This is a genomic window from Mycobacteroides franklinii (genome assembly GCF_001853795.1).
In the GTDB taxonomy this organism is placed as follows: domain Bacteria; phylum Actinomycetota; class Actinomycetes; order Mycobacteriales; family Mycobacteriaceae; genus Mycobacterium; species Mycobacterium franklinii.
Map to the genome: position 1 here is coordinate 1 of NZ_MLIK01000008.1, position 57671 is coordinate 57671.

Sequence of the window (57671 nt, forward strand, 5' to 3'; positions counted from 1 at the left end):
TCTACTCGGCAATCGGCACCGCTATCGTTGCTCTCATCGTGAAGTACACCATTGGCCTACGCATCAGCGACGAGGGAGAAGCCGCAGGCGCCGACGAATCCCAACACGCAGAAGGCGCATACGACTTCGTCGCACTCGGCGTCGGATCGGTCATCGGGAACTCCGGAGGCTCCCATACGGAGGGTCGCCCCCTCATCTCCAATAGAGAGGCATGAGGGACATGAAACTCGTTACCGCGATTGTCAAACCATTCACGCTCGAGGACATCAAGACTCAACTCGAACAAACCGGCAACCCCAGTATGACGGTCAGCGAGGTGCAGGGCTACGGCCGGCAGAAGGGCCACACCGAGGTATACCGCGGTGCCGAATACCAGGTCGACTTCGTGCCAAAGGTCAAGATCGAGGTCCTTGTCGACGATGACGCTGCCGACAAGGTGGTGGAGGTCATCGTGACCGCCGCACGCACCGGCAAAATCGGCGACGGCAAGGTATGGGTGAGCCCCGTTGACTCGGTGGTGCGGGTACGCACCGGCGAAGAGGGCACCGACGCTCTCTGATAGCTCACGTGACGCCGGATGATGTTCGCAGTCAGTTGGTTTCGTGCCCCCGCTACGATCGATAGCGGGGGCACGTTCCAGTCCGACGGATAGTTGTGCGGTCTGGTGTGTGAAGACGGCCTCTGGGCGCTAACGTCACCAAGGGTGGAGAGACATACCATCGTCTATGGCAGCGACGCGCTGGCGATCCGGGTCGCAGAGGAACTATGGACCGCCGGTGTGGCAGTCGCCGCGTTGGACGGTGTCGACAGTTTGGAGAAGGTGGGGATTGCGGACGCCGCCGCGATCGTGTGTGCCGGCACCGATGACGCCAAGAACCTCGAAATCGCCCTGCTGGCACGACAACTGAACCCGAGAGTGCGCGTGGTCACCCGCATGGTCAACGACGTACTCCGTGAAGCCGTCGCAGTGGACGACGGGCCGGGTGCGGTGCTCGGCGTCGCCGACCTCGCCGCGCCGTCGGTAGTCGAGGCGTGTCTGCGCCGCACCACCCACACCATCACAGCTGCGGGCACCGACTTCATTATTTCCGGCACCGATGCACCCCGTGACGGTACGTTGCGTGAGTTGTACGGCGACCTCGCTCCGGTTGCCGTTGTGCACGGGCATGACTCGCCCACTCCTGATCAAGTGGTGGCGTGCCCCGGACGCGATCTGCGGGTGCGTCGAGGCGATTGGACGGCGATGATCGGGACCGTTGAAGAACTTGCCGCCCAGGGAATTACGCGGACGTCGGGTACGGCCCCTACCCGCGCGCGGCGCTCTGGGGTGTCGCGGCTATTACTCGGCATCCGGGCCATTCGGGAGGATATGAACCCGATCTTCTTTCGCGCATTGGGGATCGCGATGGGATTGTTGGCCGGGGCCACGGTAATGCTGCGGTATACCTATCAGCGGCCCGGAATGAGCTACGTGGATGCGCTCTATTTTTCGACCGAAACAATCGCGACCGTGGGGTATGGGGACTTCAGTTTCGCCAACCAGCCCACCTGGCTTCGCCTGTTCAGTATCTTCCTGATGTTCGCGGGGATCGCGACGACCGCGGTGGTCATGGCGTTCGTCGTGGACCTGCTGCTGTCGCAGCGCATCGCACAGAATTCGGGACGGCGCAAGGTTCGGAACCTCACCAACCACGTCATCGTGGTGGGCCTCGGGTCATTCGGCATCCGGGTGGCCCAGGACCTGAAGGCCGCCGGCCATGACGTCGCGGTGATCGAACAGTCCGAGAACAACAGGTATTTGGCAACTATCGCCAATCTGGGGATCCCCGTGATATTCGGTGACGCGACCCTGCCGCAGACATGGGATGCGGCTCAGATCGACGAGGCGCAGGCGGTTGCGGTGCTCACCCACGACGATATGGTCAATATCGAGACGGGCATCGTGCTGCGGAACCGGTTGGGTACCCGATGGTCCGATGTTCCGGTGGTGTTGCGGATCTTCGACCGCAATCTCAGCACTGCGGTGGCTCAGCGGTTCGGGTTCAGCAATGTCCGCTCGACCGTCGACCTCGCGGCGCCGTGGTTCATCGGTGCTGCCATGGGACTGCACGTGCTGAGCACCTTCTCGGTCGGCCAGCAATCCTTCACTGTCGGTGGAGTATTCGTAGAGGAACGCAGCCAGCTGGACGGTATGCGGATGGCCGACCTCTCTACACAGACCCGGGTGGTGGCGATCAGCCGACGCGGAGTACCAATCCGGCTGCATCCCCGTCGAGACACGCGGCTAGCAGCCGGAGACACTGCTTATGTCGTCGGGCCGTACCGCGAGCTGCTCGAGACACTCCGCATGGGGCGCGAGGCCAATCTGGCGTGACGATCCGGTGATGGACTGCAGGTTGGCGTAGGTGCCGGCCTGCGAGACGGAGAAAAGCACCTTTCGGATCTTCGAAGGAATCGCTGAACTGGTAAGGCTGAGTGGTGCAGCCAAATAGTCGAAAAACTACTCGGCAACGACTTAGTTAATAGCCATCTCAGGCTGGGGTTGATTCAACACGGCGATATCCGCCGTATTGTCGCCGGAGGATTTTCTCGGCGCGCCTCAGCACAGTCTTGTGGGCGCCGTTGACCACCCGGCGTGCCAACGAGTGACCAAAGCGCCCAGGGGTGAAACCAGCCAGGACATACGTCACGTAAGTCCCCTGCCCTTGCCGAGCGAGTGTCAAGGTCCCCTCAAGGGGCCAGGGATGCTCGCCGAGGACGGTAAGCGTGAAGACAAGTAACTCGTGGGGGCGTACCTCAAGATATTCCATCTGAATATTCCCGGAGAAATCGGTTCCTGGAATGGGCCAGACCTTAAAGGTGAATGGTCTTCTCACTTCCAATAATTGCCCTCGCATTTCCTGGCCCCAATCCGCAAAAAATAGCTCTCGCGAGTTCAAGACTGTCCAGACCTGCCAGGGCTCGTAGGGATAGAAATGTCCTACCACCGATGCGTCCGCTTGTTCGATTGTCAACACTCCACCTGCCTGGGGGCCCATACGCTGCCGTGGCGCCCCGATTTTGTACGGGAAGTAACTATCAATTGCCTATCTCGCCTCTGTCGAAATCAATCCCAAATCACGATCGATCAGTCACACCCAACCAGACGCCTGTCCGGAAGGGGTGGCAGTCGTGAAAATGATTGTGAGACAACGCCATTAACTTGTCACGGCCTCACAGGTCATCGGTAACAGCGGCCCTCACGACTCCCCTCGCGAACCCGTTGCCAGCGCGATAGCCGCTTCTACCGCGTCATCTGTATAGATGGCCATTTTTTGGCCACGCTGGGCTGCATCTGCGGCCAGCCGCTCCAGGCCACCGATCAGCACCAGCGCCCGCGCCCTCGATACATCCCTGCCACCTGCAGCGCGAAAACCTTCACTGCCGCAGACGGTTTGAATCGTACGGACAAACTGGTCAGTTACCTCGCGCTGAAGATCGCTGGCCGCGGCACCGAGAAGCGGCAGATCGCGGATCCAGCTCATTGCGAGCTCAGACCGTGTATCGGCAAAAGCGATCCAAGCCTCTATTGCCTGTCGCAACTGCATTTGCCAAACTGCGGTCCCGTCCACCGCCGCCAAGGCATGGGCGGCCTCTTCTCGGCTTGCTTGCCTGTGCAACGCGAGCAAGCAGGCTTCCTTACTCTCAAAGTGCTCATAGAAGGTCCGGCGCGAAGTGTGAGCACGCCGGACGATGTCGGCTACTGTAATTTGCGGGAAAGTCTTCTCCGCCAACAAAGACTCCAGCCCCTGGGTGAGACGCTGCCAATAAACGTTCCTATCGGCATCAAACCCGCTAGAGGCTCGATCTGCATTGTTCGAGGCGATGCGCGGATCCATAGTCAGTTCCTTCCCTGTATTAAGGGTAACCCGCGTCGATTGTGTGCCTGACCCTTCATGCCCAGACTCCCCTTTGCAAACTGAACGTCTATAACTGACACCGCACGCCTCGATTTCTACGACTCAAGTTTGGGAAACTCGGTGGTAACCGGTTCCTGGTTCGCAGGTCGGTTCGATACACGATGCGACGCCGCCGTGACCTTCGCGCGACTGCTGACTCGCAGGGGCCACCAGAACCAACGCCCAAGTAGTACGGCGATCGTTGGAGTCATCAGCGAACGCACGATGAACGTGTCGAACAGCAACCCCAGCCCGATGGTGGTTCCAATCTGGCCGATGGATTGCAGATCGCTGGTGATCATGGAGATCATGGTGAACGCGAATACCAGACCTGCCGCGGTAACGACTCCGCCGGTGCCTGCCATAGTGCGAATCATGGCGGTCTTGAGTCCGCCGCCGAGTTCCTCCTTGAGCCTGGAAACAACCAGCAGGTTGTAGTCGCAACCGACAGCCAGTAGGACGATGACAGACATCGCCAACACGATCCATTGCAGTTCTATGCCAAACAGGTGCTGCCAGATCAGAACGGACAGCCCGAATGAGGAAACCAGCGACAGCACAACGGTTCCGACGATAACTAGCGAAGCAATCAGTGCGCGGGTAATGAGCACCATGACGACGAAAATCAAGATGATGGCCGCGATAGCTGCGATCAACAAGTCGTACTGGGATGCTTGAGCGATGTCCTTGTAGGTGGCCGCTGTACCGCCGAGGTAGAACTTGGCATCGGCGAGGGGTGACCCTTTGACTGCTTCCTTGGCTGCTTCCAGTTCCGCATCGACGTGAGTGATTCCTTCAGGAGTGGCGGGGTCGCCATCGTGGGTGATGGTCAGTCGCGCGGCTTTGCCATCAGGGGAGACCATCAACGCCAGTCCCCGCTGAAAGTCAGGGCTGTCGAAAGCATCTGGAGGGAGGTAGAAGAAATCGTCGTTCTGTGCCTCATCGAAGACCTGGCCCATGACCGTGGCGGTATCGGTCATGCGATCCATCTGGCTGAGCATCCCCGAAAACGTACTGTGCATTGTCAGCATTGTGCCGTGCATGTTCTTGGCAATCGCAATCATCGGTGGCAACTGCGAAACCATTCGGGGCAGTAGTTGATCGATGCGATCGAGATCCGCGAGCATCACAGACATGTCCTCGGTCATCTTGTCGACACCGTCCATGGTGTCGAACAATGAGCGCGCCGACCAACACATCGGGATATCGAAACAGTGTTTCTCCCAATAGAAGTAGTTGCGCAGCGGCCGGAACTGGTCGTCGAAATTGGCGATATTGTCACGCATCTGGTCGGCGGTTGCCTTCAGATTCTTGGTGGTACCGACAAGCCGGTGGGTGGTGTCCGCCATTTCACGTGCCATGGCATACATCCGTTCCATGATCGTGATCATGGAACCGAGTTGACCCGTGAGGTTGAGCATGTCGTCCATGCGGGCATTGAGGAACTGCAGGTTCTCACGCATCACCGCACTCTGCGCGCCAATCTGAAACGGTATCGAGCCATGTTCCATCGGTGGCCCCAGCGGCCTGGTGATGCTTTGAACCCGTGCTATCCCTTTGACCCGAATAATGTTTTTAGCGATTCTATCTAGCACAAGCATGTCCCGCGGATTGCGTAGGTCGTGGTTGGCTTCGATCATCAGCACATCCGGATTCATCCGTGCGACCGAGAAATGTCTTTCAGCAGCAGCGAATCCGACATTTGAAGGAACGCTCGGAGGAATGTAGTACCGGTCGTTGTAGTTGGTCCGGTATCCAGGCAAGGCAAGCGCACCCACCATCGACAATGCCAATGCCACCGCCAGAATCGGGATAGGCCATCGTACGACCGCTGTACCCAGCCGCCGCCAACCGCGGGTAGCCGCCTTTCGTTTGGGCTCGAGCAACCCGAACCTGGTTGCCACCCATAGGAGGGCCGGGCCGAGGGTCAGTGCCATCATCAGGATCACGAGCAAGCCCAATGCACATGGGATACCTAGGGAGTTAAAGTAATTCAGCCTCGTAAATGACAGGCACAGCAGCGCGCCAGCAATAGTCAAGCCCGAACCAACGATGACGTGGAAGACGCCGTGGCACGTTGAGTAGTAGGCCGTTTCACGATCTTCACCATTTTGGCGTGCCTCGTGGTAGCGGCCGACGAGGAAGATCAAGTAGTCGGTGCCCGCGGCGATCGCCAGAGCTGTTAACACGCTAACCACGAAAGTGGACAGACCGAAGACATGGAAGTGACCCAGAACCGCAATTAGCCCTCGCGCCATTGCCATCTCCAACAGAACAACAATCAAGATGAGCAGCATGCTCGTGATCGAGCGGTAGATGAGGAGCAACATAAGGGCGATCACGATGAGAGTCACCACCGTCATCATGACCATGCTGGCATCGCCCGCCTCGTTGGAGTCGGCGACCAAAGCGGCCTGCCCCGTCACATACACCTGTAGGCCTGCGGGGGCCGCAACATCGCTGACAATCTTGCGCACCGCTTCAACCGACTCGGTCCCGCGCGTCTCCCCCTGGTTACCCGCCAGGTTCAACTGTACGAAGGCAGCCTTGCCGTCCTCGCTCTGCGCCCCCGATGCGGTGATGCGCTCGCCCCAGTAATCCTGCACATGCTGGACGTGTTCGGTGTCCTGCCGCAATCGCTGAACCAAGTCCCGATAATAGGCACGCGCCTCGTCGCCGAGCTTATCCTGCTGGCTTTCCAGGACAACCATGACAGCACTATCAGAGTCGAATTCCTGGAATTTCTCGCCCATGTGCTTCATCGCTACGACCGACGGCGCATCCTTTGGTGTAAGCGATACCGAGTTTTCCTTGCCCACAGTTTCCAGCTGAGGAACTGTCACGTTCACCACGACAGTTAGTACAACCCACACCAGAATGATGGGCACCGCCATTAAGCGGACCACATGCGCAACACGCGGACGCCTCGTCGGGACTTCGTGAGCGTTCATGCTGCCTTCACCAAACAAAAGACCTGAGCATTGACCTTCGCGGAAGACTGCACCTCACGAACACGGCCATTGACAGTTATCCGGCAGCCCAGGGATGAGCTATCGCCCTGTGCAATGATGTTGGCAAATACACTCGGGATTGTCGTAGTTATCGTGCGACTCCACGGCAACCGATTGAAACTAGCTTTCTGAGGCTGGGCGTTCTCATCTAGATAACTAATCATTCCGGACGTATCCGCAGGGCCAAATATTTCGTATGTGACGGCCTTAGGGCTAATACGGACAATACGCTCAGAAACACCCCCACCCACTAATGAGTCCTGGTCAGAGCCGAAGATACCTTGAAGTCGATACACGGCAAACCCCCCGAGGGCGCACGAAATCACTACGACTATCGGCACCCACGCCCGGGCGAGAAAACCGGATCCGCCCGCGCCGCTCATCGATTCCACCCAAATATACATTCGGCGTTATTGATACTTCTCGTGGAATAACTACGACTCCTCATCAAAACAATCTCTTCTTCCCGTGAATCATCGGCATGCGTGGATCGATCTTCCAACCCTGGTACCGTCACGTACCACTCGCTGGTACAGTACCGTACCAAGTGCAGGAGTCGCCCATCGAAGCGGGTTTTTGTGATGGTCGCCATAGTTGGTTTCATTCGTCGTTGAAATGAAAGGTGGGTCATGGCAGCAGCAGCCAGGCACTCACGTTCAGCGACCACCAGAACCAGCAGCCAACCCGCGTTGCAGCGGCGGTGCTCGCGAGAAAGCGGTCGAAATAGGCGGATACCCTGGGCCTCAGCGCCGTTCTCAGCGAGCTCTCAGCACCCATCGGCCATCTTCTTAACCTATGTGCAAACCAGGTCAACTGCCTGAGCCATCCACAGAACTCGAATCGCGACAACACTGCATAAGCTCTGATGCACGGGCTTCAACGCGCCTATTCAGTTGCTGCTCAACACCTATGGCACGCCGAACCCACTCGCCGGCTTCTGGTAAATAGTGTGCCTGGGGATTCGCAAAGACCGCCGCGGTCCTGCAGCGCGCGTTGCAAGCAGGGAACGGCTCTGAGATGACGAAAACTGAAATCCCCAGCAACGTAGACATTTTGAGGGCCGTATTGCGTGCCTTGGATATCATTTACGACGGAATGCGCCGCCGCAACTATCGAGCAGGTGGCGTGCCCGCAGCCGCAACCGCACCGGACGGGGATTGCAACGGCCACCCCATCGGTACTGCGCACAGGGATTTCACCCGCTTCGGAACTCGACGCGCCGCACCGATTCAAGTAGACACTCGACATCCAAACTACATTCCCCGTCAGTTCACCTCGGAGACGTTTAGTTCGCTTAAGACTAGATATACCCCTACCCCGCCTAGGTATATCCGAGATTTGCTACTGCTTTCAGCCCTAGGGGAATCCCTTGCTGTGCCAAATGAGAGGTAAATGCCGTCCATGCTGAAAAGGGTTGTTGTCCTGACTGTTATTGGCGCGATGGGTGTGACTGCCCCACCGGCTTTGTCCGATCCGCTTGGAGGCGAGCCATTGCCCGCGCATCCCGCAGTCGGCTCCGATTCTGCGCCACCAATAGATGGTCCTGAGGCCGCACCGCCTGTCGACAACGGCATTGTCGCTTCGGCAGAGCCTGGAGTACTGCGGACTCGTGAGGGCTGGATTCTGGCTGTCGCCGCAAAAGATGAGACACAGCTGCCCGTTTCACCGTTGACGACAGCTTTGTCCTCACGTGAGTACCTGGTGGGCGGGACGTTCATTGGAACCGTCCAGGGTTCCGGCACCACCAAACTCACGGAGGGAGTTCTTGAGGCCGGGTACCAAATCGGATGCGGCATCAATGCTGCCGAGGTCGATTTGAGATTCGGCGGTGGAATCACCCCGCAAATCAGCCCCGCGGGCGCGCCCAGCATCGGCGGGAACGCATTCGCACAGGTCCGTCCCAGCCTCAAGCCGGGCAATTCGCTCATCATCCCGATCTCAAAGATGGCAATCACGAAGGAAACTACCGCACGAGTCTCGATCACTGGGTTCCGCATCAAGATCGACAGCTGCGTAGGACAGTCCTTTATCCGCTCGTACGCGATCTTCACGAGCTCTACCGAAGATACCCAGGACGTCGTCACCTACATGGGCGTCACTAAAGCGGTTTAAGTACACGAAACACGTTTCTGTTCAATAACTTCCGTCACCGAGAGGCGTCATCACCATGTTCAAGGGTATAGCAGCCTTGACTGCCACATGTGTACTAGCAGGGGCAGCTCCAACGGCATCGGCTGAGCCCGATACCCCTCCGATCCCCGCGCATGCCGCACCCGACGGTTCGCGATCGGAAGCCGCGGGTGAGCCTGGCCCTCCGCCCGACAACGGGATCGTAGGGTCCGAGCCGCCGACCCATGTCAAGACTCCCGATGGATGGGAGTTGATGCTGGCCGCTGAAGATGAGACACAGCTGCCGATCCCGCCGCTGACCACCGCATTGTCCTCGCGCGAGTACTTGACCGGAGGCACGTTCATCGGCAGCGTGAAGGGTAGTGGCAGTAGCGATCTGAAGGGCGGAACTATAGAGGCGGGTTATCAAATCGGTTGCGGTATTGAACTATCCGGCGTCCGTCTCACCGGAAACATCGGCATTTCCTCGTCAATAAGCCCAACTGGTCTGGGCAGTATCAGTGTTCCAATCGTGGGAAACATCGAGATCAGGCCGAAGCCAGGCGAAGTCATCAACGTGTCGGTGACAAAGAAGAAGTTCAAGGGCAAGCAACCACGTGTCACGATAAAGGACATACACATCAAGATCGACGGATGCGTCGGACAGTCTTTTCTGCGGTCGTACTCGATCCTGACCAGTTCTGCCTCTGGCACCGAAGACATCGTCGCTTACTACGGCGTAACCAAGAGCGTCTGACCCACGCTCTCAAGTCAGCCACTCACTTCAGCCAGTTACACAGAAAGATCCATAGTGACAATGCTTCTCGTCCGCCTTGGCATGAGCACGGTGTTCGCATCACCGCTGGCGATCGCAGCTTTAGTCGCGAACGTCGCTACCTCCAGTGCCGTACCTCAACCGGAGGAACCTGGTCCGCGGTCGGTCACTGCGGACCAGCCCGCGGCAACGGCCGTTCCCCCACCACCATCACAGATAGGCAACCCACTTGCTTTGGCAGGCGCCGAGCAAGGACCCGCTGGAATCCCCACAAGCCTGTCCATCACCGGCGATACAGCGTTGATAGGCCAGCACATCGCACCTGCGGCTCCAGGAAGCAATGGTCCAGTCATCGCCCCGGGCCCAAATGCCTTAAACAATCAGTACTTGCTGCCGCAGAACCTCAAGCCTTCCGCGCCCGGCGGGGGCGAGATCTATGAGGTCGCCCCTGGCGGCGAGAACGCCGACGTAGCCGGCGCAGACTACCTGCGGCGGCTGTGGCACCAGTATCAAAACGGCGACCTCAAAGGTGGTCTATTGGGTAGGCGCCCCAAAGAGAAACTAAACCAACCCATCCCAGACACCGCGCCACCGCAGGGAACACGGATCCCCGGATTGGGTGAGGATTCACACGGACCAGCTCCTGAGCAATGGCACTGGACACCCCCTGACCAGCCCGAGGTACAGCCTGCGTTACCGACGCTCACAGCTCCTGACCAAACGCACCTAACCCAGCCCAATCCGTTGGCTTAACACGACCATTCCACGACCGTAGCCTTAGATACCCCTTCGTTCCCCAATGGACAGAGCCTTCAGAATCACATCGGGAACCGAACCAACGGCACCTAGTCGCTTCTCATGAGACCGGGCACGTGCCTAAGCACCTTCCTGTACCCAAAGCAGGTCCCCGACTCAATGGGACACGCGCATTTAGACACGCAGCACTGAGGTTGGAGATCCTATTGACGACACACAGACATGTCGAATCCCCAAAAGTATGCCGATGCAAGCATTGCCAGGCAACCGATCTCGGCCGAAGGCAACCTATTACCGAAGCCACAACGATGCACTCGGACGCGGTCGAGCGCACGCTCAAGTCATCCCCCAAAAGGCTAAAACCCACGTTCATCTATCGAGCAACCGCTGGACGCTACCGCCGCTGGACAGTGGCCGAGATTGGTATTGCCCTGGATGACTCCCTAAATCACAGACAAGCGGCCCTTCGAACGGGCCGCACCCCGGGCGCCGTGCGGCAGATGCGAGATAAACTCAAACAGCAATTTAAAGCACATAGCTGACGGCGAATACCTGCTCACCGTCATCATGTTCGAGAAAACGCTGCCACGATCGCGGCTAGTGGAATCTGTTCACCGCACCCCCGGCCATCCATGAACTCCCCTCGTTACACCGACCCTCACATGATCGTTACTCCAGCCTCATTTCCCATTAACCGTCTGAGCTGCAACAACTTTCGCACATCCATATCGCCATCGCGGCACCGATCTACTCGACCAGTGCCTTCGTGTTGCTTTCACATCAACGTCACTGACGGAGCGCCTGTACCGTGGCGGTGTTGGGTGAGATCCGTAGGTTATGCCACGTCTGAATCGTCTGTTGGCCTTCCAAATACGAGATTGTCCCTGGCGCACTCGGCGTCCGCCGGACGATGCATAGTTGAGTTGCGCGCAGTGCTTAGCGGCACCCGTGAAGTTCCCACGCTCGATCACGCGAGAAAACTGTCTGCACGGTGGATCATCAGGTTGTCCAGCAGACGTGACAAACCTCCACCAAGACAGCTGTCAGTAGTTGATGAGCCAGAAGTGCCCGAACTTGGCGATACCCAGCGAGATGAACAGGGCCGCGATAATCAGCGCCATCAAGAGGTCATTGATGCGCTCAAGCGGGCTTCCCGACTCTACTTTCCGTGGCACATAGATCTGAAAACCAGGCTCCATGTCTTTTCTTCCCTGAATTTTGCTGACCAGTGTCCTCATGCTGAGCCGGACACGGCGTTGCGCGTCGGAGTAGAAGAAAGTGACAAATGTTGTTGCCCCACATACTAACCCGGCAGCTAGGATCATTACGGAGCCGCTACACACCGAGGCGATGACGCCGCCGGTCGCCGCTCCCAGAATGAACGACACGTAGAGCATCGCGTATCCCAGCCATTCGAAGATCGAGCCCCGGCCGAACAGATGCCGCTCGATGCCCTGCCCCAGCTTGACGACGGTCCCCGTGACATAGCTCAAGGGAATGGCAGTTTCACCCTTCTTCACAAACGATGTGTTCAAGGCTCCAATCGAAAAGGCCAACAACAGAATCGGTGTGAGATGTACGTCGGTGTTCGCGTTGAAACCCCGGTCCTGAACGAAGTCGACGGCAGCGGCGACCAGAAGTCCAAGTGTGGTCAGCACGGTGGCCCCGTGCGGGTGGTTCTGCCAGAATTTGCGCCTTAAGTACGAGGCCACGATGACGCCCAACAGAAAGGCGCCGATCATTGAGATAGCGGCGATCGGGCCCGCACCTGCGACTTGCTGCCTGTCGGTGACCTTGAACCATGTCAGCACGGCGCGCTCGGTGTTTCCGGTCATGAAGGTGACGAAGTAGCCCGCGCTGTGTAAGAAGGCAACTGCCCCAACCATTCCCGCCAGTCCCGAAAGCAGCCAGGACAGCCTGGCTTCGCTGCCGATTGCAGGCTCACGCGTTACGACCTCAGCGGCGGCTCTCAGCGCCGCGCCCGCGACCTTGTCTTCGTCGTCGATTTCGATGCCGCCCCTGGAACCACTGTCCATAGTCGCGGACCACTCCTTGCGATTCATGTCGGCCTTCTCAATGGTTGTCGATGTTGCCGAGGTGCCCGTTTGGAACCATGTGTCCGTCGGCGAGTTTGTAGGTCGGATCCGGCACGGTCAATCAGCAGGCCAGCGTGACATAAGCAACCTTCTGTCCAGTGGGGGGAATCATTGTCGGCTGATTCCGCATATTCCGTCCTGGTTGCACACTTTCGATCGCGGGTTGCTGCGTGACCCCTTGAACGGTGCACTGGGATGGATGGTCGGAGCCAACCTTGGTGATAATCACCCGATATCCGTTGGACTTGAGGTCATCGATGAGCGAATCCGGCTCTGCCCTAGGGCCGGCGAGTGCGGTGGCCGCTGTTACCAGGGGTGCCACCACGACGCCGAGCACTACCGCAGGTGTCACGATCTTCTTCATTGTTCCCACTCCTTCTGCATCTTTGAAGATGAAGTTGCTTTGCGGGTTCGTTACGCGTTGTCCGGCGACGGTGACAAGGTCGGGTTGATCTTGTTCGTCCCGTAGGGAACATGAGGATTGGTACCGAGCGGAACCAGGGGGTTGGCGCCCTCATAGGTCGGCTGATTGGCACCCTGTTGATACGCAGAACCACCCGGCGTCACACACGGCCGATGATCAACCTCGTTGACGCTTGTCTCTTGCCCATAGCAATGTGGGGGTGGCGTAGGCCCAGCCAATGCGATCGGTGCGCTCAGTAAAGCCGTGGATACGGCCACTCCTACACCGCCAACCATTGCGGCTACCAGTTTGTTCATGGGATTTCTCCTTCTATGGCGATTGCGAGTACATCGTGTGGCCGAGTCACCGAGTTGGTAACGGCCAGATGAGGATTAGGCTGTGCTGTCGCAGAACCCACTTTGGCGGAACATATTTCGGCTGTCGCTTGTCGTTCGACCGGGCGCCAGCTCCATGTGTTCGATACTGCAACTAGCGCACTGAAGGAACGCTGAGAAGTTCCGTTGGGTGGTTGCTACGGCCGCGGCGTTTGCGAGCGTCTGTGGGCCGCCGTGCCGGCGTGATTCAGATCTTGCGGTCCGTGTCGGCCCCAATATCGATAAGTGGCTTATGGGTTTTCGCAAGAGTGATGATCACAAGCGGTGCGAAACCACAACTGAGCGGACTTGCACACGCTCGCCGCCAACCCCTGAACGCGGCCATATACACGACATGAAAGGGTGGAATGATGCCTACTAGCAACGTAATCCCATTCAACGGCGTTCATCGAACCGCAGGCTGAGCTGCGAATGGCACACTCCCGCAGTACAACCACAGTGCCGATACTGATCTGCTGATGTACTTCGCGTACACGATCGATAGCCGTTTCCGTACATTGTCGACGCTGAGTGAATGCTGAGGAGCCGCACTAGGTGGTTGCTACGGCTTCGGCATACCCAAGTACATAGGGTGGCCGCGTCCGGCGGCACGCTCCGTCAACGAATCCTTCCAAATGTCGCGTGGTACACGTCGCGAAGACTGCCCGCACAGAAGCGCGCAGGCGTTGGTGAACATACGAGGCCGATACTTCGGCACCAGCGCAAGAAGACAAGCATGTTGCGCCCCTACTTATTTGGGCACGTCGAAAATGGCATGCAAGGCAGACTCGTCGCCATCGATATCGACGAGCGCAGTAATGTCGCCGAACGTCAACACACCCGCCGCCAGCCCGAGGACAAGCTGCGGTTCGGCTTTGAGTACAGCGTCGAACTCGCGCCCATCGGGCTTGCCGACCTCGATGCCGGACTCCGTGGCGCACAGTTGGACCATGTCGCCGTCGACGTCGATGCCGACCGTCGCGGATCGGCGGGGAACTCGGTCCACCAGTAAGGCGGGAAGTGCGACCAAAAGCCCATCGGGACGGAATTCGTCGCCTTCAGGCCCGCGGATCATCAGCGGTGTCGACCAGCGGATCATCGCGTTGACGGGCTCGCGAAGCTGCGCACCCCACGTAGTGAGGGCATACGTAATCGCATTGGATTCGCCGGACAAACTCCGCTCGATCACTCCCGCGGTCTCGAGATCACGAAGGCGATCGGTCAGCAGATTCGTGGCGATGCCGGACAACCCCTCACGCAATTCGCCGTAACGCGCGGGCCCTATCAAGAGCTGGCGGACGATCAACAGATTCCACCGGTCCCCCACCACGTCTAGCGCCCGGGCCAGTCCACAGTATTGGCCGTAGTCTCGACTCATCATCACCTGCTTGCGAATCTAAAGTAGACGTGACTTTATCAGGGTACTTCGGCGTGTTCCCCGACAAACGCTCTCATCGCCCGCCCACAGCCGATTCGCAGGTAGGAGATCTAGCCTAATCGGTTGATCTCACAATCGACGAGAAGAGCACGATGACTTTCATCTTGCCTACCGAGCCATTGACCTGGACGATGGCCTGGCGTGCATGGCATTTCGATATCGCGGCGGCGCTGTGCGCCGTCTTGCTCGCCGCCGGATACGGCTGGGCGTTATCGCGCGCGCGGCGTCACCGATCGGATATCAGTGCCGCATGGGTGAGTTGCTTTTTCATCGGAATCGGATGCTGGGTCCTGGCGTGCATGAGTGTCATCGGCGTCTACGCGCACGCGCTGTTCTGGATGCGCGCATTGCAGGTGGTCGTGCTGCTCCTAGTCGTACCGTTCTTCCTCACCCTGGGCCGGCCGGTGACGGTGGTGCGCAGCGCTCTGCGGCCTGCCGCGCTGGCCGGGTTTGACCGGGCGGTCTCGTCGGCGCCCGCGCGGATCTTGACTCATCCGCTCACGACTTCCCTGGCCATGCTGTCCACGCCATGGTTGTTGTATCTGACACCGTGGTACACCGCGTCGCTGACCAATGGCCCACTCGGCGCTGCAACACGAACCTTGTTGGCACTGATCGGTTTTGCGTACTTTTACGCGCGCCTTCAGGTAGACCCGGTACCCCGCAAGTACCCGCAGCTGATCTCGCTGCTGATCAGCGTGGCGGAGACCATTGGCGACGGGGTGCTCGGCCTGGTGTTGTGGCAGGGCCCACTCGTGGCATCGGCCTACTACCTCGCGCTACACCGCTCGTGGGGGCCGGATCTGCGCACCGATCAGACCATCGGCGCGGGCGTTCTCTGGATCCTGGGCGACGTGCTCGGTCTGCCGTTCTTGCTCCTGCTCATGCGCGCGTTATCCGCCGACGACAAGGCCCACGCGGCACAGATCGACGCCGAACTCGACCGGGCCGCGCAATCCTCGTCGGCCGCCGATGCCGCAGCGCCCGATGATTCGGCTCCATCGGCGCTATGGTGGGAGAACGATCCGCAGCTGCGTGACCGATTCGGTCGCGGCTGAGATTATCGGCCCTCCCGACGTGCTCCTGGATCTTCTCCACTGAACTTCTGTACAGTCCGTCTATTTTTCGGGCAGTATGGGTAGATGGACGTCCCGCAGTGCGCTCTATCGTCACTCAGCGAATCCCTGTCGGAACCTCCTCAGCGTCCGCAACGTCCGCCCTCCCCCGCCACCGACACGTCGACCCCCATTGGGCGCGCGGTCGCCGGTTTCTACCTCGCCTTTGAGGCCGTCGACGATTCGGACAGGCTCCGTGAGGCGACCAATTGGGTAGGTCGCCAGCATTCTCCCGAGACGAACTCTCGCCAGAAGTACCTCGCATTGGCCACCGGAATCACCAACGTGGAGAAAATTCGTCGCCACGTCGGTGGCACGCTACGTGAAATCGCCGCCACCGCCGCCCGCACCGCCCAGCGTCTTGCGGAGGACGCAACGAGCCTCCCGGCGGACATCGACGATGCGATCAAGGCCGCGGTACGCCACGAAAGCATCGCCATCTGCGACCGCGCCGTGCGCATGATCAACAACCAAACCCGCCTGGTCTTGGACCTCGACGAGGTAACGGCCGCAATCAGCGTCGACGACTGGTTGGCGAGCCACCACCTGACCGATTGATCGCCGGCCGGCCCCGCACTCGATTTGATGGGGCCTGGTATCTTCTCAACAACGCAGCGCGGCAAGCGTTTCGAGAAACTTTGCGTCCCGACGAGGCGCAGTGGAGACGCGGTCACACGTAAGCATTCGCGCAGCCGATGCGGCTGAGCATTAACGGCCTTACGCGTTCTCCGCCAGCCCCGCCCGCTCGACGCTCAGTAGGCTCTCGGCGCGATGTTCTTCCTCGTAGGCCTTGCCGCCGCCGTTGAGCCCGAACAGTCGCTTGCTCCACAGCAGCCAGACCACCGCCACGATGTTCACCAGTAGCGCCAAAACCCGGAGCACGGTTTGCTTTTCAAAAAGCTCGTAGATCTCTAGCGGTAGAAAAATACTGGTGGCGATGACGGCGAAGTACTCGCCCCAGCGTTTCATCATCCAGAGGCCGATCGCTTCGATGAACTCGATAGCGGCGTACGCGGCCAGACCCACCGCCACCCACATCAACGTCGACGCCGACAACGAGAAAGCCTGGCCGATATGGTGAATGACCTTGGAGTTGTCTGGGTTCCAGCCGATCTGATTGGCCAGCGGACGGATCAGCGGAATATCTTGCTCGAAAACCTGCTGCAGATGCTCGCGCGATCCGCGAACCTTCACCACGCCGAACGCGAGCAACACGAACACCAACCCGCGGAACACACGCTCCACAGCCAGCAGCCGCATCAAGGTCCGGTCGCGCAACAACCGCCCGCGGGGGATCTCCGGCGCGGTATCGGCCGGGCCGCGATGGCGGGGCTCTCCCACCACAAAGGTCTCGCATCGCAAGCATCGCCACGCCTCCCCGACTGGGGTATCAACCCGCAGTCTCTCGCGTAAAGCCTGCTCGTCAGGATCGAATGTCGCGTGTCCGCGCAGACCGCACGAACGCAGAGCAAAGTTGATCACAGGAGAAACGGTAGCCCGAGATGTGGAGCGGCGCCGCCAGATGTCAAGGTTCCGGCGCTACCCTGTCATCGTGTTCGACCGTCGTCGGTTCCTGACACTGCTGGCAGGCGCTGCCGCAGTGGGTGCCACTGTCATCGAATCCGCCGCCGCGGCCGCCGACCCCGGCGCACCCGCCGGCCCGGCAAGCAGCGCGCTGGCCCGGGTGCCACTACCGGGCGGCGGCACCTTGACCGCTCTCCCGGCTCGCACCGACGGCCGGCGGCTACTCGCCCTGACCCTTGACGACGGCACCGACGCCGCTGTGATCGCCGCCTACACCCAGCTGGCGCGGGATACCGGAATTCGCTTGACCTACTTCGTCAATGGCGTGAACGCGGGGTGGACGCAGAACGCCCAGCTACTCCGCCCGCTTGTCGACAGCGGACAGATTCAGCTGGGCAATCACACCTGGTCTCATCCCAATCTGACGACGCTCAGCGCCGGGCAAATCGCAGACCAGATGACCCGCAACACCAGGTTCCTGACCAACACCTACGGGGTCGATCCGGCGCCGTACTTCCGCCCTCCGTACGGAAAGCACAACGCCTCAACCGATTCGGTTATCCAGGGTCTCGGCTATGGGCCGCCCGTGCTCTGGTACGGATCACTCTCGGATTCCGGGGTGGTCACTCCGCAGTACATCGTTGACATGGCCCACAAGTACTTCAACCCGCAGGCCATCGTCATCGGCCACCTCAACCATCCGCCGGTGACCACCGTCTATCACCAGTTGCTCGACGTCATCGGGGAACGGCAGCTGCGTACCGTCACACTGAACGACGTCTACCAGCACTAGTCGCGGGCAAATTCACGCGGCTCGGATTCGGGCTCATCATCAGGAACCGCGGGATCGGGTGCCGCGGAACGTCGATACCCGAACGCGATTCCGATGACCAACACCGCCAGCAGCGCTGCGGAGGTTCCCCAGGTTCCCAGGGCCAATCCGCCCTTCTCCAGCGGCTTGGACAGCAGGTCGCCGACGGTGGCGCCGAGAGGTCGGGTCAGGATGAAGGCGGCCCAGAACAGCAGGACACCGGAGATTTTGGTGAAGTAGTGGGCACCCAGAATCACCAGCATGATCCCCGCGATGAGCGCTGCGCTGCCCCAATATCCCAGCCCGGAACTATCCGCCAGGTAATCGCCCAGCGAGGTGCCCAGGGTGTTGGACAGCAAGATGGCCGCCCAGTAGAGAACCTCACCTCGGAAGGTACTGATGTTGGCCACATCGAATGTTTCCCGGCTGAGCTTCCAGATCAGGAACACGATGACAAGACCGGTGATCAGCAGCGCCGCACCCGCGCCATAACCCAGCCCACCGTCGGTGGACGTGTCCGAACCTGGGCCGCGGTTGATGAGGTCGGACATCGTGGTTCCCGCCGTGCTCGTGGCGGCGATCACGGTCCAGTACAGCGCCGGATGGAACTGACGGGCTCGCAACTGAGCGACCAGGCTCACGATGAAGATCGCAATGAACAGGACGGACGCGGCGGCGTAGCCGAGCCCCAGAGTTTGGGCGATCAGATCTCCGCCCGTTTCACCCAGCGTCGTTGCCGCGATCTTCAACACCCAGAACAGTGCTGTGACCTGAGGCAACTTGTAGCTCGACGTGGCCATATACCCACCGAATCCCGTCGTTAATGTCAACCGATTACCGACCGCACCCTAGCGACGTCTCGCTGAGGATCCGCTGAGAGCCGAGCACCGCTCACGCTCAGCGTTCTCACAGCGCCCAGATGTGACTCTTACATCGTCAGCGGCCGACTCAGGCCGGCTCATATCGGATTCAACGGAAGGTCACATGTCATGAGTTCACGGCGGGAAGCAGTAACCCTGATCATCGGCGCCCTGATGTTGTTCGGCGCTGTCACCACGGTGACCGAGGCAGAGGAACGGGCACACACCCGCGCAACGGCCTCGGTGAGCGAATCGATGTCAGACTATTCGGTACCCAACACCGTCAACCCCTGAAAGGCCCCGCGTGCGAGTCCTGCTGGTCGAAGATGAGCCACTGCTGGCCGAAACGGTCACGGCCGGCCTCATAGCCGAAGGATTCATCGTCGTCACGGCGGCCAACGGCGTAGACGGACTGTGGCACGCCACCAACGATCAATTTGATGTGATCGTGCTGGACATCATGCTGCCTGGCCTCAATGGCTACGAGGTGCTCCGCAAGATGCGCACATCTGAGGTCTGGACGCCGGTACTGATGCTCACCGCCAAGGATGGCGACTATGACCAAACCGACGCCTTCGACCTCGGTGCCGATGACTATCTGACCAAACCCTTTTCGTTCGTGGTGCTCACCGCTCGCCTACGCGCCTTGATCCGCCGGGGTGCGCCCAAACGTCCCGTGGTGCTCACCGCCGGCGAGGTGTCACTCGATCCCACTCGCCGAGTTGTCGAACGCGATGGCGCACCGGTGGCACTGACACCCCGCGAATACGGTCTCCTTGAGTACCTGATGCGCAACAAGGATGCCGCGGTAACGAAAACCGATATCCTGCAAAATGTTTGGGATAGCCACTACGACGGGCCGGATAATGTCGTCGAGGTCTACGTCGGGTACCTACGCCGCAAGATCGGCTCCCACATGATCATGACGGTGCGGGGCGTGGGTTATCGATTGGAATCCGGCGAATTCGCCAACGGCAGCTGAACAGTCACCTCTGCCCCACCCCCGGTTCGCTCGCCTATGCGGACCGAACCATCGTGCGCGGCAACTATTTCGGCCACGATCGCCAATCCCAGGCCGCTGCCTCCACCCTGACGCGAACGCGCAGAATCCAGACGTACAAATCGCTCGAACACCCGATCCCGTTCGGCCTCCGGGATACCCGGTCCATCGTCGCTCACCCGCAGGTAAGCGCTACGCGCGTCCGATCCGACCATGATCGTCACCTCACCGTGCGCGTGACGAGCGGCGTTGTCCGCCAAATTTCGCAGCACCCGCGCCACCCCGTGAACGTCACCCACCACTTTGACCGCCGATAGCTGCGCCGAAATCTTCAGCTGAGTATCACGTTTGAGCCGCTGAACTTCGGCGGCCGCCAGGTCGTCGAGATCAATCTCGGTACGGCGCATCGGCAAGCCATGCTCATCGGCCCGCGCCAGCAGGAGCAGATCTTCCACCAACGACTGCATGCGATGCGCCTCGGGCAGCAGCGCGCTGTTCACCAACTGACGATCAAGTACCTCAGGGTGGTTCGCCGCGATCTCCAACGCCGAGATGACCGTCGCCAGTGGACTTCTCAACTCATGAGAAGCATCGCCGACAAATCGGCGCTGAGCGGCGTGCCCGGCTTCGATCCGCGCGAGCATCTCATTCATCGTCACGGCCAACGCCGAGATCTCATCGGAACGGCTCGGCACCGGCACTCGCTCACCAAGATCGGAAGTACTGATCTCGGCGACGCGAGAGCGTATCGCGTCCACCGACAGCAAGGAGCGTCGTACCAGCAGATAAGTCACCACGCCCGCCACCACCGACACGACTGGTGCGGTGATGCCCAACATCATCGCCACTGTCGAGACCATCGATTCGATCGGCTCGATACCACCACCGACCAACACCCGGTACTGGCCCTTACGGCCATCCACCGTCGCGGTGCTGACCCGAATGTCGCCATCAAATGGTGAGATCACCCCGACACGGGAGTCATTGTCCTGCACCGTGATCAGCGGGTCTTTGGGCGAAGAATCCGAATGCCGCACCACCACCCCGGCGCTATCGACGACCTGCACCGCGACGACGCGCTGATCCGTGGCCAACAGCACCGATTCCAGCTCACGGGGCGGCTCTTTCCGCAGACGGTCGGCGACAGCCTGGGCACGTGTCGTAGCGGCGGCATCGACGTCGATACACATAGACTGGTACAAGAGGACGACCGATACCGATCCCACGATCACCAGACCCGCAAGCACAACCGCCGCGGCGACGAACGCTGACCGCGTGGCAATGCCGCCACACCATCGCCGCAACCGGCCAAGTGCCGTACGCAGGGATGCGCGGGGGTTCACCATCCGGTCAGCATCCACATCCGACAATCATGCGGGCACTAAGGGCGGGCGGGCAACGTCGGGGGTGCCGTAACTGTCGCTGTGCTTGGCGCCGAGCTGCGTTGGCCGCGATCGCCCGACTCGCGATCATCGCGGAATCGGTGTTCATCGCGGTCGCGATGACGCTCGGCACCATCACGATCGTCCGAACGCGACTCACTGTGCTCGTGTTCGTGACCCTCGAAGAACTCACTACCCGCCCACACCCCGGCACCGAAGGCCAGCACCACGGCAGCCAGCACCGCCGAGACCGCTCCCGCTATCTTCAGTGGTGCGCCAAACGTCCGGCGTGCCTTCGGTGCGGATTCCGGGAGACTCGGCTGGTCGGTATCCGCTGCCTGCGCATTGACATCCGGCCCGGGCGCATCGTTCGTATCGTCAATATTGGACATGCGCCCAGAGTGCACAACATGCGCTGAGACTTCGCTGAGAACGAGCGCGGCGCTAAAGCGCCTCAGCCGCGCCCGCTTCCAGCAGTCGTTTGGGATGCATACCGTCGACCTGCCCGATGAAGGGCGGATGAATGCTGTATCCGAGCATGCGCCGAATGTCCTCGGACACCGCGCGGACGGTATCGCGAGTCGTGGACAGCGTGAAAGCCTCCTGCGGGCGCAACCACGGCTCGCAATATTGGGCGGTCAACGCCAAGCGGGCGGTGTCTGATCGGTTCGCGCCGCCACCATGCCAGAGCGTGCCGAGAAAAAACACGCAGGATCCCGCTGCCATCACCACCGGTTCCCGATCGGATTCCTCCGGCGCGCGATCTCCCCAAAGATGGCTGCGTGCAATGATGTCGGTGGCGCCATTGTCCGCCGTGAAATCATCGATCGCCCAGATCGTCGCCGCACCGAGGGCGGCGCGGGGGCGCGGGATCGGATAAAAACCGTCGTCGGTATGCAGCATCTGCGCCAGCTCGCCGGGCAAGATGTTGATCACCTGGAGCATCGACAACAGGTAGTTCGGCATGAAGAGCCGATCCAGCAATGCGAGCACCCGAGGGTGATCCGCGATCCGATCGCAGGCACGCGTCTTGTTCAGCACGCTGTACACCCGCTGCGTCGTATGCCCTTCGAACCGGTTCCGCCCCTGTAGATCCAGCAGCGGCATAACGGCTTCCTGGATCTCGACAAGCTCCGCCGCCGTCAGCAGATCGGGCAATATCACGTACCCATCGCGCCGCAGTGCGCATAGATCTGCCTCTGCCACGGCCGGATCGACACTGTCCCCGCTACTGGGTGTCCATCGGTACGTTCCCGCGAGATCGCCGGCGAGGTTCACCAATGACGACACTTCCGCGCCCATCGCGACTCCTAAACATAAGATAATTATGTTTTGTACAATCGCATCATGGCACGCTCGCCGATCGGACGTCAACAGCTGCTCGACGCCGCCCGCGATGAACTCGTCCGCGGCAGCGGCGTCATGGATCTCGGCGGACTAACCCGTCGCGCGGGCCTCAGCACCGGTGCGCTCTACCATCACTTCGGTTCCAAAAGTGGCCTGCTGGTGGTGATTTACGACGAGTTCTACGAAGGTCTGGTCCACGCCATCGCCGACACACATCTGGACATGCAGACCGACTGGCGCGTTCACGAACTCGAGCGCACCCGCCGATTCGTCGACTATCACGTGGCCGACCCGCTGGCCCCGATACTGCTCAATCGTGCGGCACTCGATCCGCAGCTCGCCGAGCTCGAGACGACCTACCTCCAGCGCATCAGCCACAACGCCGCCAAGAACATCCGCCGCGGTCAGAAGCTAGGTCAGCTGCCCGCTGATATCGACCCGGACAGTGCGGGTGCCTTCATCATCGGCGGTATTCGTCACGGCATAGCCCAGCAGCTGCGAGTCGCTCCCCTGCCCGATCCCGGCAAGATCACCGAGCGACTGTGGCGCTTGATCTCCGCCGCGCTCGGGGCGGCGTGAGGATCCGTAGCGCGGGAAACAGCGGCCAGACCGACAGCCGATGAGCGATACTCCCAGCATGCGTTCGATACCTGTTGGCCGTGCCGCCATCCTTACCCTGGCCGTTGTCGGCTCAGGGCTCGCCACCTGCCCGATCGCGGCGGCAGCGCCATCGGGCGAGATAGCACTCTGCTTCGACGGTGACGTGCGGGTCAGCGCTTGGCAAGCGAGCCAGGCCGATGCACGACGCGAGCTGATCCCCGGCACGGTCAACATGAACGCCACCGACGGCCTCGCCGGGCCCAAGCAGGCCTACTTTCACTGGCGCAACCTGACCACCGGCGCCGTCGGCGAGGCGCACGGGGACGGCTCTGGAACGGCGGGAGCATCGACGTTCAATGTCGTCACCGGCCCCGGCCAGGTAGAGATCACCACCGAATACGGCGGACGTTCCGGCTTCTTCTGGCACGACGAGAATCTCGCTCAGTGCACCGGAACGGTCACCGTCGTCTAGACGCCGGGCACACTCCTGGGCGCGTGCTCTCGCCGCGGTGCGCGCATGGTGGGACCATCCGAGGGTGGACGTAGATCACCCGGAATATGACCAACCGTGGGACAACTCGGCCCGTCACGAGACCGTCACCGAGCGGCTCGACCGAAACTGGATCAGCCTCCTGCAGGAAGTGCGGGTAGTGCAGACCGGTGTGCAACTTCTCACCGGCCTGCTGCTGACCCTCCCGTTCCAGCAGCGCTTCGCCGTCCTCGATCACCCGATGAGGATCGTGTATCTCCTCACCGTGGCATGTTCGGTCACTTCCACTCTGCTGCTCGTGACACCCGTGGCGATGCACCGAGTGCTGTTTCGCAGACATCGCCTCGGTGTAATCGTCTCCGCGGCCCATCGGCTGGCCTACGTCGGCCTGCTACTACTCGGGCTGTCCATGGCCGGAGTCACCGACATCATCTTCGACACCGTCTCGGGGCGGACGGCCGGGATTGTGGCCGGGGCCTCCGCACTGACCGCTTTTGGCTTGTTCTGGCTCGCACTACCGCTCATGCTCCGCGCCAAACTCGTTTCCAGCGAACCGAATCAGAGCCCGGCCTAGCCCGAGGTCTGAGGTGCGAGCCGCGCGAATACGGCACTGTCATGACTGCAAAATACGGTGACATGGTCGGCATGATCGGCAACGAGCTCGGTCAAGCGGCGCATATTGCGCAGCTGCGCGCGTGGATAACTCGGGTGCGCGGTGATCATGTGCACCGCCCGGCTGGCAGTCGCCAACGCGCCGGTGCCGATCGCGTGCGGCTCCGTGTACGCGTCCCCGGCATGCAGCAGCCAGCGGTCTCCGGTCTGCACGGCGACGCCCACATGCCCACGGCTGTGGCCATACAACGGCACCACCAAGATCTCTGGCGGCAGACCATCGATATCGCGTACCGCGTCGAAACCGAACCAAGAATCGCCGCCATCGAGTTCATTGACCGCCCAATTGACACCGTGTGCACACAATTGCTCAGTGCGATAACGGATTCGATCGACGACAGTCGGCTGCCGGCTCGCGCGATACTCCGGTCCGTGCACGTGCACCGTCGCAGCGGGAAAATCCGCGAGTCCTCCGGTGTGGTCATAATCCAGATGCGTCAGCAGGATGTGTCGTACATCGGTGGCGTCGTAACCCAGCGCTTCGATCTGCCTTACGGCCGTTTCCTCCTCGCGCAACACCGGGCCGACGATATGACGGGTCCAGCCCAGCAGCCGAGGATTCCGTATGCAGTCCAGGCCGAATCCGGTGTCCACCAGCACCAGGCCGGAGCTGGACGTCTCCACCACCAGACAGTGATCCACGAACCCGAATGCCATTGTCCCGCAATTGAGATGGTGAACCTTCATCCCTGATCTTCCCCCCATGGCCGGCACGTGCGGCGCGTCTTCCTCGCTACACTGCCACGCTCTGCCGTGCCAGGGGTTGGAATAGCTCACGGCACCTCATGGTTCGACCAAGCATGGCCTCTGATCAATTCGATCCGCATGCTCTCCTCGCCGGCAGCCGCATCGGCGTGCTGGCGACCATCAAGTCCAATGGACTACCGCAGCTCTCCCCCGTCACTCCGTTCTACGACCGGGACAAGAACATCATCTACGTCTCCATGACGGACGGGCGTGCCAAGACCGCGAATCTTCGCCGTGACCCCCGAGCGGCACTGGAAGTCACCAGCTCGGACGGACGGTCATGGGCCACCGCCGAGGGACGCGTCACGCTCACCGGTCCCGGGACCGACCCGAACAGCCCCGAGGTCGAGGCACTCGTCGACTACTACCGTGGCGCGGCCGGTGAGCATCCCGACTGGCAGGAGTACCGCGCCGTGATGGTGTCGGACCGGCGCGTGCTCATGGCGTTGAAGATCGAGCGGGTCTACGGCAAGAAGCTCGGCTAAGCCTCAGACCTGTCCGGTCGCGTCGTAGATCCAGCTCATGTCCGCGTTCATGAGGTCATCCATCCAGGACGGCGGCGCGAAGTTGGTCAGCGCTCCCATGTCCCAGTAGTCCTTCCACAGCGTGATCTTTCCGTCGATCACCTTGAGCACAGAAGCGAAACGTAGCAACGCGGTTTCCCCGGTTTTCCAGGTCCACGTCTCGGAATGCTCGTACATCACATCGTCGTCATTGGAGATGATCAGACCGTCGTGGTGAACGTAGTGCTGCAACGGTTCCAAACCGACTTTCAACCGTTTGACGATGTTCTCCGGTCCGCGTGCGGCCGCGGTGGGTCCCACCGGCATATCGAGGTAGATGCAGTCGTCGTCGAGAAACGTCTTGACCGCTTCCCAGTTCCGCTGCGACAGCGCCAACCACAGACCCGTAACAACCGATGCTGATGACATCCCCATGACTTTCCTCCCCCGAAGTACCGAAATCCTATGATCTGCGCAGCCCAGGCGGGTCCGATCTGGGCGATTAGGCTCAGCGCATGCTCGTCGCAAAATCGATCCTCTTGTTCGCCGCGGCCGCGGTCCTGGAAATCGGTGGCGCCTGGCTGGTGTGGCAGGGAGTGCGCGAGCATCGCGGCTGGACCTGGGTGGGGCTCGGTGTTGTCGCGCTGGGTGCTTACGGATTCATCGCCACTCTGCAGCCCGATGCCCATTTCGGCCGGATCTTGGCGGCCTACGGCGGGATATTCGTAGCCGGATCGCTGCTCTGGGGCATGGCGCTGGACGGATTCCGTCCAGATCGGTGGGATGTCATCGGTGCACTGGTCTGCCTGGCCGGGGTCGGAGTCATCATGTACATGCCCCGGGGGACATGAGCAGCGATCAGCCCGGGTCGCTTCGGCGAGAACTGGGTACCTTCGACGCCGTCATGGTCGGGTTGGGCTCGATGATCGGCGCCGGCATCTTCGCTGCCCTGGCGCCAGCCGCTCGGTCCGCCGGTTCGGCGTTGCTCATCGGTCTGTGCGTCGCCGCCGTGATCGCCTACTGCAATGCGACATCGTCGGCACGACTGGCGGCGGTGTACCCAGCCTCCGGCGGTACCTACGTGTATGGCCGCAAACGTCTCGGCGACTTCTGGGGATACCTTGCCGGTTGGGGGTTCGTGGTCGGCAAGACAGCCTCCTGCGCGGCCATGGCATTGACGGTTGGTTTCTACGCCTGGCCGGCACATGCGCACGCCGTCGCGGTGGCGGCAGTGGTGGCGCTGACCGCGATCAACTATGCGGGAGTTCAGAAGTCGGCGTGGCTGACGCGTGTCATCGTGGCGGTCGTGCTGTCGGTCTTGGCTGCGCTCGTCGTCACGGTATTCGGCTCCGGCCGTATTGACACCGCGGCGCTCGATGTCACCGACGTGTCCCTCACCGGCGTGCTGCAAGCCGCGGGTCTGTTGTTCTTCGCCTTCGCCGGGTATGCCCGCATCGCAACCCTGGGTGAGGAAGTCCGCGAACCCGCACGCACCATCCCCCGGGCCATCCCGATCGCCTTGGGCATCACACTGGTCGTATATGCCGTTGTGGCCGTGGCGGTCTTGACCTCGCTGGGGCCTTCACGGCTGGCAGCCTCTGCGGCTCCCCTGCTCGATACCGTCGCCGCCGAGGGTGCGCGGTGGATGGAACCGGTGGTGCGGATCGGCGCCATCGTCGCCGCGACGGGCTCGCTGCTGGCACTCATCCTCGGGGTGTCGCGCACCACCCTCGCCATGGCCCGTGACCGCCACCTGCCTTACGCCCTGGCGGCAGTGCACCCCCGGAACGGAGTACCGTACCGCGCGGAACTCCTTGTCGGTCTGGTCGTTGCGATACTGGCGGCCACCGTGGACCTGCGCGGCGCGATCGGATTCTCCTCCTTCGCGGTATTGGTGTACTACGCGGTGGCCAACGCGTCGGCGTGGACGCTCTCCTCTGCCGAGGGACGCCCCCCGCGTGTCGTTCCGGTGCTCGGCCTCGTCGGGTGCGTGGTGATTGCCCTTGCCTTGCCGCCGTCGTCCGTGCTCAGCGGCGTCGCGGTACTCACAGTGGGCATCGCCATCTACGCGCTGCGCCGCATCAGTGGCCCGGGTATGCGTGAATGAGAGCAGTATCGAGTTTAGGAACCGCGTGGGTGAGCTCGTGTTCGGCGACATGGGCAATGCGATGAGCTTCGACGAGGCTTACCTCTGGATCGATATCGAGCTCGGCGTCCGCATGAAGCCGATGTCCAATCCACCGCAACCGCACGCTGCGCACCGTCCGCACGCCGGGCTGCGCAGCCAACGCCGTTTCGGCGGCATCCACCAACGCCGGGTCTACCCCATCCATCAGCCGCCGGAACACATCGCGCACCGCGGTACGAAGCACCGCGAGAATCGCGACGGTGATCACGAGTCCGATGATGGGGTCGGCCAACGGATATCCCAGTGCGACACCGCCAGCTCCCAGCACCACGGCCAGCGAGGTGAATCCATCTGTCCGCGCGTGGAGGCCGTCGGCGATCAGTGCGGCCGAACCAATTTGGCGGCCCACGCGAATCCGGTAGAGGGCCACAAGCTCGTTCCCGATGAAGCCAACGACACCCGCCGCGGCCACCCAGCCCAGTTGGCTGATCTGCACGGGATGAATGAGACGCAGCACCGCCTCGTAACCCGCCACCACCGCCGATAGCGCGATCATCGATACGACGAACAGTCCGGCCAAGTCCTCGGCGCGCCCGAATCCGTACGTGTATCGCCTTGTCGCGGCCCGTGTTCCCAGCGCAAAGGCGATCCAGAGTGGAACCGCGGTGAGCGCATCGGAGAAGTTGTGGATCGAGTCGGCTGCGAGTGCTACCGATCCGGACACCATCACGATGGCCACCTGAAACGCGGCCGTCACCAGTAGCGCCGCAAGACTGATCTTCACCGCACGGGTACCCGCAGCACTGGAGCTCAGCGCGTCGTCGATGCTGTCGGCGGCGTCATGGCTGTGCGGGGACACGATCTCCGCGAACATTCCCTTCAGCCCGGCCCCGTGATGATGTCCGTGGTCATGATGGTCATGGTCGTGCCGCATGGGCGCGTTGCGCGTGTGACTCATTGTGCACCAATGCCTTTCACAGGGCGCAGCGTCGCCTCCGAGCGATGATGCGCCGGTATCCCCGGACCGGCATGCTCGGCGTTGTATACCGCGTCGGTCACCAGCTGCTCGACATGCTCGTTTTCCAGGCTGTAGTAGACCGTGGTGCCGTCACGGCGGGTCCGAACCAGCCGCGCCATCCGCAACTTGGCCAAGTGCTGTGACACCGAAGACGCCGGCTTGCCGACCAGATCGGCCAGCTCGTTGACCGACAGTTCACCGCCGGTGAGCGCCCACAGCACCCGAACACGGGTGGCATCGGCCAGCATTCGGAACACCTCGACTACCAGCCCGGCCTGTTCGTCGCCCAGCGGCGACCTATCCGCCTGTCCCATCGCGGACGCTCCTCTACATATCTGCATTGATACGCAGATAATAGACCACGATGGCGTTTAGTGCTCGCAGCAGCCACACTGGTCGTCGCTGGCCTCCACGGATTCCACGCCAAGCACTGGCGCACAGCACGATTCACCCTTCCAGGCATTCATCCCTTCGCGCACCGCAATGACCGCGATGACGAGGGCCGCGATCGGGTCGGCCCACGACCACCCGAACAGGGTGTTGACCAGCAGGCCCACCAGCAGCACCGCCGACAGATACGTGCACAGCAGCGTCTGCTTGGAGTCGGCCACCGCCGAGGCCGATCCCAACTCCCGGCCCGCCCGCCGCTGCGCCCAGGACAGTGCCGGCATGATCGCGAGGCTCACCGCCGCCAGGATGATTCCGATGGTTGAATGCTTGGCCTCACCAAAACCCGCAAGGGAGCGAATCGACTCGACCGTCACGTACGCGGCCAAGGCAAAAAATGAGAACGCGATCACCCGAAGTGCCGTCTTCTCCCTGGCCTCCGGATCCCTGGCGCTGAATTGCCACGCCACCGCCACAGCCGACGACACCTCGATGACCGAATCCAGGCCGAAGCCGATGAGCGCCGTCGACGAGACACGGGCACCCTCACTGAGGGCAACAACGGCCTCGATCACGTTGTAGGCGATGGTGGCCGCGACAAACATGCGGATCCTGCGGCCGAGCACCTCTCGCCGCTCTGGCGCAAGCACCATCAGCAGCACCCCTCATCACCCACCGGGCAGCACGATGGATCCACCGTTAGCACCAAATCCACCAAATCGTCCAAGGCGCGACCAATCCGCTCGTCGGCCAGCTCGTAGCGGGTGCGCCGCCCCTCAGGAACAGCCACCACCAACCCGCAACCACGAAGGCAAGCAAGATGATTCGAGGTGATCTGCCGCGACACCCCCACCTCCTCGGCAAGTTCGGAGGGGTAGCCCGGCCGCGCCCGCAGGCTCAGCAGGATCGCCGCACGCGTCGAATCCGACAATGCACACCCGAATCGTGTCAGGGCATCGCGATGAATCACGGTCTCCATGCCCAAGATAGTACAGATATAGCTGTACTATTCCTAGGCGGGCACCTCACCATGAGACACAGCGCGCGCCGCCTCCCCCGCCCGCAGGAAGCTCCCGGTTCGCTGCTTGCCCAGGATGCCGGTGGGCTGCCCATCAATCACGACCGCCCGTCCGCCGATCAAGACGGTGCTGACTGTCGCATCGTTCCGGTTGACCATTCGCGACAGCCCTCCGTAGGCGGCAACCGAATGTTCTGCGTACTCGGTCAGCGTTCCGTCGAGCTTCTCCGGGTCGATCACGAAAAGGTCTGCCCGATCACCGATTCGGAGATGCCCGGCATCGATCTGGTACCAGTCCGCGAGCTCGCCGGTAAGGCGGTGCACTGCCCGTTCGATGGTCATGAAGGGTTGTCCGGCTTGTTGCGCCTCGCGCACGTGGCGCAGGAGCCGAAGTCCGAAGTTGTAGAAGGCCATGTTGCGCAGATGGGCGCCGGCATCGGAGAAACCGATCTGAATCCCGGGATCCTGCGCCAGTTGCTTAAGCACCTCTGGCCGGTGGTTGGAAATCGTGGTGCGCCAACGGATTGCCGTGCCGTGTTCGAGCACCAGATCCAGGAAGGCGTCCACCGGGTGCAGGCCACCCCGATCCACACCGACCTGTCCGAAGGACTTGCCGACCACCGACTGGTCCGGGCACGCAACAATCTCGGCATCGAAAAAGTCTCTATGCCATACCCGTACACCGAACTTGCTCTCATACTCCTTACGGAACCTGCGCCGGTACTTCTCGTCGCGCAGCAGTTCATTGCGCTCGACTTCAGTACGCAGGTGCAGCGCGGCAGCACCCGCGCCGAACTCTTCGAAGATCACCAGGTCGATGCCGTCGGCGTAGACCTGGAACGGCACGGGCAGATGTTGCCAGCGGAAGTTGCCACCCAACTTGTTGATGATGCGGGCAAGCGGGCCCATCGCCCGGATCGCATACGGATTGGCCTTGATATCGGCGGCCGAGAGCAGCGATGTCGACAGCCGCTTACGCAGGATGCCCAATGATTGAACGGCTTGCGACAGCACGTTCAACGGGTTTTCGATGTCTGGCCCCGACTGTAAGGCCCGGTTCCGTTGACGTAGTTGAGCTTTCAGCTTTCGCAGCTCTCGGGGTTTGGCGTAGGTGGAGGGCAGCGTCCGGGATCGACAGATCTCCCCGTCAAGCTTGTCGAACAGCAGCTGCTGAGACGACATGCCGACGAATCCCGCATCCAGGGCCTCGGTAAGCCAGCGATCCATCTGTGCTTGTTCACCGGGCGTGGGCCGCTCGTCCTTGCGGGTCGCGCGATCCAGTCCCATCACGGCGGCACGCATATCCGAATGCCCCAGGAAGGTGGCGATATTCGGCCCCAGGGGTAGTGACTCCAGCGCGGCAATGTATTCACCGGCGTTGGTCCACGTCTTGTTCCGATCTACGGCCTCGATCACATGGTCGCGAGGTATCGCCTCCACCCTGCCGAAGATGTCCCCGGCATCGATGCCGTTGACATGTACGACCGAGAGGGAACAGGAACCGAGCAGAACGGTCGTCACCCCGTGACGTACCGACTCCGACAACGCCGGTGCCGCCAACACCTCGACGTCGTAATGCGTGTGGATATCCACAAGTCCCGGCAGCACCCATTTTCCACTGGCGTCGATGACGTTCGGACAGTCCGTCTCGTCAAGGCATTCCGCCGAGATCACGGAAATGTGGCCGTCTTTGATCCCGATGTTCCGGACGGCGGATGGGGCGCCCGTCCCATCGAACCATCGCCCATTTCGTATCACGGTGTCGAACTGGGCATCATTGCCGGAAACCATATTGATTCTCCTAGTCGTACTGCTATTTCACGGGCGCAATGCGAAGCGCCGGCAGGACATAGCGCCGGAAATGCCGACGCAACGACGCCGGATCATCCGGGTCTATGCAGCTCCCGGGGACGCTGCCCAGGCTGATCATCACGCGCGCGATCCACTCGCTGGCTTCCTCGATGTCCGTGCGCGCGTGGATCTCCCCTGCGACGCGCGCCGCCTCGACATACGGCCGCCAGAACCCGGCCAGGTCAGGCACCAGCCCCTGGACACCTGTGCCCGCGCAGGCCATGAATTCCTCGGGCTCACGCACCCGCATGCGCATCAGCAGGGTGCCCGGATCGTCGTAGGCGCGCCGGCCGATTTTCACACCGGACACCAGCTGCTCTTCGAATCCCTCGATAGCCGCGAGCTCGGCCGCCGACTGGGCCCAGCTGACCTCGATCAGCCGGATGATCGTCGCGCCCACCAGGGTCTGCTTGTCCGGGAAGTGGCGATACAACCAGGATCGGGAAACGCCCGCCTCCTCGGCCACGTCGGTCATCGTTGTTGCGCGAATACCCTTGTCGGCCAATAGTTTCTCGGTGGCGTCCAACAGCCGCGTGGCCACTGAGTCACCATCGGGATCGGGCACTGCGCCTTCATTGAACACCGCGGTCATGCCCTCAATCTAAACAAAGTGTGGACACATTTCAAGATCTGTGTACACTCCGAATGCACAGATCTTCAGAACTGTTCACCGGCGACCGCATCGTCGCGGCCGCACGCCAAGGAGTGCCATGACCCGACCCAATACCGCAATCATCGGCGCCGGTATCAGCGGACTCACATCCGCAAAAATGCTGTCCGACTATGGAATTCCACATACCTGCTTCGAGACCTCGGACCGGATAGGCGGAAACTGGGCATTCGGCAATCCCAACGGGCATAGCAGTGCCTACCGTTCCCTGCATATCGATACCTCGCGGCATCAGCTCTCGTTCCGAGACTTCCCCATGCCCGACAGCTACCCGCACTTTCCACACCACACGCTCATCAAGCAGTACCTCGAGGACTACGCGAGTGCCTTTGACCTGAAGAGCAACATCGAATTCCAGAATGGTGTCGTTCACGCCGAGCGACTACCGAACGGCGGCTGGGAGCTGCTGACACAAGCGGGCGAGCGACGGTTGTTCGATCTTCTCGTCGTGGCCAATGGACATCATTGGGACCCGCGGTACCCCGACTTCCCCGGCACCTTCACGGGAACCATTCTGCATTCGCATCACTACATCGATCCGCGCACTCCGCTGGATCTCATGGACAAGCGAATCCTTGTGGTTGGGCTTGGCAATAGCGCGGCAGACATCGCCGTCGAGCTGTCTTCGCGGGCGACCGGAAACGCCGTGACCCTATCCACTCGATCCGGGGCCTGGATTGTGCCCAAATACGTTGCCGGACAGCCTGCCGACAAGTACTTTCGCACCAGCCCACACCTGCCGATGTCCTGGCAGCGCAAGATTTTCCAGATGATGCAGCCGCTCATGTCCGGCCGCCCCGATCAACTGGGACTCCCGATGCCGAACCACAAGTTCGGCGAGGCGCACTTCACCCAGTCCGTTGAACTCCCTTTACGTCTGGGTTCGGGTGACATCGTTCCCAAACCCAACATCAGCCGCCTCGACGGTGACACCGTACATTTCGAGGACGGCACATCCGCGGACTTCGATGTGATCATCGTCGCGACCGGATACAACATCACCTTCCCGTTCTTCGATCCGGACTTCCTCAGCGCCCCCGACAATCGCATAGACCTGTACAAGCGGATGTTCAAACCGGGCCTTGATGACCTGATCTTCGTCGGTCTGGCGCAGGCAGTTCCATCGTTGTTCCCGTTCGTCGAATGCCAGGCCCGCCTGGTGGGTGCATACGCGGCAGGCAAGTACCGGCTGCCGCCGGTCGACGAGATGCATCAGGTCATCGAGGCGGAACACCGCAAGTACACCGGGCACATGTTGGATCGCCCACGACACACCCAACAGCTGGACTACTTCCTCTACGAGCACGACATGAGAACTCAAGAGATCCCCCGCGGTTACGCGCGGGCGAGAGGTGCGGCATGAACCGACAGAACATCCGGTTCAACAGCCATGGAATCGATTGCGATGCCTGGCTATACCGTGCGGATTCAGCTGAGGAGTCGGCCCCCGTCGTGGTGATGGCGCACGGAGTGGGCGGCACCAAGGACTCAGGACTGGCGCCATTCGCCGAGCGCCTGGCCGAGGCAGGCATGCACGCACTAGCATTCGATTATCGCGGCTTCGGCTCCTCCGACGGCTTTCCCCGGCAACAAGTTTCATTCAGCCACCAAATCGGTGACTACCACGCCGCGATAAACATCGCCGCCCGGCTTCCCGGTATCGACCCCGCGCGAATCGTCCTGTGGGGTGTATCCCTGGCCGGCGGGCACGTGCTGGCAGTGGCAGGTTCGCGCAATGATGTGGCCGCCGTCGTCGCGGTGACACCCCTGGTCGACGGCGTCGCCGCGGCACGGTCCGCGATGAGCGAGCACAGCGCCAGCTCCCTGCTGCGCTCTGCGGTGACCGGGATCCGCAGCCGGGTGGGCCGCCAGCAGCGCACGATCCCGATCGTCGGACATCCCGGCGAGCTTGCCGCGTTGACATCGGACGGCTACTACGAGGCACATCTGGCGATCGCGGGGCCCTCATGGCGCAACGAGATCGATGCGACCGTCGGAACTCAGCTCGCGTCCTATCGCCCGACCCGGTACGCCTCCCGAATCAACTGCCCCACCCTGGTACAGATCGCCGACTTCGATCGCGCCGCGCCGCCACACGCCGCGGCCAAGGCCGCCTTCAAGGCACGTGCCGAGGTGCGCCACTACCCCTGCGACCACTTTGGCGTATACCAAGGCCAAGAATACTTCGACTCCGTCGTGTCTCATCAAATAGGCTTTTTGACAAGGCATCTGGGTGTCAGAACGGCATCGCTGACCAAAGCAGTCCATGGCTGAAACCATTCAGCAGCTGGTCCTTGGCCATGCCTCCGACGACGGCGTCGCACTGGTCTACCAGGGCCAGAAGTGGAGCTGGCGTGAGCATCTGGCCGAGGCCGCTCACCAGGCAGCGGCCTTGATCCGGATGGCCGATCCGGATCGGCCGTTACACGTCGGAACCCTGCTGGGCAATACGCCCGCGATGGCCACGGCGATGGCAGCGGCCGCGCAGGGTGGATACATCCTGTGCGCCATCAACAACACCCGGCGCGGTGAAGGATTGGCACGCGATATCCGCAAGGCCGATGTGCAGATTCTGTTGGTGGACAAGGAGCATCGCCCTCTGCTGGAGGCCTTGGATCTGCCCGACGTGACGGTGATCGCCGTGGACGGTACGGATTGGCATACACAGATCAGTACCGCCGGGGAGCTGCGGCCGTGCCGCACCGCCCAACCCCTCGATCCCTTCATGATGATCTTCACCTCGGGTACCAGCGGGGACCCGAAAGCCGTTCTGGTGACGCACGCGACGGTACTCGTTGCAGCCCAATCGTTGGTGGCCAGGTTCGCCCTATCCCCCAGTGACGTCTGTTATGTCTCGATGCCGCTGTTCCATTCGAATGCCGTGTTGGCGGGATGGGGTGTTGCCGTCGCAGCGGGAGCCGCACTGGCCCCGGCGAGATTCTCCGCGTCGCGCTTCCTCGCCGACATCCGGGAGGTAGGCGCCACCTACATGAACTACGTGGGTAAGCCGTTGGCCTATGTACTGGCGACCGAGGAACGGGCGGACGACGTGTGCAACCCGCTCCGGGTGGCGTTCGGGAACGAGGCCTCCGACCACGATATCGCCGAGTTCGCACGACGATTCGATGTCACGGTGTACGACGGCTTCGGTTCGACGGAAAACGCGGTCATCATTACCCGAGAGGAGGGAACACCGAGAGGATCCATCGGTAGGGGGTTCCCCGGTGTCGCGATCTACGACCCCGGCACGCTGAGCGAGTGTGCCGTAGCCCGGTTCTCTGCTGACGGCATGCTGGCCAACGCCGACGACGCGGTTGGCGAGCTGGTGAATACTCAAGGAGCCGGGTTCTTTTCCGGGTACTACAACGACGAGGACGCCACCGGGGAACGCATGCGTCACGGCATGTACTGGTCCGGCGACCTGGCCTACCGGGACGCCGACGGCTGGATTTACCTTGCCGGGCGCACGGCAGATTGGATGCGGATCAATGGTGAAAACCTTGCCGCGGCACCCATCGAGCGGATCCTGCAGCGGCACCCCGCGGTGAGCCAGGCGGCGGTGTACGCAGTCCGCGATGAGCACAGCAGTGACGAGCTGATGGCCGCGCTGGTCCTACGGGCTCCGATGACACACCTAGATCTGACCGAATTTCTTTCAGTACAGCAGGACCTGCCGAGCATTGGCTGGCCGCGGTATATCCGCGTGGCGCAGAGCCTGCCCGCAACCGCGACCAACAAGGTCCTCAAACGCGCGCTGATTTCCGATGGCCTCAATGTCGGAGTTGACGAATTATGGCACCGCGAAGAGCGCGGTGCGGAATATTTCTCTTTAGATTCGAGCAGCTATTAGAAGGCCATCCCGGGGCGCGCAATTGACACTCTGGATTCGTCGGATCGGTACGCTCACACGTCCGCGACGATTTTGAAGCGGCGGCATCCCGATTCCGATCATGACGGTGCCACACTGTTATTTGCCTGTGCTGCCGCACTTCTCGTTGTACTCATCGTCACGCCGACCGGTCGCCGTCCTGGCGATGATGCTGTTGCCAGAGTGACCAAAGTTGTTTGCGGAACCATTGCATGCCTGCGCTCCTCACGGTAGTGTCGAACATATGTTCGACACGTTGGATGATGGTGAGCTGATCGATGTGATCAGCTCTTCCCAACGTGCCGAGGCCCAGGCGGCTTCGCGTCGGCTCGCGGCGATCGGGGTGTTGGTGGATCGTCACGCCGACCCTGAGCGGCAGGATCCCGGTGATCGGTTCGCGGTGGATCGTTGGGATGAGGTCGCCGCACAGGTGGCCGCCGCACAGGGCATCACGCACGCGCTGGCCTCCCATCAGATGCGCTACGCCTATGTGCTGCGACACCGGTTACGGGCCGTGGCACAGCGATTCGCTGCCGGCGACATCGATTTTCGGACCGTCGCATTGATCATCGGACGCACTGAACTACTCGACGATGACGCTGTGGTCGCCGTCGTGGACGCGGCGATCGTCGAAGCGATGCCCCGCTGGGAACGCTGGTCGATCAAACGCCTCACGGCCGCCCTGGATGCTTTGGTGTATCGCCACGACCCCGACGCGGTGCGCCGCACCAAAACCGCCACCGATGACCGGCACATCGAAATCCGGCCGCTGGATACCGGCGATCCGCTGGCCGAAATCTGGGGAGTGCTGCAAACTCCGCACGCTGTCGCCCTGGATAAACGCCTCAACCAGCTAGTGGACACCGTGTGTGCCGCCGACCCGCGCACTACCACCCAGCGGCGCGCCGATGCCATCGGTGCCCTGACTCAGGGCCTGAACCAGATGCGTTGCACCTGTGCCGATCCCGATTGCACCGGACGCGGAGCCGCCGATACCCCAGTGATCGTGCATCTAGTCACCAACCACGACACTCTCGACGATGCCGAAAATCAGGAGCCCGCACAGGTATCCGGATTCGGGGTGATCAACAGCGTCCAGGCCCGCCACATCGCCGCGCAACCCGGCACCCGGATCCGCACCCTCAATCCTGAGGACACCGAGGGCTACCGCCCCACCCGCGCCCTGGACACCTATGTGCGCTGCCGCGATCAGTTGTGCCGCTTCCCTGGCTGTTCACAACCCGCCGACAGCGCCGACCTCGACCACAGCATCCCCTACGCCGACGGCGGCCATACCACCGCGGGCAATCTGAAAGCGCTGTGCCGCAAACATCATCTACTGAAGACCTTCTGCGGATGGCGCGAGATCCAGGAGTCCGACGGCACTGTCATCTGGAAAGCACCTACCGGCCACACCTATGTCACCACGCCCGCAGGCGGGCTGCTGTTCGCCAATCTCACCCGGGCACGCACCAGAAGCCAAGACCGCCAACAACGCCGACGCACCGAACGAGACCTCAATCGGCACGAACGATTACAACGCCAAAGCGCACAGGCCGCCTACGCCAAGGCCAATCCACCACCGTTCTAGGCAGGACTCAGCGACCCCAGTTGTCTTCCAGCATCCGGGGCCGGCAAGATCACCTGCTCAAAAGACAGCGACCGGATTAGGCTCTTCAGTGGAGGAATTCATAGGACTGCTGCGCGAGGCGGAACCCTCGGCTGCTTGTAGTGTCGACACAAGTGATGCCGTCGTTTCGGCTTGAGCATTGGAATGGGCCTACCTTCGTGTCGTCGCCGTACTTCAACACGAACAAGTTCTCACCACCTGCCGAGTCTGAGATGCAACGAAATGCAGGGTTCTCGCCGATAGTCATCGTCACGCTCCGCCCCCAGACGCCATAACAGTCTCTAGTGGGCCGGGGTGGCGGGGTGAATGTCGCCTTATTGAGATCGCACCGCACGGAAGGCTTCGGCCACTCGTTGTCGATGGTGCAGAAGATGTTGCCCGAAGGCGTGCCGAAATGCCTGACCCCGTAAGTCTCGGCCAGCACCCGTGGTGAGGCAAGCCCAAAGCTCACCAACGCCGTTGCGATGACCGCGACAAAAACCCAAGCGCGTGACAACGGTGCCGGAAACACCCCGGCCGGTCCGAGTGCCCAACGCCGGGGCCCGGTCGTCACCGGATGGTGCGGGACCTCCCGGACGCGGAAGAGTATGCGACCTGCATCAATCAAGCTGTGCAGTAACGGAACTCGTGTATCCATGGTAACCCTATCCACTTGAGGCAGGTGCCTACTTCTTCGCGTAATAGTCACCTAGCGCGGCGCACAGACGCTGTTCTGCGGTAGCAGGATCGATCCCGTGCGCCTTCAACCGCTCATCACTGATGGCCAACGTCCTAGATGGGCGATCCTCTCGACTTAACGCACATTTGGTGTTGCCTGTCACTATCCATGGGTGATCAGTCCAGGCGTCATCGAAACCTGCCACCGCGACCTCAAGGGCCGCGGCCGGTATCAGCCGATGATCGACGAACTCGTAGAGTGACACCACGCCAGAAACTGCGCTCGAATGCGCGTACTGAGCGATAAACCCATCCGGGGTTCGCCAGAAGTTCAAAAACCCGAACATCTCGCCGGCACGCACGAACTGGGTCGAATCCCCCACAGCCCGCCAGATCGCCAGGTTCTCGCCACCGGTCCCGCCGCACCCGGTCATGATCAGCACCTCGTCGCGGCCATCACCGTCGAGGTCGCGCAAAAAGAACCCGTTACCGCAGGGCCTGTAAGCCGGTTCGGTGATCACTTGCTGCTCTTGCCCATTCGGCGACATCACATGGACCTCGACCTCGTAATCCGTTGACTGACCGAAACGTTGTGCCCCAGTGCTTTTCTTGATCGTCCGGCCTTGGAACAGCAGTCCCACATGGTCGGTGGACGTCAACTGGCAGTCCTTCTGATCGCCCTCATCCCAGGTGCTGATCCGATCGCATTGGGCCAACGGGTCGGCCACCGCAGGCGGCGTATCGGTGCGGCATCCGGTCATAGTGACCGCTGCGATCATGACTGCTGCACCGACCACAACATCCAACCAGCGACGCTGGTAGCTGGACCCATCAGCCATGGTGACGAGCATACGACCAAAGGTATTTGCCGCTTGACACTGGCCGTCCATTGGAGGCCCGGCGATCTAGGCCAAATTTACGCGGAAGCTGGAGTTTGGATTCACGGGTCGAAAGCCTCTGCCCGCTTGCTTCTCAACGCGTCCCAAAGCCCCTATCCACCGAGACCAAGAGGAAACAAATCCCAGAAGACTGGGTTTTGATACTGAATGGGTGCCTACAAACAGAGGCATTAAGTTTGCCAGTTGCTCGTTCGCAGCGAATTGGCGCCCAGCACCATCGGCTCGCCGCTCGAGCCCTACGCGCCTCTCGGATCACTCTGGCCGGTCAACAGGCGGAATCGCGCAGCATGTTCGTAACATCGTTGTTCCAGTCAGCAACTTTCCAGCCGATACGGTCGCACGATGGCGTCCCCGGCAACATACGACACACCAGCCCCCGCCCCTGAGGAACAGGGGTACCACAAGGGGCTGAAGAACCGGCAAGTCCAAATGATCGGTATCGGGGGTGCTATCGGTACAGGGCTGTTCATGGGAGCCGGTGGCCGGTTGCACAGCGCAGGACCGGGCTTGTTCTTGGTTTATGCGGTCTGCGGCGTGTTCGTGTTCTTCATCCTGCGTGCGTTGGGCGAGCTGATCTTGCACCGGCCGTCCTCGGGATCCTTCGTGTCGTACGCCCGCGAATTCCTCGGCGAGAAGGCGGCATACGTCGCGGGCTGGATGTATTTCTTCAACTGGGCCGCCACCGCCATCGTCGACGTCACAGCAATCGCCCTTTACATGCACTACTGGAGCGCCTTCAAGGCCATCCCTCAGTGGTCCATCGCACTCATTGCCTTGGTCATCGTGGTCACCATGAACACCATCAGCGTCAAACTGTTCGGTGAGATGGAATTCTGGGCGGCTCTGATCAAAGTGGTTGCCATCATGGGGTTCCTGGTCATCGGCACCGTTTTCCTGGCGGGCCGCTTCACGGTCGAGGGAGCCAGCACAGGACCATCGGTGATCGCGGACAACGGCGGCCTGCTGCCCGCCGGTCTGATGGCCCTGGTCATCGTCACCTCGGGAGTCGTCTTCGCGTACTCCGCTGTCGAACTGGTCGGCATAGCCGCCGGCGAAACCGAGAACCCGGAAAAGGTGATGCCCCGGGCAATCAACTCAGTCGTGTTCCGGGTCGCGGTTTTCTACGTGGGTTCGCTCATCCTGTTGGCGCTGCTGCTGCCCTACGGAACCTACAAAGCCGGCGAGAGCCCTTTCGTCACCTTCTTCTCCCGGATAGGCGTGCCGTACGCGGGTGACGTGATGAACTTCGTGGTGCTCACGGCGGCACTATCCAGCCTGAACGCAGGCCTATATAGCACCGGGCGAATTCTACGGTCCCTGGCGATGAATGGCAGTGCACCAAAAGTGTTGTCGCGTATGACCTCCGGCGGAGTGCCGTTCATGGGCATCGCCGTCACCGGCGCCCTCACACTTGTCGGCATATTCATGAACCTGGTCATTCCTGCCGAAGCCTTCGAAACCGCCCTCGATCTGGCGGCACTGGGGATCATCTCGTCGTGGGCCACCATCGTGATCTGCCAAATCCAGCTGTACCGGTGGTCGCAGCGCCGCATCCTGCGGCGGGGCAATTTCCAGATGCCCGGAGCGCCGTACACCGGGTATCTGACGCTGGTCTTCCTGGCAGCCGTGGTGGTGCTGATGTGTTACGAGAACGCGTGGAACCTGATCGCGATCGCGATACTCATCCCTGTGCTCACCGGGGGGTGGTACCTCTGCCGTGGCCGCGTCCTTCAGCTCGCGCGCGAACGCATCGGATACACCGGCGCCTACCCGGTGATAGCGCACACTCCCATGCTCGACGACCCGCCTGGCGGACGGGACAGCTAGCAAAAACAATTGGGGCTATGCAGGTTTGGCGCGCGCTATCGCCTGATCCAAGCTGACGCGCCCCTTCCCAAGTTGCCGAAGTGAACGACCACTAGGGCACGCCAAGGCCAATCCACCACGGTTCTAGGCAGGACTCAGCGCCCCCAGGTGTCTTCCAGCATCCGGGGTTTGCAGGCCTGGAACGCGCCGATACCCAGCACGGTGATGGCCACTAGCAGGAGGCCGAACGGCGCATACCAACCGCCACTCACATCGTGCAGCACACCGAACAGCAAGGGGCCCAGGCACGCAACCGCGTAACCAACGCCCTGAGTGAAGCCGGACAACGCCGCGGAACCAGCGGGAGTGCGTGTGCGCAGGTTCACCAGCGTCAGCCCCAGCGGGAAGGTGGACGGTCCGAAGCCAAGTGCGATCACCCACACGGCGGTCGCGGTCATCGGCAGCCACAACAGCCCGGCGAATCCGATAAGGAAGCACACCAGGCACGCCACGACCAGTGGGAACGGGTTGCGCATGCGGGCGGCCAAGGGCGGGATCGTCAGCGTGCCAACGAATCCCACCGCCGAGAACAGGGCCACCATCACACCGCCCAGCGCGGCACTACCACCGGCCGAGCTCAAGATCGCCGGGATCCAGGTGAACATCGAATACGTCACCAGCGATGTCATGCCGAACATGCCGGCCATGCCCCACGCCAACGGCGAACGCCAAACCTGACCCGTCACAGCCGAATCCGCATGAGGCTCGGCGGAGTGGTCGGATACGTCGTGGCCACGCCGAGCGATCACCACGCCGATCCACGGCAGCAGTGCGGCGACGGGGACAATCACCCACGCGGCGAGCGAGAACCGCCATCCGTAGGTACCGGCAAGCGGAACAGCGGTAAGCGCGGGCACGGTGGTGCCGACCTGCAGCACCGTCAAGTAGGCCGCGCTCATCAGCGCGACGCGATGCGAGAAGTACCGCTTGACCAACGGCGGGATCACCACATTGCCGATGCCCATGCCCAACAGCGCCAGGCAGGACAACACCAGCAGCCCGCCGGTTGTGGTCATCGCGGGCCGGGCCGCCATACCCACGGCGGTGGCGGCGACTGCGGCCAGCGTGGTGCGCTCCAGGCCGAATCGCTCGGTGAGCGCGGGCGTTACCAGCCCGGCGACGGCGAACATCGCCGTCGGCAGCATCCCGAAGACACCGATCACCGCGGATCCGAAACCGATCTCGTGCGATATCTGAGTCAGTAGCGGACTCAGAGAGGTGACGGCCGAACGCAGGCACATCGCGAACAGCAGAATCGCGACCAACACCATCCAGCGCCCACGCCGTAGCGCAGCAGCCGAGATCGTGTGCGTTTCGTCTCGCAAGGTCGCGGTCACCGTTCATCCTCCTAAAAGCAGCCTGGCAAATCATAGGATGAATGGATGAATGAGATCAAGGTGATTTCCGCCGCGCGCTACGATGAGCCGTCATGCAGCCGGTTCGTCGCCAGACACTGATTGGTCAGGTCACCGAGCAGCTCCGCGAGGAGATTCTGTCGGGACGCTGGGCCATCGGTGCCCGCATCCCCACCGAACCCGAATTGTGCGAGCTCACCGGGACCTCTCGCAACACAATTAGAGAAGCCGTCCAGGCGCTGGCCCATGCCGGCATGCTCGAACGGCGCCAGGGCTCCGGCACCTACGTGCTCTCCGTTGGCGGCAGCGGTTCGGCCATCGCCGACTACTTCGCCGCCGCCAACGACCGTGATCTCATCGAGCTGCGACAGACCCTGGAAGTGACCGCCGCCGGCCTCGCCGCGCAGCGACGTGACGAAGATGACATCGAGCAGCTGCGGGCGCTGCTCCGGCGACGCAACGAACTGTGGGCGCCCCGCGACGTCGCACCCCAGGATGTCGAGGAAGCCATTGCCACCGATATCGCCGTTCACCGTGCCGTGGTCGCCGCCAGCCACAATGCCCTTTACCTGGAGCTTTACGATTCGCTCCTGGGCTTGATGGACCACTACATGCGCGGCAATCCCATCGGCGCGGAATGTTCGTTCGAACACGAACACACCAGGCTCGTCGAGGGCGTCATCGCCGGAGATACCGAGGCCGCCAAGTCCGCCACCGAGCAGCTCTTCACCGAGCTGAGCCTGCGCCGGAATCAGCCCGGCGGAACTTTCCGCACCGTCGGGACGACTAGCTGAACGTGAAGATCGTCATCCCGGCAGCAGTCGCGCTGTCATTGCTCGCCGGTTGTTCGGCGCATGAATCCACCCCTGCCGAGCAGGCATCCGAAGTCACCATCACCGACCAGTGGGCCAAGTCCGCGCCCGACGGCTCCATGACCTCCGTATTCGGCACGGTGCACAACAACGGCTCCACCGAAGCCCGCATCGTGTCCGCCACCTCGCCCGCGGCGAAGTCGGTGGAGCTTCACGAGGTGACAGCCGGCGGGCTGATGCGGCCCAAGGAGGGCGGGGTCGTCATCCCCGCCAACGGCGAACACAAGCTGTCCCCCGGCGGCGATCACGTCATGCTCATGGGCCTGAAAACCCCACTGCGCCCGGGCCAGGACGTCGTCATCACGCTGGCCTTCCAGGACGGCTCGACCAAGCCGCTGACCGCCCAGATCCGGGACTTCGCAGGCGGCAACGAGAACTACCAGCCCTGACCATGACGCGTCGTTCTCTGTCCCGACGGGGACTCATCGTCGGCGGTGGCGCCGCGGCCGCGCTGACCGCGGGCGCGGGGTTGTCGGCGTGGTCTGCTCAATCCCAGGCGGCGCGGCCACGCAATGAACGCGCGGTCGAACCGTTCTTTGGGGAACACCAAGCCGGGATCGCCACCGCGCCGCAAGCCCACGCCATGTTCCTGGCAGTGGATCTGCTGGCCGGCAACAACTCAGACACACGGGCGGTGCGCGAGAATCTCAAGTCGATTCTGCGCCTATGGACCACCGACGCCGCCAGGTTGACCCAGGGCGTGCCCGCGTTGGCCGATACCGAACCGGAATTGGCCACGTCCGCAGCACGATTGACGGTCACAGCGGGCCTGGGCCCATCAGCGTTCGCCAAGGCCGGTCTGACGGACAGATGCCCCGCCTCGGCGCGGGACTTTCCGGCGTTCGCCACTGATCGGCTCGACAAGCGTTGGTGCGGAGGAGATCTACTGCTGCAGATATGCGCCGACGACATGCTGCTGGTGGCACACACGGCTCGGGTGCTGCTCAAGAATGTGCGCTCGCTGGCCACCGAACGCTGGCGCCAAACCGGATTCCGCACGCCGCGTGCCGAGGATCCCTCCGGCGGCACGATGCGAAATCTCATGGGGCAGGTCGACGGCACCGTGAACCCCGGCGCCGCGGAGCTGGACAGCCTGCTGTGGCATCAAGGTGATGATCATCAGTGGCTCAGGGGCGGAACGCTTCTGGTCCTTCGCCGGATCACGATGAACCTGGACGGATGGGACCAGTTGGATCGCAAGCTCCGGGACTTGATCATGGGCAGACGGTCAGACAATGGCGCACCCCTGACGGGCAACAAGGAATCCGACGAGCCCGATTTGACGATGACACGCGGCGGCATCCCCGTCATCCCCGCGACCTCGCATATCGCTCTTGCCCGCCACCGCAATCCACACGAGAAGTTCCTGCGCCGCCCGTACAACTTCGACGACGCGCCCTTCCCGGGCACTTCATCGAACTCAGGCCTGATTTTCGCGGCATACCAACGGGATATCGCCACGCAGTTCGTTCCCGTGCAACAACGCTTATCCGAAAAAGACGAGTTCAATCAGTGGAACACCGCCGTCGGGTCGGCAGTTTTTGTCATGCCGCCGGGCACGGCAGAGGACGGCTATCTCGGCCGGTCATTGCTGGATTAGACGACCGCGAGCTAGACCGGCGCGGATTGTGGTGAGTCGTAGCCATCTCGACCATGGAAACTCCTTGCAAGTTAGGGTTACCTAAGTTTCAATGGTGAAGTGAGCTTGATGTCAAGATCCATCGCCCCGGAACCCACGGTGAACATCGGTGAGGCAGCCGCGCTGTACGGCCTGGCTCCGTCCACGCTGCGGTGGTGGGAAAAACAAGGCGTTCTCAATTCGCCCACCCAACACAGCGGCCGCCGTACGTACACCGAGCGGGATCTGCGGCGCATCGGCATCGCCTACCTGTGCTGCATCACCGGAATGATGCCGCTGCGCCAGGCAGCAATCGTGACATCGCATTCGGCACAGCCGGATACCTGGCGCAATGCGGTCACCGAGCAGGTCGTGGAGATCTCGGCACGGATCGAGCAGCTCGATCGTGCGCGCGAATACCTCAATCACCTACTCTGCTGCCAGAACGAGGACATCGTCGATTGCCCCTACCTGGACGGTGAGCTGCGCATCCGTACCCCGCGCGGGCGCGCGGCCGGCACGGACTTGGTGTCCGCGGCACGCGGTGCCTGTGACGAATCCACGCCAACGCGTGACGAAACAACCGTCAGCCAACCCGGGGGCTGCGGTTTCTGCGGCGGCCAGCTGAGCGCCCAGGGCAAGGGCCGCCCGCAGCGCTACTGCTCCCCCGCCTGTAAACAGCGCGCCTACCGGCATCGGCACGGTATGAAATGACGTGTGACCCCGCCCGCGCCTGAATCGCCGGATCCGCTTCCGCAGATCGCCCGGGCTCGCTCCATCCTGTTCTCCGCTCCGCCCGCGGGCCGGCGCTGGAGCATCGGGCTGCGCGCCGGTGCCGCCGTCGCCATCCCAGGAACACTGGTCGTTGCCGCCGGCTACCCGAACGCCGCGCTCTACGTCACCTACGGAGCATTCGCGGTCCTGTACGGCGAGGGCCGTCCCTACCGGGTGCGCGCGGCCGCGGTGGCTACCGCAGGCATCGCGTTGATGCTCGTCGCCGCGGTCGGTGCGGTCGTGGGCACCTACGCGCCAGGGGGCGTCGCCAACAAGGCGGCGACCATCCTGACCCTGACGGCCGTCGCGGTCCCGGTGGTCTACACCGTCGATGCCCTTCGTCTCGGTCCGCCGGGTGCACTGTTCTTCGTCCTGGTGTGCGGTGGCGCCCTCGGGGCCACCGAATGGGGCGTGGCCCCGGAGCGGATCCTGATCTGCGCGGGCCTGGGAGCCATTGCGGCGGTTATCGTTTCGATGGCGGGTGCTGCCATCGATCGCCACAAACCCGAGCGCGTCGCGACCCAGCGGGCGGTCGACGCGGTGGACATCTATGCCCAGCCGGGCAACGCCACGGTCGACGCGCGCCATGCCGCGGGCGCCGCGATCTCTTCGGCATGGACCGCGCTGCACGATGCGGGGCTGTCGAACAGATCCGATTCGCCCTTGGTGAACACCATGCTCGACACCCACCGCAGATTCACCGAAATCGCTGTCGGCAACAAGATGGTGCTCGACCATCTCATCCCCGGCGACCATGTCCTCGTCGTGCGCCCAAGCATCTGGTATCGACTCCGCCGCTCGGTGCGGTTCCGTTCGCACGCGACAATCACCGCCGGACGAGTCGGTATGGCCTGCCTGGGGGCCGGAGTCATCAGCGCCGCGGTCGGCCTGACACGGCCGCAATGGGCCATCCTGAGCGCCCTCGTGATCGTCCACATGGGGCCCGATCGGTTGCACGGGACAGTGCGCGGGCTGCATCGCTTCGCCGGAACGGTCACTGGACTCGGTCTCTTCGCGGTGCTCTACCAGCTGTCCCCGACCGGATACACGCTCATCGCCGCCATCGCGACACTGCAGTTCTGCACCGAGCTGTTCCTGCCCCGTAACTACGCGGTGGCCGTCATGTTCGTGACCCCCATCGCGCTGCTGTCGGCGGGCGTGGTCACGCTGCAGGGATCGGTCACATCGATAGTGCGCGACCGACTGGCCGAGACGCTGATCGGCGTGGCCGTGGCCATGGCGTCGATCTACCTCATTGCGCCACGTGCCCACCGCCGCACCTTCGCCTTCACCGAAGCCCGGATCCGCAAGGCGGCTCTTGCGCTGGTCGCGGCCGCACGGGTCCAGCCCGCCCACGCCGCCGCCTACGCGGAGGCCCGTGACCTGTCCTTTGAGCTCGAGGGCGCAATTCGGGCCGGAGTGGACAGCGCACACAACGAACCCGAATGGTTGCAGTCGTACTGGCCCGCGCACGCCGCGCTCATCCATCACGGTTATGACCTGGTGGCCGCCTGTTGGGCCACGCCGCCCGGGGAGATGCTGGCCGATCCCGACCGTTGGGAACGCTGCTTCAGCAGCAATGCCTGAACGCTGTCCAGCAATCTCGATGCACACTCGTCAAGATCCCGTCAAGTTCTCATGGTCCCACAATAATGTGATGAGCGTCACATCAGGTGGATACCCTCGGCAAACGCCATCAGTTGACCCGGATCCTCGGTGCCGGTCCTGGCCATTCGGGTGTCAATGTGGTTACGGTCGAACGGAACGAAACCCGAGTTGATACGAAACATGTTGTGGTGATGGTGATTTTTAGTGGTCGATACTGAATTGCAGACTGAAAAGCGTTGTACCCCCGTGTGGTCGATTAGCCACCCGACACAGTCGGACGCTCGCCACATGTGGCGCATCGCACGCGATTCCGGCGTGCTGGATGTCAACTCCTCTTACGCATACCTGTTGTGGTGCACAGACTTTCCTTCCACAGCCGCCGTTGCACGCGTCGACGGAAAGCCAGTCGGATTCGTCACCGGATACCTCAGGCCCTCCGGATCACTGATGATCTGGCAGGTCGGGGTCGATGAGGCGCACCGCGGAGAGGGACTGGCCGCCAGCATGCTGGCCTGGCTCGCAGACTCTCTGGCGACCTTGCAGGGCGAGCCTTTGATCATGGAAACAACTGTTACACAGTCGAATACCGCTTCGCGCGCATTATTCGCCGGATTTGCCCGCCGGCGGGACATGGAACTCACCGAATCCGCAGGATTCGGCGAGCACCTCTTTCCCGATGCACACGAGGCAGAGCCATTGCTTCGGCTCACTCCGCTAGAACCACATAAAGCGCCCAATAACAGTGCCTAAAAACATTGGGCCGAAAGGGGAAACACATATGACCGCCACCTTGCCCGCGCAGCAATCCGGGCTTCCGAGGGTCATCAACGAACGTGAATCCGAGGTGCGAAGCTATTGCCGGACTTGGCCAACCACCTTCACCTCCGCCTCGGGATCGTGGCTCACCGACACCAGCGGTGAGCGCTACCTGGACTTCTTTGCCGGTGCCGGCGCACTCAACTACGGGCACAACAACCCCGTGCTGAAGACCGCCCTCATCGACTACCTGACCACCGACGGTGTGGTCCATGGCCTGGACATGGCCACCGTCGCCAAACAGCAGTTCCTCGAGGAGTTCGAGCGGACCATCCTGCAGCCGCGGGGTATGGACTACAAGGTGCAGTTCCCCGGTCCCACCGGAACCAACGCCGTGGAGGCCGCGCTGAAGCTGGCACGGAACATCACCGGGCGCGAATCGATCATCAGCTTCACCAATGCGTTCCATGGAATGACCTTGGGGTCACTGGCCGTAACCGGTAATTCGATGAAACGTGCCGGCGCGGGCGTGCCGCTGGTGCACTCCACCCCCATGCCGTACGACAACTACTTCGGTGGTGTCACCGAGGACTTCCACTGGTTCGAGAAGGTGCTCGACGACGAAGGCGGCGGCCTCAACAAGCCCGCTGCGGTGATCGTCGAGACCGTGCAGGGCGAGGGGGGCGTCAACGTGGCGCGCGCCGAGTGGCTGCAGGCACTCAATGACCTGTGCGCCAAGCGCGAGATCATCCTGATCGTCGACGACGTCCAGATGGGTTGCGGCCGAACCGGTGCGTTCTTCTCGTTCGAGGACGCGGGCATCCGGCCCGATATCGTGACGTTGTCGAAGTCCATCAGCGGTTACGGCCTGCCGATGGCCCTGACACTCATCCGGCCCGATCTGGACCAGTGGGCTCCCGGCGAGCACAACGGCACCTTCCGCGGGAACAACCCAGCCTTCGTGACCGCCACCGCCACACTGCAAAAGTATTGGCAAGACGCCACATTCAGCGAGGACGTGCGCCGTAAGGGCGACCGCTTGCACACCGAGCTGTCCGCACTGGTGGCCGACGACGACTCGGTGACGGTGCGTGGCCGCGGCATGGTGCAGGGCATCGCGTTCGCCGACGCCGAGCGAGGATCCCGAGTCAGCAAGGCCGCGTTCGAGCGCGGCCTACTGGTGGAGACCTCAGGCCCCAAGGACGAGGTGGTCAAACTGCTGCCCGCCCTGACCACCACTGACGAGCAGCTCGATATCGGCATCGCCACCCTGCGTGAAGCCATCGCGGAATCGGCCCAGTAACTCCACAGCCAAACGCGCACCACGAGAGAAGGGAAAAATCTTGATTGTCCGTACCACCCAACAGATTACGGGTACCGAACGCGATGTCAGCGGTGACGGCTGGCATAGCAAGAGGATCGTGCTGGCGGATGACGGAGTCGGATTCTCCTTCCACGAAACCACCATCGATGCCGGCACCATCCACGTCTTCCACTACCAGCACCACATCGAAGCCGTCTGGCTCACCGCAGGCACCGGAACGCTGACCAACCTGGAAAACGGTGACGTGTTCACCCTGGGGCCGGGCAGCATGTATCTGCTCGACGGTAATGAGCGGCACCAGCTTTCCGCCGATACCGAGATGCGCATGATGTGCGTCTTCAATCCTCCCGTCACCGGACGGGAGGTCCACGACGAGTCCGGCGCATACCCAGCTGCGCCCGCGCTGTCATGAGTGCCCCCGCGATCACCGATCGCTACCCGAGCCGCCTCGAGGCCGAGCAGCCTCCGATCCCGCGTAGCGAGCCAGTCGTCTGGAGCGCCACCGACGAGGGCCCGCTCGCCCCACCGGCACTCACGCAGATGTCCGAACAGGGTTTCCTGATCCGGCCGAGCACGGTTTACGACGCCACCGTATCCGCGTTGCGCAACGAGATCGACAGGGTGCCAACGCAGCTCGGTGACGATCCGCGAATAATCCGCGAGGCCGGATCGCAGGAGGTGCGCTCCATCTTCGAGGCACACCTCCTGAGCTCGGTGGTCATGGATGTGGCGTGCTCGCCGGGTGTACTCGATGTCGCCGAGCAGCTACTGGGCGGACCGGTGTATCTGCATCAATCCCGTATCAACGCGATGCCCGCATTCCGGGGACGTGGGTTCTACTGGCATTCGGACTTCGAGACCTGGCACACCGAAGACGGCATACCCCAGATGCGCACGGTGTCCTGTTCGATCGCGTTGACCGTCAATGTCGCGTACAACGGGACGCTGCAGGTGATGCCGGGCACGCACCGCACCTTCTACCCGTGCGTCGGGTCGACCCCGCGCGACAATCATCGGAAATCGTTGGTGGAACAGGAAGTTGGCGTTCCCTCTACCCAGACCCTTGCCGATGCCGCCCTGACGAGCGGCATTGAACTGTTCCTCGGTCAGCCCGGGGACGCGTTGTGGTTCGACTGCAACTTGATGCACGGGTCGGGGTCGAATATCAGCCCGTATCCGCGTTCGAACGTGTTCCTGGTGTTCAACTCGGTGGAGAACACGCCGCAAAGGCCCTTCGCCGGATACGAGCCGCGTCCCGAGTACATCGCCGCGCGAGACTTCACCCCGCTGGCTCCCCGGTCACCGAGTACTTCCTGATGCCGACCGCCGGCCCGAACACGGGTGAAACGGAACCTCCCCCGGTCCCCCGACCGGACTTCCAATCACCCGAGGGTCGGCGGCAGCTGCACCGCGCTATCGCGGCATCGGCGATGGGCAATGCCACCGAGTGGTACGACTACGGCGTCTATGCCGCCACCACCACCTTCCTGACCCAGGCCTTCTTCCCCACCCTGGGCACCGCATTCACCATGCTCGGGTACGCCATCTCCTTCCTGCTGCGTCCCCTGGGCGGCATGGTCTGGGGACCGCTCGGTGACAAGTTGGGCCGCAAAAGCGTCATGGCCATCACCATCGTGCTGATGGCCTTGTCCACCACACTCATTGGTGTGTTGCCCAGCTGGGCAACCATCGGGATGGCGGCGCCCGCGCTCTTGATCCTGTTGCGGGTCGTCCAGGGCTTCTCCACCGGCGGCGAATACGGCGGCGCGGCAACATTCATGGCGGAGTTCGCACCCGACAAGAAACGCGGCAAGTACGGATCCTTCCTGGAGCTCGGCACGTTGGGCGGGTTCGCAATCGGCGCCGCGTTCGTCCTCATCCTGGACGCCACCCTCAGCACGCAAGACATGCACTCCTGGGGGTGGCGGATCCCGTTTCTCGTCGCGCTTCCGATGGGTCTTATCGGCTGGTACCTGAGGAGCCATCTGGATGACCCGCCGTTGTTTAAGGAGATGAAGGAGCAGGAACCGGAAGGCCAAGAGACCGCGCTGGAACGGCTCAAGGATCTGGTGCGCGACTACAAACGGCCCATGATCGTGATGATGCTGCTGGTCATCGCGCTGAACATCACCAACTACACCCTGCTGAGCTACCAGCCGACCTATCTCAAGACCAGGCTCGGGATGTCGGAGACTCAGGGCCAGATCGTGATCCTCATCGGTGAGGTCGCCATGATGGCGTTCCTGCCCTTCTGCGGCGCACTCTCGGACCGCGTTGGGCGCAAACCGATGTGGTTGTTCTCCCTGATCGGCCTGTTCGTGCTGTCACTGCCGATGTTCTGGCTCATGGGACAGGGATTCGGTTGGGCAATAGTGGGTTTCGCGGTCCTCGGGTTGCTGTACATACCGCAGCTGTCGACAATCACCGCGACCTTCCCCTGCATGTTCCCCACCCAAGTCCGCTATGCGGGTTTCGCCATCTCCTACAACCTGTCCACCGCGGCCTTCGGCGGCACCGCACCGCTGGTGAACGACCTCATGGTGGACAAGACCGGATGGGACTTGTTTCCCGCTGCCTATCTGATGCTGGCCTGTGCCGTCGGGCTGTGCGCCCTGCCCTTCCTCATCGAGACCGCCGGGGCCTCGATCGCCGGAACCGACATCCCCTGCAGCGAGGCCACCGAGGAAGCCGACGTCCTTCACGCCTGACCCGCCCATTCTCCTTAGGTTAGGATGGGCTAAGTATGGGCGGGCACGAACAAAGGTCACATAAGCATGGGTAGAGGGTTCCAGGGCGCGATGCTGCGCGGACTCGGGGCGCGCGATCACGTGGCCACCGTCGTCGGCACCGCACCCGTCGCGCCGAACTGCGTGCGACTCACGATGTCCGCACCAACCTTGTTCGAGGACCTCCTACACACTCCTGCCGAATGGCTCAGATTCTGGTTCCCCGACCCCGCGGGCGGCGCCACCGAACACCAACGGGCCTACACGATCGTCACGAGCGACGAGGACGCGGGCGAATTCTCCATCGACGTCGTCATCCACGAGCCCGCCGGCCCTGCCTGTCAGTGGGCGGCGGCCGCACAGCCCGGAATGACCATTCCGGTTGTGGCCTTCGGTTCCGCACGTTTCGAGGTACCCGAGGATCTTCCGGCCGGATTCCTTCTCATTGGCGACTCTGCCTCCATTCCGGCGATCAACTCGATCGTGGCTGCCCTACCCGCCGATGTCGACGTCGAGGTGTATCTGGAGCGGCACAGTGCCGACGACACCCTGATCCCCCTGACGGACCATCCTCGGCGCCGGCTGCACTGGGTAGACCGAGCCGACGAAACATCGCTGGCCGCCGCCGTCGAGGCGCGCGACTGGTCCAACTGGTACGCCTGGGCGGGCCCTGAGGCGGGATCGCTCAAGCACCTGCGCAAACGGTTGCGAGACGAGTTCGGATTCCCGAAGGCCGACGTGCACGCGGCCGCCTACTGGACCTTCGGCCGCGCGATGGGAAGCCGTCGCGGCGACACCGAGACGCATCAGGCACCGGCGCCGACGCCCACTGCGCCCCAACCCGCTACACCGGATGCATCCGCGGCTGCTCCCGAATCGACTGTCCCGCAGGGACGGTGGCGATCACAAGCCGCGGGCGAGCTGCTGGCGCCCGTCAAGAAACAGATGATCGCCAGCGGCGTGCTGCAGGCGATCATCACCCTGGTCGAGCTGGCTCCGTTCGTGGTCCTCGTGGAGCTGACGCGCCTGCTGTTGAGCGGTGCGGACCAAACCCGGTTGTGGCACACCGGATTCATATTCCTGGGGCTATTGGCGCTCGGCACCTGTCTGGCCGCGGCACTCACGCTGTGGCTGCATTTCGTGGACCTGCGCTTCAGCTCGAATATCCGGCGACGGCTGCTGGACAAGCTGTCCCGAGTTCCCTTGGGGTGGTTCACCCAGCGTGGTTCCGGGTCGGTCAAGAAGCTGATCCAGGACGACACACTCTCGCTGCATTACCTGATCACCCATGCGATCCCCGACGCGGTGGCCGCCGTGGTCGGACCGGTGGCCGTGCTGGTGTACCTGTTCGTCATCGAATGGCGCATGGCGCTCATCCTGCTCATCCCGATCCTCATCTACATGGTGACGATGATGGCGATGATGTATCAGAGCGGACCGAAAATCGTCGAAGCGTCCCGCTGGACCGAGCGTATGAGCGGCGAGTCCGCCGCGTATCTCGAAGGGCAGCCGGTCATCCGGATATTCGGCGGCTCGGCGGCATCGTCGTTCACACGCAAGCTCGACGGGTACCTCGCCTTCCTGAACGACTGGCAGCGACCGTTCATCGGCAAGAAGACGTTCATGGACCTGGCCACCAGGCCCACCACCTTCCTGTGGCTCATCGCCGCGGCGGGCACACTGTTCGTCGTCGCGGACACCATGCAGCCCGTCACCCTGCTGCCGTTCCTCGTGCTCGGCACCACCTTCGGCACCCGGCTGCTGGGAATCGCGTACGGGCTCGGCGGTATTCGCGGCGGCATGGAGGCGGCACGCCACATTGCGATCGCCCTCGACGAGACCGAGCTGGAGATCGCCGGTGCGCAGACCGCATCCGCGAAGACGCCCTCGGTGTCATTCGACGCCGCCACCTTCGGGTACCGGCCCGGCGTCCCCGTCATCCACGAGGTCACCCTGACACTGCGGCCCGGCACCGTCACGGCGCTGGTGGGACCGTCGGGATCCGGGAAGTCGACACTGGCTTCACTGCTGGCGCGGTTCCATGATGTCGACGGCGGCTCCGTCCGCATCGACGGCACCGACATCCGTGCACTGACCCCCGATGAGCTGTACGCCAAGGTGGGATTCGTCTTTCAGGACGTGCAGCTGGTTGCGGGAACGGTGCGCGAGAACATCGCACTGGCCCGGCCTGAGGCCAGCGATGCGGAGGTCGAGTCGGCGGCCCGCGACGCACAAATCCATGAACGAATCCTGCGCCTTCCCCACGGGTATGACACCGTGTTGGACACCAATACGCAGCTGTCCGGTGGTGAGAAGCAGCGCCTCACCATCGCCCGCGCGCTTCTCGCGGATACCCCGATACTGATCCTGGACGAGGCCACCGCATTCGCCGACCCCGAATCCGAGTACCTGGTTCAACAGGCGCTGGGCCGGCTCATCCACAACCGGACGGTGCTGGTCATCGCGCACCGCCTGCACACCATCGCCGATGCCGACCAGATCGTGGTCCTCGATCACGGCCGAGTGGCGGAAACCGGCACCCACACCGAACTGCTCGCCAACAACGGTCGGTATCGGCGGTTGTGGGAGGGCCGTCTCGAAGAACCGTCGGTAGTCTCCACGGTGCTCGCCGGAGGGAACATCTGATGATTTCCAACCTGATTCGCTTGATTCCATCCAGCCATCGCGGGTCACTGCGGGTTTATATCCTGCTGTCATTTGTCTCGGCGGCGCTGCGGGCGGCCGGCTGCTTACTGCTGATACCGCTGTTGAGTGCACTGTTCGGTGCGACGCCCTCCGATGCGCTGTCATGGCTCGGAATACTCACGGCCGTCACCGTGGGCGGCTGGATTGTGGATACCACGTTGGCACGCATCGGCTACCGCATCGGGTTCGCGCTGCTGAACGACTCCCAGCATCAGGTGGCCGACCGAATTACCCATATTCCGCTGGGCTGGTTCACCGCCGAGCGGACGGCCCTGGCACGCCAGGCCATCTCATCCGGCGGACCCGACCTGGTGGGGTTCATCGCGAACCTGCTCACCCCGCTGCTGGGCGCCGTACTGCTGCCCGCTGCCCTCACGATCGGCTTGTTCTTCATCTCGTGGAAGTTGGGGGTTGCGGCGGCGATCACCCTGCCGCTGCTGCTGGGTTCCCTGATGTCCAGCATTCGGATCGTGCGATCCGCCGACGAGGCGGACGCCAAGGCGCACAGCGCACTCACCGAGCGAATCCTGGAGTTCGCACGTACGCAGGCCGCGTTGCGGGCCAGCCGTCGCGTCGCACCCGCACGCAGCCAAGCCGGTGAGGCGGTCGCGGTGGCGCGCGGTGCGACCATGCGGCTGCTGTTGTTCCAGATTCCCGGACAGCTCCTGTTCAGCATCGTCAGCCAGATCGCGCTCATCCTGTTGGCGGGTACGACGACGGTGCTGGCCGTGCGCGGTGAGATCGGCGCTCCGGAGGCTGTCGCCCTGATGGTCGTGATCGTGCGTTTCTTGGAGCCGTTTACCGTGCTGGCCGATTTGACCACCGCCGTAGAGAACTCACGGGGCGTTTTCGGACGCCTGCACACGATCATCACCGCCGAGGCCGCGGACCAACCCGGGGACGCCGTCGCATCCGCCGACGCTCCCGCACCGCGCATCGAATTCCGCGATATCGCCTTCCGCTACGAGGGCGCCACCGACCAGGTCCTCAGGGGCGTCGACTTCACCCTGGAACCGGGCAGCACCACCGCCATCGTCGGACCGTCGGGCTCCGGGAAGAGCACCATCCTGTCGCTCATCGCCGGCCTCCAGCAGCCGGCAAGCGGCCAAATCCTGGTCGACGGAACCGATGTCGCAACCTTGGACACCGCGACGCGACGCGCGCTGGTGAGCATGGTGTTCCAGCATCCCTACCTCTTCGACGGGCCGATCCGTGAAAATGTTCTGGTCGGCCATCCCACCGCCGGAGATGACGAGATGCACCGGGCAATGACCCTCGCGCGTGTCGACGAGATCATCGAGCGTCTGCCGGACGGCGACCGATCACGCGTCGGCGAGGCGGGTACGGCATTGTCCGGCGGTGAACGCCAACGAGTCAGCATCGCGCGTGCCCTCGTCAAACCGGCCCCCGTCCTGCTGATCGACGAGGCGACCAGCGCCCTGGACACCGAGAACGAGACAGCGGTCACCGATGCCATCGGTAACGACCCCCGGGTCCGTACCAAGGTGATGATCGCCCATCGACTCAGCGCGATCCGCAATGCGGATCATGTCTTGTTCATCGATGACGGTCAGGTTATCGAGCAAGGCTCGATCGCCGAACTCACCGCACTCGGAGGACGTTTCGCCGAGTTCTGGCACCAGCAGGAGTCCACCTCCGGATGGCGTATCGCGGCGGCCACCAACTAGACGGTCGCCACCAGGAACTCCTCGGCTGACAATCCGGTGTCGGGCACATAGCGCTCGATCAATTCACGCCCCGACACGTGTGACACGTCCGCAAACCCGCATTCACGAGCTAGGGACAGCATTTCGTCGGGAGTGAAGAAACTCAACCACGGGGTACCCGATTCGGCAGCCCGGGAAACGATCATCTCCCGGATCGCGCGCTCCGGCTCATTCAATAGTTCCGAAGGCAGCAGAAACGTCATCGCCAGAGTCGAACCCGGCGCCAGCGAGGCACATTGCCGCAGTGTCGCGGCGATCGCCG

At 62.3% G+C, this 57671-nt stretch carries 54 protein-coding genes and 4 pseudogenes (1 of these 58 running past the window's edge); 33 read left to right on the top strand and 25 right to left on the bottom strand.

What is annotated here, in order from left to right; all coding sequences use genetic code 11:
• The 3 genes and pseudogenes from BKG76_RS06670 to BKG76_RS06680 form a co-directional block, all read left to right on the top strand.
• Window positions 1-215: pseudogene (locus BKG76_RS06670) on the top strand (hypothetical protein); the annotation flags it as partial.
• 5 nt (window positions 216-220) lie between these two features.
• Window positions 221-559, top strand: coding sequence for a P-II family nitrogen regulator (locus tag BKG76_RS06675; protein WP_070936930.1), 339 nt, complete (start codon window positions 221-223; stop codon window positions 557-559).
• A gap of 144 nt (window positions 560-703) precedes the next feature.
• Window positions 704-2374, top strand: a complete 1671-nt coding sequence (locus BKG76_RS06680) for an NAD-binding protein (RefSeq protein ID WP_070936931.1) — start codon at window positions 704-706, stop codon at window positions 2372-2374.
• Between the two features lie 157 nt (window positions 2375-2531).
• On the opposite strand, the gene BKG76_RS25525 is transcribed toward BKG76_RS06680, so the two are convergent.
• From BKG76_RS25525 to BKG76_RS24265, 4 genes are all read right to left on the bottom strand, one after another.
• Entirely contained in the window at window positions 2532-3038 is a 507-nt protein-coding gene (locus BKG76_RS25525; protein WP_083337952.1) for an SRPBCC domain-containing protein, read from the bottom strand.
• A 201-nt stretch (window positions 3039-3239) separates the two neighbouring features.
• Window positions 3240-3878 carry a TetR/AcrR family transcriptional regulator gene (locus BKG76_RS06690; protein WP_083337953.1) on the bottom strand — a complete coding sequence of 213 codons (639 nt, stop codon included), beginning with the start codon at window positions 3876-3878 and terminating at the stop codon, window positions 3240-3242.
• Window positions 3879-3994: 116 nt separating this feature from the next.
• Window positions 3995-6889, bottom strand: a complete 2895-nt coding sequence (locus BKG76_RS06695; protein ID WP_083337954.1) for an MMPL/RND family transporter — start codon at window positions 6887-6889, stop codon at window positions 3995-3997.
• Window positions 6886-7332: an MmpS family transport accessory protein gene (locus tag BKG76_RS24265; protein ID WP_083337955.1), complete on the bottom strand. Its 447-nt coding sequence runs from the start codon at window positions 7330-7332 to the stop codon at window positions 6886-6888. Before BKG76_RS24265 ends, BKG76_RS06695 begins: the two co-directional genes overlap by 4 nt.
• Window positions 7333-8350: 1018 nt before the next feature.
• Between BKG76_RS24265 and BKG76_RS06700 the strand changes: the two genes are divergently transcribed.
• Window positions 8351-9061 carry an MspA family porin gene (locus BKG76_RS06700; RefSeq protein ID WP_070936934.1) on the top strand — a complete coding sequence of 237 codons (711 nt, stop codon included), beginning with the start codon at window positions 8351-8353 and terminating at the stop codon, window positions 9059-9061.
• Window positions 9062-9116: 55 nt separating this feature from the next.
• Window positions 9117-9815 (top strand): MspA family porin, encoded by a 699-nt coding sequence (locus BKG76_RS06705; protein ID WP_070936935.1) that lies wholly within the window; start codon window positions 9117-9119, stop codon window positions 9813-9815.
• Window positions 9816-11851: 2036 nt separating this feature from the next.
• Here BKG76_RS06705 and BKG76_RS06710 read toward each other — a convergent pair.
• The 4 genes and pseudogenes from BKG76_RS06710 to BKG76_RS06725 form a co-directional block, all read right to left on the bottom strand.
• Window positions 11852-12652, bottom strand: a pseudogene (locus BKG76_RS06710) (YoaK family protein); the annotation flags it as partial.
• Between the two features lie 94 nt (window positions 12653-12746).
• On the bottom strand, window positions 12747-13049 hold the full coding sequence (locus BKG76_RS06715; protein ID WP_070936936.1) for a hypothetical protein: 303 nt from the start codon (window positions 13047-13049) through the stop codon (window positions 12747-12749).
• A 50-nt stretch (window positions 13050-13099) separates the two neighbouring features.
• Window positions 13100-13405 (bottom strand): hypothetical protein, encoded by a 306-nt coding sequence (locus BKG76_RS06720; protein WP_070936937.1) that lies wholly within the window; start codon window positions 13403-13405, stop codon window positions 13100-13102.
• Between the two features lie 808 nt (window positions 13406-14213).
• Window positions 14214-14840, bottom strand: a complete 627-nt coding sequence (locus tag BKG76_RS06725) for a winged helix-turn-helix transcriptional regulator (RefSeq protein WP_070936938.1) — start codon at window positions 14838-14840, stop codon at window positions 14214-14216.
• 152 nt (window positions 14841-14992) lie between these two features.
• On the opposite strand from BKG76_RS06725, the gene BKG76_RS06730 reads away from it, so the two are divergent.
• Both BKG76_RS06730 and BKG76_RS06735 read left to right on the top strand, forming a co-directional pair.
• On the top strand, window positions 14993-15958 hold the full coding sequence (locus BKG76_RS06730) for a cytochrome c oxidase assembly protein (protein ID WP_070936939.1): 966 nt from the start codon (window positions 14993-14995) through the stop codon (window positions 15956-15958).
• An 84-nt stretch (window positions 15959-16042) separates the two neighbouring features.
• Complete coding sequence (locus BKG76_RS06735; RefSeq protein WP_236737541.1) at window positions 16043-16573, top strand: hypothetical protein; 531 nt, start codon at window positions 16043-16045, stop codon at window positions 16571-16573.
• Window positions 16574-16732: 159 nt separating this feature from the next.
• Here the strand turns inward: BKG76_RS06735 and BKG76_RS06740 are convergent, their stop codons facing one another.
• On the bottom strand, window positions 16733-17497 hold the full coding sequence (locus BKG76_RS06740) for a DUF2127 domain-containing protein (RefSeq protein ID WP_070936940.1): 765 nt from the start codon (window positions 17495-17497) through the stop codon (window positions 16733-16735).
• Window positions 17498-17567: 70 nt separating this feature from the next.
• Here BKG76_RS06740 and BKG76_RS06745 point away from each other — a divergent pair, with 70 nt between their 5' ends.
• The gene (locus BKG76_RS06745; RefSeq protein WP_070937000.1) at window positions 17568-18332 is read left to right on the top strand and encodes a polysaccharide deacetylase family protein; all 765 of its coding nucleotides are present in this window, start codon (window positions 17568-17570) and stop codon (window positions 18330-18332) included.
• Here BKG76_RS06745 and BKG76_RS06750 read toward each other — a convergent pair.
• Window positions 18329-19150 (bottom strand): COG4705 family protein, encoded by an 822-nt coding sequence (locus tag BKG76_RS06750; protein WP_070936941.1) that lies wholly within the window; start codon window positions 19148-19150, stop codon window positions 18329-18331. The two genes, BKG76_RS06745 and BKG76_RS06750, sit on opposite strands and share 4 nt — an antisense overlap.
• A gap of 189 nt (window positions 19151-19339) precedes the next feature.
• Here BKG76_RS06750 and BKG76_RS25110 point away from each other — a divergent pair, with 189 nt between their 5' ends.
• Together BKG76_RS25110 and BKG76_RS06755 are read left to right on the top strand one after the other, a co-directional pair.
• The gene (locus tag BKG76_RS25110) at window positions 19340-19504 is read left to right on the top strand and encodes a hypothetical protein (RefSeq protein WP_165611501.1); all 165 of its coding nucleotides are present in this window, start codon (window positions 19340-19342) and stop codon (window positions 19502-19504) included.
• Window positions 19505-19514: 10 nt separating this feature from the next.
• Complete coding sequence (locus BKG76_RS06755) at window positions 19515-20192, top strand: response regulator transcription factor (protein WP_070936942.1); 678 nt, start codon at window positions 19515-19517, stop codon at window positions 20190-20192.
• Here BKG76_RS06755 and BKG76_RS06760 read toward each other — a convergent pair.
• Genes BKG76_RS06760 through BKG76_RS06770 form a run of 3 tightly spaced genes read right to left on the bottom strand, consistent with a single transcriptional unit; the run spans window position 20153 to window position 22894 of the window.
• A complete protein-coding gene (locus tag BKG76_RS06760; protein WP_070936943.1) occupies window positions 20153-21556 on the bottom strand; it encodes a sensor histidine kinase in 1404 nt (467 codons plus the stop codon). The genes BKG76_RS06755 and BKG76_RS06760 overlap by 40 nt on opposite strands.
• Before the next feature lie 35 nt (window positions 21557-21591).
• Entirely contained in the window at window positions 21592-21984 is a 393-nt protein-coding gene (locus BKG76_RS06765) for a hypothetical protein (RefSeq protein WP_070936944.1), read from the bottom strand.
• Between the two features lie 52 nt (window positions 21985-22036).
• Window positions 22037-22894: a phytanoyl-CoA dioxygenase family protein gene (locus BKG76_RS06770; protein WP_070936945.1), complete on the bottom strand. Its 858-nt coding sequence runs from the start codon at window positions 22892-22894 to the stop codon at window positions 22037-22039.
• A gap of 45 nt (window positions 22895-22939) precedes the next feature.
• Between BKG76_RS06770 and BKG76_RS06775 the strand changes: the two genes are divergently transcribed.
• The 3 genes from BKG76_RS06775 to BKG76_RS06785 all read left to right on the top strand — a co-directional run bounded on the left by BKG76_RS06775 (window position 22940) and on the right by BKG76_RS06785 (window position 24603).
• Window positions 22940-23518, top strand: a complete 579-nt coding sequence (locus BKG76_RS06775; protein WP_070936946.1) for a TetR/AcrR family transcriptional regulator — start codon at window positions 22940-22942, stop codon at window positions 23516-23518.
• Between the two features lie 58 nt (window positions 23519-23576).
• Window positions 23577-24011 (top strand): hypothetical protein, encoded by a 435-nt coding sequence (locus BKG76_RS06780; protein ID WP_070937001.1) that lies wholly within the window; start codon window positions 23577-23579, stop codon window positions 24009-24011.
• A gap of 64 nt (window positions 24012-24075) precedes the next feature.
• On the top strand, window positions 24076-24603 hold the full coding sequence (locus tag BKG76_RS06785; protein ID WP_070936947.1) for a DUF6328 family protein: 528 nt from the start codon (window positions 24076-24078) through the stop codon (window positions 24601-24603).
• Here BKG76_RS06785 and BKG76_RS06790 read toward each other — a convergent pair.
• Entirely contained in the window at window positions 24600-25388 is a 789-nt protein-coding gene (locus BKG76_RS06790; protein WP_070936948.1) for an MBL fold metallo-hydrolase, read from the bottom strand. The two genes, BKG76_RS06785 and BKG76_RS06790, sit on opposite strands and share 4 nt — an antisense overlap.
• 113 nt (window positions 25389-25501) lie before the next feature.
• Here BKG76_RS06790 and BKG76_RS06795 point away from each other — a divergent pair, with 113 nt between their 5' ends.
• Window positions 25502-25933 (top strand): PPOX class F420-dependent oxidoreductase, encoded by a 432-nt coding sequence (locus BKG76_RS06795; RefSeq protein WP_070936949.1) that lies wholly within the window; start codon window positions 25502-25504, stop codon window positions 25931-25933.
• Between the two features lie 3 nt (window positions 25934-25936).
• Here the strand turns inward: BKG76_RS06795 and BKG76_RS06800 are convergent, their stop codons facing one another.
• The gene (locus tag BKG76_RS06800) at window positions 25937-26380 is read right to left on the bottom strand and encodes a nuclear transport factor 2 family protein (protein WP_070936950.1); all 444 of its coding nucleotides are present in this window, start codon (window positions 26378-26380) and stop codon (window positions 25937-25939) included.
• Between the two features lie 86 nt (window positions 26381-26466).
• On the opposite strand from BKG76_RS06800, the gene BKG76_RS06805 reads away from it, so the two are divergent.
• On the top strand, window positions 26467-26802 hold the full coding sequence (locus BKG76_RS06805) for a YnfA family protein (protein ID WP_070936951.1): 336 nt from the start codon (window positions 26467-26469) through the stop codon (window positions 26800-26802).
• Window positions 26799-28058, top strand: coding sequence for an APC family permease (locus BKG76_RS06810; RefSeq protein ID WP_070936952.1), 1260 nt, complete (start codon window positions 26799-26801; stop codon window positions 28056-28058). The genes BKG76_RS06805 and BKG76_RS06810 overlap by 4 nt, the downstream gene beginning before the upstream one ends.
• On the opposite strand, the gene BKG76_RS06815 is transcribed toward BKG76_RS06810, so the two are convergent.
• Genes BKG76_RS06815 through BKG76_RS06840 form a run of 6 tightly spaced genes read right to left on the bottom strand, consistent with a single transcriptional unit; the run spans window position 28033 to window position 32945 of the window.
• Window positions 28033-29037, bottom strand: coding sequence for a cation diffusion facilitator family transporter (locus BKG76_RS06815; protein WP_070936953.1), 1005 nt, complete (start codon window positions 29035-29037; stop codon window positions 28033-28035). The genes BKG76_RS06810 and BKG76_RS06815 overlap by 26 nt on opposite strands.
• Window positions 29034-29411, bottom strand: a complete 378-nt coding sequence (locus tag BKG76_RS06820; protein ID WP_070936954.1) for an ArsR/SmtB family transcription factor — start codon at window positions 29409-29411, stop codon at window positions 29034-29036. The genes BKG76_RS06815 and BKG76_RS06820 overlap by 4 nt, the downstream gene beginning before the upstream one ends.
• A 57-nt stretch (window positions 29412-29468) precedes the next feature.
• Complete coding sequence (locus BKG76_RS06825) at window positions 29469-30137, bottom strand: cation transporter (protein WP_070937002.1); 669 nt, start codon at window positions 30135-30137, stop codon at window positions 29469-29471.
• Window positions 30137-30463, bottom strand: a complete 327-nt coding sequence (locus BKG76_RS06830) for an ArsR/SmtB family transcription factor (RefSeq protein ID WP_070936955.1) — start codon at window positions 30461-30463, stop codon at window positions 30137-30139. The genes BKG76_RS06825 and BKG76_RS06830 overlap by 1 nt, the downstream gene beginning before the upstream one ends.
• A 33-nt stretch (window positions 30464-30496) precedes the next feature.
• Window positions 30497-32293 carry an N-acyl-D-amino-acid deacylase family protein gene (locus BKG76_RS06835; RefSeq protein ID WP_070936956.1) on the bottom strand — a complete coding sequence of 599 codons (1797 nt, stop codon included), beginning with the start codon at window positions 32291-32293 and terminating at the stop codon, window positions 30497-30499.
• Window positions 32294-32315: 22 nt separating this feature from the next.
• A complete protein-coding gene (locus BKG76_RS06840; RefSeq protein WP_070936957.1) occupies window positions 32316-32945 on the bottom strand; it encodes a TetR/AcrR family transcriptional regulator in 630 nt (209 codons plus the stop codon).
• Window positions 32946-33063: 118 nt separating this feature from the next.
• Between BKG76_RS06840 and BKG76_RS06845 the strand changes: the two genes are divergently transcribed.
• The 4 genes from BKG76_RS06845 to BKG76_RS06860 all read left to right on the top strand — a co-directional run bounded on the left by BKG76_RS06845 (window position 33064) and on the right by BKG76_RS06860 (window position 38482).
• Window positions 33064-34386 carry a flavin-containing monooxygenase gene (locus BKG76_RS06845; protein ID WP_070936958.1) on the top strand — a complete coding sequence of 441 codons (1323 nt, stop codon included), beginning with the start codon at window positions 33064-33066 and terminating at the stop codon, window positions 34384-34386.
• Window positions 34383-35297 (top strand): alpha/beta hydrolase, encoded by a 915-nt coding sequence (locus BKG76_RS06850; RefSeq protein WP_070936959.1) that lies wholly within the window; start codon window positions 34383-34385, stop codon window positions 35295-35297. Before BKG76_RS06845 ends, BKG76_RS06850 begins: the two co-directional genes overlap by 4 nt.
• Window positions 35290-36873, top strand: coding sequence for a fatty-acid--CoA ligase FadD1 (gene fadD1 / locus BKG76_RS06855; RefSeq protein ID WP_070936960.1), 1584 nt, complete (start codon window positions 35290-35292; stop codon window positions 36871-36873). The genes BKG76_RS06850 and fadD1 overlap by 8 nt, the downstream gene beginning before the upstream one ends.
• 262 nt (window positions 36874-37135) lie before the next feature.
• Window positions 37136-38482, top strand: coding sequence for an HNH endonuclease signature motif containing protein (locus BKG76_RS06860; protein ID WP_070936961.1), 1347 nt, complete (start codon window positions 37136-37138; stop codon window positions 38480-38482).
• Window positions 38483-38567: 85 nt separating this feature from the next.
• Here the strand turns inward: BKG76_RS06860 and BKG76_RS25440 are convergent, their stop codons facing one another.
• Both BKG76_RS25440 and BKG76_RS06870 read right to left on the bottom strand, forming a co-directional pair.
• On the bottom strand, window positions 38568-39158 hold the full coding sequence (locus BKG76_RS25440; protein WP_330220035.1) for a DUF6636 domain-containing protein: 591 nt from the start codon (window positions 39156-39158) through the stop codon (window positions 38568-38570).
• 28 nt (window positions 39159-39186) lie between these two features.
• Window positions 39187-40017, bottom strand: coding sequence for a hypothetical protein (locus BKG76_RS06870; protein ID WP_131815799.1), 831 nt, complete (start codon window positions 40015-40017; stop codon window positions 39187-39189).
• Window positions 40018-40419: 402 nt separating this feature from the next.
• Between BKG76_RS06870 and BKG76_RS06875 the strand changes: the two genes are divergently transcribed.
• On the top strand, window positions 40420-41904 hold the full coding sequence (locus tag BKG76_RS06875) for an amino acid permease (RefSeq protein WP_070936964.1): 1485 nt from the start codon (window positions 40420-40422) through the stop codon (window positions 41902-41904).
• A gap of 134 nt (window positions 41905-42038) precedes the next feature.
• Here the strand turns inward: BKG76_RS06875 and BKG76_RS06880 are convergent, their stop codons facing one another.
• Entirely contained in the window at window positions 42039-43280 is a 1242-nt protein-coding gene (locus BKG76_RS06880; RefSeq protein WP_070936965.1) for an MFS transporter, read from the bottom strand.
• A 92-nt stretch (window positions 43281-43372) separates the two neighbouring features.
• Here BKG76_RS06880 and BKG76_RS06885 point away from each other — a divergent pair.
• The 12 genes and pseudogenes from BKG76_RS06885 to BKG76_RS06940 all read left to right on the top strand — a co-directional run bounded on the left by BKG76_RS06885 (window position 43373) and on the right by BKG76_RS06940 (window position 57370).
• A pseudogene (locus BKG76_RS06885) lies at window positions 43373-44088 on the top strand (FadR/GntR family transcriptional regulator).
• Window positions 44089-44094: 6 nt separating this feature from the next.
• Complete coding sequence (locus BKG76_RS06890; RefSeq protein ID WP_070936966.1) at window positions 44095-44559, top strand: copper chaperone PCu(A)C; 465 nt, start codon at window positions 44095-44097, stop codon at window positions 44557-44559.
• Window positions 44560-44561: 2 nt separating this feature from the next.
• The gene (locus BKG76_RS06895) at window positions 44562-45770 is read left to right on the top strand and encodes a Dyp-type peroxidase (protein WP_070936967.1); all 1209 of its coding nucleotides are present in this window, start codon (window positions 44562-44564) and stop codon (window positions 45768-45770) included.
• 108 nt (window positions 45771-45878) lie between these two features.
• Window positions 45879-46502 (top strand): MerR family transcriptional regulator, encoded by a 624-nt coding sequence (locus BKG76_RS06900; RefSeq protein ID WP_070936968.1) that lies wholly within the window; start codon window positions 45879-45881, stop codon window positions 46500-46502.
• Between the two features lie 3 nt (window positions 46503-46505).
• Window positions 46506-48149, top strand: a complete 1644-nt coding sequence (locus BKG76_RS06905; RefSeq protein ID WP_070936969.1) for an FUSC family protein — start codon at window positions 46506-46508, stop codon at window positions 48147-48149.
• Between the two features lie 276 nt (window positions 48150-48425).
• Complete coding sequence (gene ectA, locus BKG76_RS06910; RefSeq protein ID WP_269085932.1) at window positions 48426-48920, top strand: diaminobutyrate acetyltransferase; 495 nt, start codon at window positions 48426-48428, stop codon at window positions 48918-48920.
• A 28-nt stretch (window positions 48921-48948) separates the two neighbouring features.
• Entirely contained in the window at window positions 48949-50229 is a 1281-nt protein-coding gene (gene ectB, locus BKG76_RS06915) for a diaminobutyrate--2-oxoglutarate transaminase (RefSeq protein WP_070936971.1), read from the top strand.
• 40 nt (window positions 50230-50269) lie between these two features.
• On the top strand, window positions 50270-50662 hold the full coding sequence (locus tag BKG76_RS06920) for an ectoine synthase (RefSeq protein ID WP_070937004.1): 393 nt from the start codon (window positions 50270-50272) through the stop codon (window positions 50660-50662).
• Window positions 50659-51567, top strand: a complete 909-nt coding sequence (gene thpD / locus BKG76_RS06925; protein WP_070936972.1) for an ectoine hydroxylase — start codon at window positions 50659-50661, stop codon at window positions 51565-51567. The genes BKG76_RS06920 and thpD overlap by 4 nt, the downstream gene beginning before the upstream one ends.
• Window positions 51568-51680: 113 nt before the next feature.
• On the top strand, window positions 51681-52958 hold the full coding sequence (locus BKG76_RS06930; RefSeq protein ID WP_070936973.1) for an MFS transporter: 1278 nt from the start codon (window positions 51681-51683) through the stop codon (window positions 52956-52958).
• A gap of 66 nt (window positions 52959-53024) precedes the next feature.
• The gene (locus BKG76_RS06935) at window positions 53025-55622 is read left to right on the top strand and encodes an ABC transporter ATP-binding protein/permease (RefSeq protein WP_070936974.1); all 2598 of its coding nucleotides are present in this window, start codon (window positions 53025-53027) and stop codon (window positions 55620-55622) included.
• Window positions 55622-57370, top strand: a complete 1749-nt coding sequence (locus BKG76_RS06940; RefSeq protein ID WP_070936975.1) for an ABC transporter ATP-binding protein — start codon at window positions 55622-55624, stop codon at window positions 57368-57370. The genes BKG76_RS06935 and BKG76_RS06940 overlap by 1 nt, the downstream gene beginning before the upstream one ends.
• On the opposite strand, the pseudogene BKG76_RS06945 reads toward BKG76_RS06940, so the two are convergent.
• Window positions 57367-57671 (bottom strand): annotated as a pseudogene (locus BKG76_RS06945) (class I SAM-dependent methyltransferase); its annotated part runs 523 nt beyond the window's last position; the annotation flags it as partial. The gene BKG76_RS06940 and the pseudogene BKG76_RS06945 overlap by 4 nt on opposite strands.

Bases quoted from the DNA above. Each gene is read 5' to 3' on its own strand.
- BKG76_RS06935 (WP_070936974.1), top strand. From the start codon at position 53,025: ATGGGTAGAGGGTTCCAGGGCGCGATGCTGCGCGGACTCGGGGCGCGC.
- BKG76_RS06895 (WP_070936967.1), top strand. From the start codon at position 44,562: ATGACGCGTCGTTCTCTGTCCCGACGGGGACTCATCGTCGGCGGTGGC.
- BKG76_RS25110 (WP_165611501.1), top strand. From the start codon at position 19,340: ATGAGTTCACGGCGGGAAGCAGTAACCCTGATCATCGGCGCCCTGATG.
- BKG76_RS06845 (WP_070936958.1), top strand. From the start codon at position 33,064: ATGACCCGACCCAATACCGCAATCATCGGCGCCGGTATCAGCGGACTC.
- BKG76_RS06700 (WP_070936934.1), top strand. From the start codon at position 8,351: ATGCTGAAAAGGGTTGTTGTCCTGACTGTTATTGGCGCGATGGGTGTG.
- BKG76_RS06825 (WP_070937002.1), bottom strand. From the start codon at position 30,137: ATGGTGCTTGCGCCAGAGCGGCGAGAGGTGCTCGGCCGCAGGATCCGC.
- BKG76_RS06830 (WP_070936955.1), bottom strand. From the start codon at position 30,463: ATGGAGACCGTGATTCATCGCGATGCCCTGACACGATTCGGGTGTGCA.
- BKG76_RS06840 (WP_070936957.1), bottom strand. From the start codon at position 32,945: ATGACCGCGGTGTTCAATGAAGGCGCAGTGCCCGATCCCGATGGTGAC.
- BKG76_RS06860 (WP_070936961.1), top strand. From the start codon at position 37,136: ATGTTCGACACGTTGGATGATGGTGAGCTGATCGATGTGATCAGCTCT.
- BKG76_RS06695 (WP_083337954.1), bottom strand. From the start codon at position 6,889: ATGAACGCTCACGAAGTCCCGACGAGGCGTCCGCGTGTTGCGCATGTG.
- BKG76_RS06765 (WP_070936944.1), bottom strand. From the start codon at position 21,984: ATGTCCAATATTGACGATACGAACGATGCGCCCGGGCCGGATGTCAAT.
- BKG76_RS06750 (WP_070936941.1), bottom strand. From the start codon at position 19,150: ATGGCCACGTCGAGCTACAAGTTGCCTCAGGTCACAGCACTGTTCTGG.
- BKG76_RS25525 (WP_083337952.1), bottom strand. From the start codon at position 3,038: ATGGGCCCCCAGGCAGGTGGAGTGTTGACAATCGAACAAGCGGACGCA.
- BKG76_RS25440 (WP_330220035.1), bottom strand. From the start codon at position 39,158: ATGGATACACGAGTTCCGTTACTGCACAGCTTGATTGATGCAGGTCGC.
- BKG76_RS06730 (WP_070936939.1), top strand. From the start codon at position 14,993: ATGACTTTCATCTTGCCTACCGAGCCATTGACCTGGACGATGGCCTGG.
- BKG76_RS06780 (WP_070937001.1), top strand. From the start codon at position 23,577: ATGCGTTCGATACCTGTTGGCCGTGCCGCCATCCTTACCCTGGCCGTT.
- BKG76_RS06820 (WP_070936954.1), bottom strand. From the start codon at position 29,411: ATGGGACAGGCGGATAGGTCGCCGCTGGGCGACGAACAGGCCGGGCTG.
- BKG76_RS06735 (WP_236737541.1), top strand. From the start codon at position 16,043: ATGGACGTCCCGCAGTGCGCTCTATCGTCACTCAGCGAATCCCTGTCG.
- BKG76_RS06760 (WP_070936943.1), bottom strand. From the start codon at position 21,556: ATGGTGAACCCCCGCGCATCCCTGCGTACGGCACTTGGCCGGTTGCGG.
- BKG76_RS06815 (WP_070936953.1), bottom strand. From the start codon at position 29,037: ATGAGTCACACGCGCAACGCGCCCATGCGGCACGACCATGACCATCAT.
- BKG76_RS06770 (WP_070936945.1), bottom strand. From the start codon at position 22,894: ATGGGCGCGGAAGTGTCGTCATTGGTGAACCTCGCCGGCGATCTCGCG.
- thpD (WP_070936972.1), top strand. From the start codon at position 50,659: ATGAGTGCCCCCGCGATCACCGATCGCTACCCGAGCCGCCTCGAGGCC.
- BKG76_RS06875 (WP_070936964.1), top strand. From the start codon at position 40,420: ATGGCGTCCCCGGCAACATACGACACACCAGCCCCCGCCCCTGAGGAA.
- BKG76_RS06850 (WP_070936959.1), top strand. From the start codon at position 34,383: ATGAACCGACAGAACATCCGGTTCAACAGCCATGGAATCGATTGCGAT.
- BKG76_RS06690 (WP_083337953.1), bottom strand. From the start codon at position 3,878: ATGGATCCGCGCATCGCCTCGAACAATGCAGATCGAGCCTCTAGCGGG.
- BKG76_RS06675 (WP_070936930.1), top strand. From the start codon at position 221: ATGAAACTCGTTACCGCGATTGTCAAACCATTCACGCTCGAGGACATC.
- BKG76_RS06835 (WP_070936956.1), bottom strand. From the start codon at position 32,293: ATGGTTTCCGGCAATGATGCCCAGTTCGACACCGTGATACGAAATGGG.
- BKG76_RS06795 (WP_070936949.1), top strand. From the start codon at position 25,502: ATGGCCTCTGATCAATTCGATCCGCATGCTCTCCTCGCCGGCAGCCGC.
- BKG76_RS06790 (WP_070936948.1), bottom strand. From the start codon at position 25,388: ATGAAGGTTCACCATCTCAATTGCGGGACAATGGCATTCGGGTTCGTG.
- BKG76_RS06940 (WP_070936975.1), top strand. From the start codon at position 55,622: ATGATTTCCAACCTGATTCGCTTGATTCCATCCAGCCATCGCGGGTCA.
- BKG76_RS06775 (WP_070936946.1), top strand. From the start codon at position 22,940: ATGGCACGCTCGCCGATCGGACGTCAACAGCTGCTCGACGCCGCCCGC.
- BKG76_RS06720 (WP_070936937.1), bottom strand. From the start codon at position 13,405: ATGAACAAACTGGTAGCCGCAATGGTTGGCGGTGTAGGAGTGGCCGTA.
- BKG76_RS06900 (WP_070936968.1), top strand. From the start codon at position 45,879: ATGTCAAGATCCATCGCCCCGGAACCCACGGTGAACATCGGTGAGGCA.
- BKG76_RS24265 (WP_083337955.1), bottom strand. From the start codon at position 7,332: ATGAGCGGCGCGGGCGGATCCGGTTTTCTCGCCCGGGCGTGGGTGCCG.
- BKG76_RS06800 (WP_070936950.1), bottom strand. From the start codon at position 26,380: ATGTCATCAGCATCGGTTGTTACGGGTCTGTGGTTGGCGCTGTCGCAG.
- BKG76_RS06715 (WP_070936936.1), bottom strand. From the start codon at position 13,049: ATGAAGAAGATCGTGACACCTGCGGTAGTGCTCGGCGTCGTGGTGGCA.
- BKG76_RS06805 (WP_070936951.1), top strand. From the start codon at position 26,467: ATGCTCGTCGCAAAATCGATCCTCTTGTTCGCCGCGGCCGCGGTCCTG.
- ectB (WP_070936971.1), top strand. From the start codon at position 48,949: ATGACCGCCACCTTGCCCGCGCAGCAATCCGGGCTTCCGAGGGTCATC.
- BKG76_RS06705 (WP_070936935.1), top strand. From the start codon at position 9,117: ATGTTCAAGGGTATAGCAGCCTTGACTGCCACATGTGTACTAGCAGGG.
- BKG76_RS06725 (WP_070936938.1), bottom strand. From the start codon at position 14,840: ATGAGTCGAGACTACGGCCAATACTGTGGACTGGCCCGGGCGCTAGAC.
- BKG76_RS06930 (WP_070936973.1), top strand. From the start codon at position 51,681: ATGGGCAATGCCACCGAGTGGTACGACTACGGCGTCTATGCCGCCACC.
- BKG76_RS06870 (WP_131815799.1), bottom strand. From the start codon at position 40,017: ATGGCTGATGGGTCCAGCTACCAGCGTCGCTGGTTGGATGTTGTGGTC.
- BKG76_RS06810 (WP_070936952.1), top strand. From the start codon at position 26,799: ATGAGCAGCGATCAGCCCGGGTCGCTTCGGCGAGAACTGGGTACCTTC.
- fadD1 (WP_070936960.1), top strand. From the start codon at position 35,290: ATGGCTGAAACCATTCAGCAGCTGGTCCTTGGCCATGCCTCCGACGAC.